Source organism: Streptomyces sp. NPDC002958, assembly GCF_055563255.1.
Genome location: NZ_JBVHDS010000001.1, coordinates 168607 through 221946 on the forward strand (window position 1 = coordinate 168607; position 53340 = coordinate 221946).

60 protein-coding genes, 1 tRNA gene and 4 pseudogenes (2 of these 65 cut by a window edge) are annotated in these 53340 nt (G+C 68.1%); 42 read left to right on the top strand and 23 right to left on the bottom strand.

Translation table 11 applies throughout. The features are described 5' to 3' along the window. Window positions 1–22, top strand: the end of a protein-coding gene (locus ACZ3IC_RS00815) for a hypothetical protein (RefSeq protein WP_393702200.1). 188 nt of this gene lie to the left of the window's left edge; only the last 22 of its 210 coding nucleotides appear in the window; its start codon lies off the left edge, out of view; its stop codon occupies window positions 20–22. Window positions 23–114: 92 nt separating this feature from the next. Here ACZ3IC_RS00815 and ACZ3IC_RS00820 read toward each other — a convergent pair whose 3' ends face one another. From ACZ3IC_RS00820 to ACZ3IC_RS00840, 5 genes are all read right to left on the bottom strand, one after another. Further along, window positions 115–696, bottom strand: coding sequence for a hypothetical protein (locus tag ACZ3IC_RS00820; RefSeq protein WP_467412071.1), 582 nt, complete (start codon window positions 694–696; stop codon window positions 115–117). A gap of 236 nt (window positions 697–932) precedes the next feature. After that, a complete protein-coding gene (locus ACZ3IC_RS00825; protein WP_467411271.1) occupies window positions 933–1766 on the bottom strand; it encodes an S-methyl-5'-thioadenosine phosphorylase in 834 nt (277 codons plus the stop codon). 82 nt (window positions 1767–1848) lie between these two features. Continuing rightward, window positions 1849–2220: an FmdB family zinc ribbon protein gene (locus ACZ3IC_RS00830; RefSeq protein WP_467411273.1), complete on the bottom strand. Its 372-nt coding sequence runs from the start codon at window positions 2218–2220 to the stop codon at window positions 1849–1851. Between the two features lie 227 nt (window positions 2221–2447). Next, entirely contained in the window at window positions 2448–3734 is a 1287-nt protein-coding gene (locus ACZ3IC_RS00835; protein ID WP_467411274.1) for an MFS transporter, read from the bottom strand. A 496-nt stretch (window positions 3735–4230) separates the two neighbouring features. Beyond that, window positions 4231–5769 (bottom strand): potassium/proton antiporter, encoded by a 1539-nt coding sequence (locus tag ACZ3IC_RS00840; protein ID WP_467411275.1) that lies wholly within the window; start codon window positions 5767–5769, stop codon window positions 4231–4233. Between the two features lie 291 nt (window positions 5770–6060). On the opposite strand from ACZ3IC_RS00840, the gene ACZ3IC_RS00845 reads away from it, so the two are divergent. After that, window positions 6061–8811 carry a penicillin acylase family protein gene (locus tag ACZ3IC_RS00845; RefSeq protein ID WP_467411277.1) on the top strand — a complete coding sequence of 917 codons (2751 nt, stop codon included), beginning with the start codon at window positions 6061–6063 and terminating at the stop codon, window positions 8809–8811. Here the strand turns inward: ACZ3IC_RS00845 and ACZ3IC_RS00850 are convergent. Beyond that, complete coding sequence (locus ACZ3IC_RS00850) at window positions 8801–9400, bottom strand: 5-formyltetrahydrofolate cyclo-ligase (protein ID WP_467411278.1); 600 nt, start codon at window positions 9398–9400, stop codon at window positions 8801–8803. The genes ACZ3IC_RS00845 and ACZ3IC_RS00850 overlap by 11 nt on opposite strands. Before the next feature lie 92 nt (window positions 9401–9492). Between ACZ3IC_RS00850 and galU the strand changes: the two genes are divergently transcribed. The 7 genes from galU to ACZ3IC_RS00885 all read left to right on the top strand — a co-directional run bounded on the left by galU (window position 9493) and on the right by ACZ3IC_RS00885 (window position 15072). Further along, on the top strand, window positions 9493–10395 hold the full coding sequence (gene galU / locus ACZ3IC_RS00855; protein WP_467411279.1) for a UTP--glucose-1-phosphate uridylyltransferase GalU: 903 nt from the start codon (window positions 9493–9495) through the stop codon (window positions 10393–10395). 4 nt (window positions 10396–10399) lie between these two features. Continuing rightward, window positions 10400–11710, top strand: coding sequence for a molybdotransferase-like divisome protein Glp (glp, locus tag ACZ3IC_RS00860; RefSeq protein ID WP_467411280.1), 1311 nt, complete (start codon window positions 10400–10402; stop codon window positions 11708–11710). A 123-nt stretch (window positions 11711–11833) separates the two neighbouring features. Beyond that, window positions 11834–12379: a cyclic pyranopterin monophosphate synthase MoaC gene (moaC, locus tag ACZ3IC_RS00865; protein ID WP_467411282.1), complete on the top strand. Its 546-nt coding sequence runs from the start codon at window positions 11834–11836 to the stop codon at window positions 12377–12379. Continuing rightward, complete coding sequence (locus tag ACZ3IC_RS00870) at window positions 12376–12984, top strand: MogA/MoaB family molybdenum cofactor biosynthesis protein (RefSeq protein WP_467411283.1); 609 nt, start codon at window positions 12376–12378, stop codon at window positions 12982–12984. Before moaC ends, ACZ3IC_RS00870 begins: the two co-directional genes overlap by 4 nt. A gap of 17 nt (window positions 12985–13001) precedes the next feature. After that, window positions 13002–13613, top strand: coding sequence for a GNAT family N-acetyltransferase (locus tag ACZ3IC_RS00875; RefSeq protein ID WP_467411284.1), 612 nt, complete (start codon window positions 13002–13004; stop codon window positions 13611–13613). Window positions 13614–13771: 158 nt separating this feature from the next. Next, on the top strand, window positions 13772–14902 hold the full coding sequence (gene sepX / locus ACZ3IC_RS00880) for a divisome protein SepX/GlpR (protein WP_467411286.1): 1131 nt from the start codon (window positions 13772–13774) through the stop codon (window positions 14900–14902). 96 nt (window positions 14903–14998) lie between these two features. Next, window positions 14999–15072 (top strand) — tRNA-Ala (locus ACZ3IC_RS00885). A 225-nt stretch (window positions 15073–15297) separates the two neighbouring features. On the opposite strand, the gene ACZ3IC_RS00890 is transcribed toward ACZ3IC_RS00885, so the two are convergent. After that, a complete protein-coding gene (locus ACZ3IC_RS00890; protein WP_467411287.1) occupies window positions 15298–15636 on the bottom strand; it encodes a barstar family protein in 339 nt (112 codons plus the stop codon). A gap of 237 nt (window positions 15637–15873) precedes the next feature. Continuing rightward, complete coding sequence (locus tag ACZ3IC_RS00895; protein ID WP_467411289.1) at window positions 15874–16140, bottom strand: GntR family transcriptional regulator; 267 nt, start codon at window positions 16138–16140, stop codon at window positions 15874–15876. A gap of 183 nt (window positions 16141–16323) precedes the next feature. Between ACZ3IC_RS00895 and ACZ3IC_RS00900 the strand changes: the two genes are divergently transcribed. The 7 genes from ACZ3IC_RS00900 to ACZ3IC_RS00930 all read left to right on the top strand — a co-directional run bounded on the left by ACZ3IC_RS00900 (window position 16324) and on the right by ACZ3IC_RS00930 (window position 22129). Next, on the top strand, window positions 16324–16686 hold the full coding sequence (locus ACZ3IC_RS00900; RefSeq protein ID WP_467411290.1) for a hypothetical protein: 363 nt from the start codon (window positions 16324–16326) through the stop codon (window positions 16684–16686). Further along, window positions 16686–17015, top strand: coding sequence for a hypothetical protein (locus ACZ3IC_RS00905; protein ID WP_467411291.1), 330 nt, complete (start codon window positions 16686–16688; stop codon window positions 17013–17015). Before ACZ3IC_RS00900 ends, ACZ3IC_RS00905 begins: the two co-directional genes overlap by 1 nt. 466 nt (window positions 17016–17481) lie before the next feature. Continuing rightward, window positions 17482–17802: a beta/gamma crystallin domain-containing protein gene (locus tag ACZ3IC_RS00910; protein WP_467412073.1), complete on the top strand. Its 321-nt coding sequence runs from the start codon at window positions 17482–17484 to the stop codon at window positions 17800–17802. A gap of 1235 nt (window positions 17803–19037) precedes the next feature. Beyond that, entirely contained in the window at window positions 19038–19346 is a 309-nt protein-coding gene (locus ACZ3IC_RS00915) for a hypothetical protein (protein WP_467411292.1), read from the top strand. Beyond that, window positions 19346–20485, top strand: coding sequence for a hypothetical protein (locus tag ACZ3IC_RS00920; RefSeq protein WP_467411294.1), 1140 nt, complete (start codon window positions 19346–19348; stop codon window positions 20483–20485). The genes ACZ3IC_RS00915 and ACZ3IC_RS00920 overlap by 1 nt, the downstream gene beginning before the upstream one ends. A gap of 76 nt (window positions 20486–20561) precedes the next feature. Next, a complete protein-coding gene (locus ACZ3IC_RS00925; protein WP_467411295.1) occupies window positions 20562–21014 on the top strand; it encodes a hypothetical protein in 453 nt (150 codons plus the stop codon). Between the two features lie 329 nt (window positions 21015–21343). After that, a complete protein-coding gene (locus ACZ3IC_RS00930; RefSeq protein ID WP_467411297.1) occupies window positions 21344–22129 on the top strand; it encodes an SAM-dependent methyltransferase in 786 nt (261 codons plus the stop codon). 178 nt (window positions 22130–22307) lie between these two features. Here the strand turns inward: ACZ3IC_RS00930 and ACZ3IC_RS00935 are convergent, their stop codons facing one another. Next, on the bottom strand, window positions 22308–22787 hold the full coding sequence (locus tag ACZ3IC_RS00935; RefSeq protein WP_467411298.1) for a GNAT family N-acetyltransferase: 480 nt from the start codon (window positions 22785–22787) through the stop codon (window positions 22308–22310). Between the two features lie 50 nt (window positions 22788–22837). Between ACZ3IC_RS00935 and ACZ3IC_RS00940 the strand changes: the two genes are divergently transcribed. Further along, window positions 22838–23653, top strand: a complete 816-nt coding sequence (locus ACZ3IC_RS00940) for an exodeoxyribonuclease III (RefSeq protein WP_467411299.1) — start codon at window positions 22838–22840, stop codon at window positions 23651–23653. Between the two features lie 87 nt (window positions 23654–23740). Here ACZ3IC_RS00940 and ACZ3IC_RS00945 read toward each other — a convergent pair whose 3' ends face one another. Continuing rightward, entirely contained in the window at window positions 23741–24391 is a 651-nt protein-coding gene (locus ACZ3IC_RS00945) for a MerR family transcriptional regulator (RefSeq protein WP_467412074.1), read from the bottom strand. Between the two features lie 168 nt (window positions 24392–24559). Between ACZ3IC_RS00945 and ACZ3IC_RS00950 the strand changes: the two genes are divergently transcribed. The 6 genes from ACZ3IC_RS00950 to ACZ3IC_RS00975 all read left to right on the top strand — a co-directional run bounded on the left by ACZ3IC_RS00950 (window position 24560) and on the right by ACZ3IC_RS00975 (window position 29603). Further along, window positions 24560–26122 carry a flavin-containing monooxygenase gene (locus ACZ3IC_RS00950; RefSeq protein ID WP_467411301.1) on the top strand — a complete coding sequence of 521 codons (1563 nt, stop codon included), beginning with the start codon at window positions 24560–24562 and terminating at the stop codon, window positions 26120–26122. After that, window positions 26119–27078 (top strand): alpha/beta fold hydrolase, encoded by a 960-nt coding sequence (locus ACZ3IC_RS00955; protein ID WP_467411302.1) that lies wholly within the window; start codon window positions 26119–26121, stop codon window positions 27076–27078. Before ACZ3IC_RS00950 ends, ACZ3IC_RS00955 begins: the two co-directional genes overlap by 4 nt. Beyond that, a complete protein-coding gene (locus ACZ3IC_RS00960) occupies window positions 27075–27968 on the top strand; it encodes an SDR family oxidoreductase (protein ID WP_467411304.1) in 894 nt (297 codons plus the stop codon). Before ACZ3IC_RS00955 ends, ACZ3IC_RS00960 begins: the two co-directional genes overlap by 4 nt. A gap of 83 nt (window positions 27969–28051) precedes the next feature. After that, window positions 28052–28267, top strand: coding sequence for a hypothetical protein (locus ACZ3IC_RS00965; protein WP_467411305.1), 216 nt, complete (start codon window positions 28052–28054; stop codon window positions 28265–28267). A gap of 454 nt (window positions 28268–28721) precedes the next feature. Beyond that, on the top strand, window positions 28722–29285 hold the full coding sequence (locus tag ACZ3IC_RS00970; protein WP_467411307.1) for a dihydrofolate reductase family protein: 564 nt from the start codon (window positions 28722–28724) through the stop codon (window positions 29283–29285). Window positions 29286–29393: 108 nt separating this feature from the next. After that, window positions 29394–29603 (top strand): Rid family hydrolase, encoded by a 210-nt coding sequence (locus tag ACZ3IC_RS00975; protein WP_467411308.1) that lies wholly within the window; start codon window positions 29394–29396, stop codon window positions 29601–29603. 38 nt (window positions 29604–29641) lie between these two features. On the opposite strand, the gene ACZ3IC_RS00980 is transcribed toward ACZ3IC_RS00975, so the two are convergent. Then, window positions 29642–31189, bottom strand: a complete 1548-nt coding sequence (locus ACZ3IC_RS00980; protein ID WP_467411309.1) for a hypothetical protein — start codon at window positions 31187–31189, stop codon at window positions 29642–29644. 119 nt (window positions 31190–31308) lie between these two features. On the opposite strand from ACZ3IC_RS00980, the gene ACZ3IC_RS00985 reads away from it, so the two are divergent. Genes ACZ3IC_RS00985 through ACZ3IC_RS01000 form a run of 4 tightly spaced genes read left to right on the top strand, consistent with a single transcriptional unit; the run spans window position 31309 to window position 34823 of the window. Beyond that, window positions 31309–32100, top strand: coding sequence for a class I SAM-dependent methyltransferase (locus tag ACZ3IC_RS00985; RefSeq protein ID WP_467411311.1), 792 nt, complete (start codon window positions 31309–31311; stop codon window positions 32098–32100). Between the two features lie 57 nt (window positions 32101–32157). Beyond that, window positions 32158–32451 (top strand): cupin domain-containing protein, encoded by a 294-nt coding sequence (locus tag ACZ3IC_RS00990; protein WP_467411312.1) that lies wholly within the window; start codon window positions 32158–32160, stop codon window positions 32449–32451. 9 nt (window positions 32452–32460) lie between these two features. Then, entirely contained in the window at window positions 32461–33645 is a 1185-nt protein-coding gene (locus ACZ3IC_RS00995) for a DUF1266 domain-containing protein (RefSeq protein ID WP_467411314.1), read from the top strand. Beyond that, window positions 33642–34823 carry a DUF1266 domain-containing protein gene (locus tag ACZ3IC_RS01000; RefSeq protein WP_467411315.1) on the top strand — a complete coding sequence of 394 codons (1182 nt, stop codon included), beginning with the start codon at window positions 33642–33644 and terminating at the stop codon, window positions 34821–34823. Before ACZ3IC_RS00995 ends, ACZ3IC_RS01000 begins: the two co-directional genes overlap by 4 nt. A gap of 220 nt (window positions 34824–35043) precedes the next feature. On the opposite strand, the gene ACZ3IC_RS01005 is transcribed toward ACZ3IC_RS01000, so the two are convergent. Together ACZ3IC_RS01005 and ACZ3IC_RS01010 are read right to left on the bottom strand one after the other, a co-directional pair. Then, entirely contained in the window at window positions 35044–35610 is a 567-nt protein-coding gene (locus ACZ3IC_RS01005) for a hypothetical protein (protein ID WP_467411316.1), read from the bottom strand. Window positions 35611–35981: 371 nt separating this feature from the next. Further along, complete coding sequence (locus ACZ3IC_RS01010) at window positions 35982–37013, bottom strand: serine/threonine dehydratase (protein WP_467411317.1); 1032 nt, start codon at window positions 37011–37013, stop codon at window positions 35982–35984. An 881-nt stretch (window positions 37014–37894) separates the two neighbouring features. On the opposite strand from ACZ3IC_RS01010, the gene ACZ3IC_RS01015 reads away from it, so the two are divergent. From ACZ3IC_RS01015 to ACZ3IC_RS01025, 3 genes are all read left to right on the top strand, one after another. After that, on the top strand, window positions 37895–38476 hold the full coding sequence (locus ACZ3IC_RS01015) for a hypothetical protein (RefSeq protein ID WP_467411319.1): 582 nt from the start codon (window positions 37895–37897) through the stop codon (window positions 38474–38476). A gap of 152 nt (window positions 38477–38628) precedes the next feature. Beyond that, window positions 38629–39135: a tetratricopeptide repeat protein gene (locus ACZ3IC_RS01020; RefSeq protein ID WP_467411320.1), complete on the top strand. Its 507-nt coding sequence runs from the start codon at window positions 38629–38631 to the stop codon at window positions 39133–39135. A 192-nt stretch (window positions 39136–39327) separates the two neighbouring features. After that, a complete protein-coding gene (locus ACZ3IC_RS01025) occupies window positions 39328–40068 on the top strand; it encodes a hypothetical protein (protein ID WP_467411321.1) in 741 nt (246 codons plus the stop codon). Window positions 40069–40077: 9 nt separating this feature from the next. Here the strand turns inward: ACZ3IC_RS01025 and ACZ3IC_RS01030 are convergent, their stop codons facing one another. Then, a complete protein-coding gene (locus tag ACZ3IC_RS01030) occupies window positions 40078–40206 on the bottom strand; it encodes a hypothetical protein (protein ID WP_467411323.1) in 129 nt (42 codons plus the stop codon). 5 nt (window positions 40207–40211) lie between these two features. Here ACZ3IC_RS01030 and ACZ3IC_RS01035 point away from each other — a divergent pair, with 5 nt between their 5' ends. Then, entirely contained in the window at window positions 40212–40796 is a 585-nt protein-coding gene (locus ACZ3IC_RS01035) for a DinB family protein (protein ID WP_467411324.1), read from the top strand. 57 nt (window positions 40797–40853) lie between these two features. Here the strand turns inward: ACZ3IC_RS01035 and ACZ3IC_RS01040 are convergent, their stop codons facing one another. From ACZ3IC_RS01040 to ACZ3IC_RS01055, 4 genes and pseudogenes are all read right to left on the bottom strand, one after another. After that, window positions 40854–41327, bottom strand: coding sequence for an ISAs1 family transposase (locus ACZ3IC_RS01040; protein WP_467411326.1), 474 nt, complete (start codon window positions 41325–41327; stop codon window positions 40854–40856). 181 nt (window positions 41328–41508) lie between these two features. After that, entirely contained in the window at window positions 41509–41712 is a 204-nt protein-coding gene (locus ACZ3IC_RS01045; RefSeq protein ID WP_467411327.1) for a DUF397 domain-containing protein, read from the bottom strand. Next, window positions 41669–41833 (bottom strand): annotated as a pseudogene (locus ACZ3IC_RS01050) (XRE family transcriptional regulator); the annotation flags it as partial. The pseudogene ACZ3IC_RS01050 and the gene ACZ3IC_RS01045, both read right to left, overlap by 44 nt. Beyond that, window positions 41809–42252: pseudogene (locus ACZ3IC_RS01055) on the bottom strand (VOC family protein); the annotation flags it as partial. The pseudogenes ACZ3IC_RS01055 and ACZ3IC_RS01050, both read right to left, overlap by 25 nt. Before the next feature lie 31 nt (window positions 42253–42283). Here ACZ3IC_RS01055 and ACZ3IC_RS01060 point away from each other — a divergent pair. The 9 genes from ACZ3IC_RS01060 to ACZ3IC_RS01100 all read left to right on the top strand — a co-directional run bounded on the left by ACZ3IC_RS01060 (window position 42284) and on the right by ACZ3IC_RS01100 (window position 49773). After that, complete coding sequence (locus ACZ3IC_RS01060) at window positions 42284–43969, top strand: recombinase family protein (RefSeq protein ID WP_467411329.1); 1686 nt, start codon at window positions 42284–42286, stop codon at window positions 43967–43969. Continuing rightward, entirely contained in the window at window positions 43966–44229 is a 264-nt protein-coding gene (locus ACZ3IC_RS01065) for a hypothetical protein (RefSeq protein ID WP_467411330.1), read from the top strand. The genes ACZ3IC_RS01060 and ACZ3IC_RS01065 overlap by 4 nt, the downstream gene beginning before the upstream one ends. 356 nt (window positions 44230–44585) lie before the next feature. Then, window positions 44586–44720: a hypothetical protein gene (locus ACZ3IC_RS01070; protein ID WP_467411331.1), complete on the top strand. Its 135-nt coding sequence runs from the start codon at window positions 44586–44588 to the stop codon at window positions 44718–44720. Window positions 44721–44765: 45 nt separating this feature from the next. Further along, window positions 44766–45197: a hypothetical protein gene (locus tag ACZ3IC_RS01075; RefSeq protein ID WP_467411333.1), complete on the top strand. Its 432-nt coding sequence runs from the start codon at window positions 44766–44768 to the stop codon at window positions 45195–45197. After that, window positions 45197–46624: a DNA primase family protein gene (locus tag ACZ3IC_RS01080; RefSeq protein ID WP_467411335.1), complete on the top strand. Its 1428-nt coding sequence runs from the start codon at window positions 45197–45199 to the stop codon at window positions 46622–46624. Before ACZ3IC_RS01075 ends, ACZ3IC_RS01080 begins: the two co-directional genes overlap by 1 nt. Window positions 46625–47471: 847 nt before the next feature. After that, on the top strand, window positions 47472–47756 hold the full coding sequence (locus tag ACZ3IC_RS01085; RefSeq protein ID WP_467411336.1) for a hypothetical protein: 285 nt from the start codon (window positions 47472–47474) through the stop codon (window positions 47754–47756). A gap of 24 nt (window positions 47757–47780) precedes the next feature. Further along, window positions 47781–48608, top strand: a complete 828-nt coding sequence (locus tag ACZ3IC_RS01090) for a hypothetical protein (protein ID WP_467411339.1) — start codon at window positions 47781–47783, stop codon at window positions 48606–48608. A gap of 609 nt (window positions 48609–49217) precedes the next feature. Beyond that, a complete protein-coding gene (locus tag ACZ3IC_RS01095; RefSeq protein WP_467411340.1) occupies window positions 49218–49568 on the top strand; it encodes a P27 family phage terminase small subunit in 351 nt (116 codons plus the stop codon). After that, window positions 49549–49773, top strand: coding sequence for a hypothetical protein (locus ACZ3IC_RS01100; RefSeq protein WP_467411341.1), 225 nt, complete (start codon window positions 49549–49551; stop codon window positions 49771–49773). The genes ACZ3IC_RS01095 and ACZ3IC_RS01100 overlap by 20 nt, the downstream gene beginning before the upstream one ends. Window positions 49774–49855: 82 nt before the next feature. Here ACZ3IC_RS01100 and ACZ3IC_RS01105 read toward each other — a convergent pair whose 3' ends face one another. The 4 genes from ACZ3IC_RS01105 to ACZ3IC_RS01120 all read right to left on the bottom strand — a co-directional run bounded on the left by ACZ3IC_RS01105 (window position 49856) and on the right by ACZ3IC_RS01120 (window position 51647). Beyond that, window positions 49856–50359 (bottom strand): hypothetical protein, encoded by a 504-nt coding sequence (locus ACZ3IC_RS01105; protein ID WP_467411344.1) that lies wholly within the window; start codon window positions 50357–50359, stop codon window positions 49856–49858. Between the two features lie 392 nt (window positions 50360–50751). After that, window positions 50752–50988 (bottom strand): hypothetical protein, encoded by a 237-nt coding sequence (locus tag ACZ3IC_RS01110; RefSeq protein ID WP_467411345.1) that lies wholly within the window; start codon window positions 50986–50988, stop codon window positions 50752–50754. After that, window positions 50982–51272, bottom strand: coding sequence for a hypothetical protein (locus tag ACZ3IC_RS01115; RefSeq protein WP_467411347.1), 291 nt, complete (start codon window positions 51270–51272; stop codon window positions 50982–50984). Before ACZ3IC_RS01115 ends, ACZ3IC_RS01110 begins: the two co-directional genes overlap by 7 nt. 153 nt (window positions 51273–51425) lie before the next feature. Then, the gene (locus ACZ3IC_RS01120) at window positions 51426–51647 is read right to left on the bottom strand and encodes a winged helix-turn-helix domain-containing protein (RefSeq protein WP_467411348.1); all 222 of its coding nucleotides are present in this window, start codon (window positions 51645–51647) and stop codon (window positions 51426–51428) included. 399 nt (window positions 51648–52046) lie between these two features. Here ACZ3IC_RS01120 and ACZ3IC_RS01125 point away from each other — a divergent pair, with 399 nt between their 5' ends. After that, complete coding sequence (locus ACZ3IC_RS01125) at window positions 52047–52244, top strand: hypothetical protein (RefSeq protein ID WP_467411350.1); 198 nt, start codon at window positions 52047–52049, stop codon at window positions 52242–52244. A 254-nt stretch (window positions 52245–52498) separates the two neighbouring features. On the opposite strand, the pseudogene ACZ3IC_RS01130 reads toward ACZ3IC_RS01125, so the two are convergent. Next, window positions 52499–52839, bottom strand: a pseudogene (locus ACZ3IC_RS01130) (VOC family protein); the annotation flags it as partial. A gap of 214 nt (window positions 52840–53053) precedes the next feature. Between ACZ3IC_RS01130 and ACZ3IC_RS01135 the strand changes: the two are divergent. Beyond that, a pseudogene (locus tag ACZ3IC_RS01135) lies at window positions 53054–53340 on the top strand (aldo/keto reductase) (its annotated part continues 43 nt past the right edge of the window); the annotation flags it as partial.

Below are 53340 nucleotides of genomic sequence, written 5' to 3' on the forward strand. Positions count from 1 at the left end.
GAAGCCGCCCCACCACATCTGAGCCCCCGCTCCCCGGTGGTCCGACGACGCTGCTGCCGGTCCTCCTGCCGCGCGTCCCGCTCCGGTGGCCTGACAGCTCATCAGGAGGAATTGTCAGCACAGGGTCACCGCCAGCCTGGCCGAGATACCCGCACCGGCCAGCGATGCCGCCGTGTCCCGGGGGACGGACAGCACGATCAGCGCACCGTCATCCGCGGGGCCTTCGGCCGGGGTTCCCGGTACGTCGGCCACCCGCGCGCCCTTCGCCAGCACCCGGGCATCGGCTCCGGCCCCCTCGGCAGCGATCACATCGACACGGTCGCCCGGCCGTAACAGCCGCACCGTCCCCGCATCAGCGATCCGGACCGGTGCGGACACCAACGGAACCGGCCGCCGCGCCCGCTCCGGCGCCGCCCCTGCCGTACCGCCTGCCCCCGCCCCATGCGTCGCACCGCCGCCCGCGCCGCCCCCGCCCACCCCCGTCGCGGCCAGCGCGGCAGCCGTCACGGCCAGCCCGGCGGCCAAGGCGCGGCGCTGCCGCCACAAAGTCCGCCGCATCCGGTGCCCACCACCTCCGCGCACCCGCAGCGGCTCGAACGCGGGTACACCACAAGGTGGGGGAGCCGGCACCGGAGGCCCCGGAGCCATGGTCGGAGCGGAACGTTCAGAGGGCATGCGCGGGGACGACGGGAACATGGCCAGCACCACCTGCCGTGAGGAGTTTCGGACGGACACCCCTCACGATCCACCGTCCACGAGTTTCCCGCCGAAGACTGTGGACGGCCCCGGCGTTGTGGATAACCCTGTCACCCACCCACGCCGCAACCGTCACCCTCGCACGCCTCCACCGTCACCCACGCACGCCTCCACCGTCACCCACGCACGCCTCCACCGTCACCTACCCACCCCTCTACCGTCACCCACGCACCCCTCTAAGGAAGCTCGATCCCCGTCTCGAGCCCGTCCAGCGCATGCGAGCACGGACAATCGCGATCCGCTTCCGCAGGCAGCGCGGCCACCACGTCGAAGAGCACCGCACGCAGCCGGTCCACATTGGCCGCGAACACCTTCAGCACTTCCCCGTGCGAGACGCCCTCCCCGGCCTCCGCGCCCGCGTCCAGGTCTGTCACCAGCGTCATCGTCGTGTAGCAAAGGCCCAGTTCACGGGCGAGGACCGCCTCCGGGTGCCCGGTCATCCCGACCACCGACCAGCCCATCGCCGCATGCCAGCGAGATTCCGCCCGGGTCGAGAAGCGCGGACCCTCGACGACCACCAGTGTCCCGCCGTCCACCGGCTCCCAGTGCTTCGCACGGGCCGCCGCCAGCGCGGCCCTGCGTCCCTCGGGACAGTACGGATCGGCGAAGCCCAGATGCAGGACGTTCGGCTCCGCGCCATCGGCCCGGGTCTCCCCGTCGTAGTACGTCTCCGTCCGGGCCTTGGTGCGGTCCACCATCTGGTCGGGTACGAGCAGGGTGCCCGGTCCGTACTCCGGACGCAGGCCGCCCACCGCGCACGGGCCGAGCACCTGACGTACGCCGACGGAGCGCAGCGCCCACAGGTTGGCCCGGTAGTTGATGCGGTGCGGCGCCAGATGGTGGCTGCGTCCGTGGCGGGGAAGGAAGGCGACCCGGCGGCCGCCGATCTCGCCGAGGAAGAGGGAGTCGCTCGGCTGCCCGTACGGGGTGTCGACACGCACCTCCGTGACGTCCTCCAGGAAGGAGTACAAGCCCGAGCCGCCGATGACACCGATCTCTGCGTTCGACATGCGATCACAGTAGCGGCGCGGGAAAACGCCGGGGACCCCGCCGAACGGATCGGCGGGGTCCCCGGGAAGCGTGGAGTTCGGCTCAGGCAGCCGACGTGCCACTCGTCGAGGACGACGAGGACGACGAGGAGGACGAGGAGGACGAAGAGGAAGACGCGGCGGGCGCGGAGGAAGCGGACGGCTTCGTGTCCGACCCCGTCGACGACGACGAGGAATCGGACGAAGCGGAACCGGACGCCTTCGCCGAGGACGACGCTGACGTGCTGCTCGACGACGAGCCACGGCTGTCGTTCCGGTAGAAACCGGAACCCTTGAAGACAATGCCGACCGCCGAGAACACCTTCTTCAGGCGTCCTTCGCAGCTCGGGCACTCGGTCAGGGCATCATCGGTGAACTTCTGCACCGCCTCAAGGCCCTCGCCACATTCGGTGCACTGGTACTGATAGGTCGGCACTTGTCTTCCTCCTGGCACTCTCACTCGATGAGTGCTAACAGTCGTCAATGGTAGCTGCTACGGGCCGCTGTTTGCAGTAATGCCTGTCACCTGCCCGGAGGGCAGCGGTCAGGGCTTGGCCGTCATGAGGGCCGCCGGCCTGAGTGAAAAGCTGCCACATTATGTGGCGGAGGAGTCACACTGACGTATTCCGCTGATGCGTCGATGCGAATGATGCGCATGAATCGTCACCCTCCGGCCGCGACAGGATCGCGGTGAACAGCGCCGCGTGCGGCCGTGATGGTCGCGCGGGCCGGTGTCAGTCTCGAACGCAGTGCCACCAGGGTGGCCAGCGCCAGCACGGTTCCCACCAACGGCACCACAAAACCGGTGCTGGCGCCGTGGGCGTCGGCGAGCCGCCCGGCGACCGTCACCGCGCCCGCCTGGCCGAGGGCGACCGAGCCCGTCAGCCAGGTGAACGCCTCGGTCCGGGCGGACCCCGGCACCAGCGCCTCGACCAGTGTGTAGCCGCTGATCAGGGCCGGAGCGATGGAGAGCCCGACCAGCAGCCCGAGCCCCGCCAGCAGGGGCACGGAGTGCACCGCCCACAGTCCGGACGCGGTCAGGGTGAGTGCCGCGTACCCGATGATCAGCCGCCGCCGCGGCCCGCTCTTCCAGGCGATGGCGCCGCAGGCGATCCCGGCCAGCATGTTGCCTGCCGCGAAGACCCCGTACAGCAGACCGTTCGCGCCGGGCCGGCCGATCTCCTCGGTGAAGGCGGTCAGCGAGACCTGCATGCCGCCGAAGACCGCGCCGATCCCCAGGAAGGCCACCGCGAGTACCCGTACACCCGGTATGGACAGGGCGGACGCCTGCCGCTGGGAGGTGCCGGACGCGGTGCCGCGCACCGCGGGCTGGGTGCGGTGCTGCGCGGCGAAGAGCAGTCCGCCGACCAGGGTCAGCCCGGCCTCCGTGATCAGGCCGGCCGCCGGGTGCACCCCGGTGCACAGCGCGGTGGCGAGCACCGGGCCGATGACGAAGGTGAACTCGTCCGTCACCGATTCGAAGGCCGCCGCGGTGGACATCAGCGGTGAGGCCTCGCGGCCCGGTGCAGCGCCCAGTACGGCCGCCCAGCGGGCCCGGACCATCGGTCCGATCTGCGGAACGGACGCACCGGTCGGCACGGCCGCCGCGAACAGTGCCCACAGGGGCGCGTCCGCCAGTGCCAGCGCCGTCAGTGCCGATACGGAGGCCGCGTGCACCAGGACACCGGGCAGCAGCACGGCGCGCTGGCCGAAGCGGTCGGCGAGCTTGCCGGTCTGCGGTGCGAAAAGAGCCATGGAGACACCGGTCACGGCGGCGACGGAGCCCGCGCTGCCGTACGAGCCGGTGGTGTGCTGAACCAATAGCACGATGCCGATCGTCAGCATCGCGAAGGGTTGCCGTGCGGCGAAGCCCGGCAGGAGAAACGTCCACGCACCCGGGGTGCGCAGCAACTGCCCGTATCCGGGGCGGTCGGAGACCGTGGACGCCACGGTCCATGCCTTTCTGCCGCCTGGTGGCCGAGCTCCCGCGGGGCCGGGCCCGCACAGGTGGTGCGGGCTCATGCGGGTGCTGCCGAGAGCTGTCCTCTTCGCGCGGAACTGCGGTAGATGCCGGGCGCTCAGCAGAGGCGGAGGACGCCACGACCGCCATACGGTCGCGCCAGCTCTGCATCAGGCAGAGTTGGTCGTTCAGGTTGGTCGATCGGTCCGGCCGACCCCGGCACAGGGGCCGATCAGTGTGATCGATCAGGTTTCCTTCATGATACAGGCAGATGTCCTTGCATACCTCTGATTGTGTGCCAGGCCCCCGCCCCCGCCCCGCATCGACAATGCTCAGAGTTTCAGTGCTCAGAGCCCAGCGCACCGAGCACCGCGCCCTGAGCCCTGCGCCCCGAGCCCGCGCCCAGCGCACCGAGCACCGCGCCCTGAGCCCTGCGCCCCGAGCCCGCGCCCAGCGCCCCGCGCCCCGCGCCCCGCGCCCTCGGTCTCAGCTTGGTGTTTTCGGCCCGCCGTTCTTCCCCAGCTTCTTCACGGCCTTCAGCGCATGCGCCACCTCATGCGCCACATGAGGCCCGGCGAGGCTCTCGCCACCGCTGCCGCCGGTCCCCAGCCAGCTCGCGAGCTTGCCGCCTTCGCCGACCGCGCGCAGCCGCTCCTCCGCCGCGTCGCGCACCGGGTCGGTGGCGACCACCAGCAGTTCGTCACCGCGCCGCAGCACGGTCGTCGGCGCCGGTACGAAGCTCTTCTGGTCCCGCACGACCAGGGTGACCGCGGCCCCGGCGGGCAGCCGCAGCTCCCCGACCTCCACGCCATGCATCTTCGACTTGCCGGGGATCGCCACCGACAGCAGGTGGCCGCGCAGCCGCTCCAGCGGCGCCGACTCGATGCCCAGGTCGGTGGCCTCCGACGGGTCCTCGGCGATCTTCAGGGCCTTCGCCACCCAGGGCAGGGTCGGCCCCTGGATAAGGGTGTAGACGACGACGAGCACGAAGACGATGTTGAAGATCCGGGTGGATCCCTCGATCCCGGACACCATCGGAATGGTCGCCAGGATGATGGGTACGGCGCCGCGCAGCCCCGCCCAGGACATGAACGCCTTCTCCTGCCAGGGCAGCCGGAACGGCGCCAGCGAGATGAAGACCGCCAGCGGGCGTGCCACCACGGTCAGCACCAGCCCCACGACGACCGCGGGCCAGAAGTCGTCGTACAGATCGTGCGGGGTGACCAGGAGCCCGAGCAGTACGAACATGCCGATCTGGGCCAGCCAGCCAAGCCCGTCGGCGAAGCCGCGGGTGGCGGGCCAGTGCGGCAGTTTGGCATTGCCGAGGATCATCGCGGCCAGATAGACGGCGAGGAAGCCACTGCCATGGGCCAAAGCGCCCACCGCGTAAGCGGACACCGCGATCGCCATCACGGCGATCGGATACAGACCGGACGCGGGCAGCGCCACATGACGCAGCCCGAACGAGCCGAGCCAGCCGACGGCGAGACCGACAGCCGCACCGATTGCGAGTTCCAGCGCTATTTCGCCGACCAGTACGTACCAGCTCTCCACCGGCCCCTTGGCCGAGAAGGCCACCACCAGGATCACGACGGGGGCGTCGTTGAAGCCGGACTCGGCCTCCAGCACACCGGTGACGCGGGCGGGCAGGGGCACTTTGCGCAGCACGGAGAAGACCGCGGCGGCGTCCGTCGACGAGACGACCGCGCCGATGATCAGAGATTGCCGCCAGTCCAGGCCGACGAGGTAGTGCGCCCCGGCCGCGGTGACGCCGACGCTCACCCCGACGCCGACGATCGAGAGCATCGCGGCGGCCGGCAGCGCGGGTTTGATCTCTTTCCACTTCGTGCCCAGGCCACCCTCGGCGAGGATCACGACCAGTGAGGCATAGCCGATCACCTGGGTCAGTTCCGCATTGTCGAACTGGACGTCGAAGATGCCGTCCTGTCCTAGGGCGATCCCGATGCCGAGGTACAGGAGCAGGCTGGGGAGCCCGCTGCGGGACGAGATGCGCACCGCGACCACCGCGACGAGCAGGACGAGTGAGCAGACGAGCAGGAGTTCGTTGAGCGTGTGGACAGTCAGTGGCCGTTCCTTCCCTGCGTACGCCTGCCGAATCGACTTTCGGCATCGGCCGGATACGGCCGGTACTTCATTACCTTACCTAATCTTTAACGTTTTCTTGACGCGCTCGATCATTCGTACGATCGCCGCGCAATTCGAACCACCATCCCGATGCCGCGTCAGAGCAGCCCGGGCGCTGCGCCTATGGTTGCTCCTGCACTCCCTGGACCACCTGCCCCTCGAAGGACAGCGATGCCCGCCAACACAACCGCCTCTTCCGGCACCACGGGTTCCGCCGGTGGGAAGACCGGCAGGAAGAAGGGGCGACGCGCCCGCCTGATCGTGCTCGTGCTGGTGCTGGCGCTTGTCGCGGGCATCGGTTACGGCGCGTTCTGGTCCGTATCAACCGTGCGGGCTTCGTACCCGCAGACGACCGGCTCGATCGAGCTCGACGGCCTCGACGGCACCGTCGACGTCAAGCGCGACAGTTATGGAATCCCGCAGCTGTACGCGGACTCCGACGCGGACCTGTTCCGCGCCCAGGGCTTCGTACAGGCGCAGGACCGCTTCTGGGAGATGGATGTCCGCCGTCATATGACGGCGGGTCGGCTCTCCGAGATGTTCGGCCCGGAACAGGTCGAGACGGACTCCTTCCTGCGTACGCTGGGCTGGCACAAGGTCGCCCAGGAGGAGTACGACAACGTCCTGTCCGAGGACACCAAGAAGAACCTCCAGGCGTACGCGGACGGTGTGAACGCCTACCTCAAGGGGCGCGACGGCAAGGACATCTCCGTCGAGTACGCCGCCCTCGGCTTCACCAACGACTACAAGCCGACCGAGTGGACCCCGGTCGACTCGGTCGCCTGGCTCAAGGCCATGGCCTGGGACCTGCGCGGCAACATGCAGGACGAGATCGACCGCTCGTTGATGACCAGCAGGCTCGACAAGAAGCAGATCGAGGACCTCTACCCGAAGTACCCGTACGACAAGCACGACCCGATCGTCGGCCAGGGCGCCATCTCCCCGGCCACCGGGAAGTTCGACCCGGACGCGACACCGTCGACGGACGTCGGCTCGGACACCATGGCGGGCGCCGCCGAGGGCCTGAACACCCAGCTCTCCTCGCTCTCCGAGACCCTCGACGAGATCCCCTCGCTGCTCGGCCCGAACGGCAACGGCATCGGGTCCAACTCCTGGGTGGTCTCGGGCGACTACACGACCACCGGCAAGCCGCTGCTCGCCAACGACCCGCACCTGGCGCCGCAGCTGCCCTCGCTCTGGTACCAGATGGGGCTGCACTGCCGCGAGATCACGAAGACCTGTCAGTACGACACCGCGGGCTACACCTTCGCCGGCATGCCCGGCGTGATAATCGGCCACAACCAGGACATTGCCTGGGGCTTCACCAACCTCGGCGCGGACGTCACCGACCTCTTCCTGGAGAAGGTCTCGGACGACGGCTATCTCTACGACGGCAAGGTCGAGCCCTTCACCACCCGTGAGGAGACCATCAAGGTCGCGGGCGGCAAGAGCCGGAAGATCACCATCCGGGAGACCAACAACGGTCCGCTGGTCTCCGACCGCAGCAGTGAGCTGGAGAAGGTCGGCGAGAAGGCTCCCGTCACCAACGCGGCTCCGGACCGGGCCGACGGTTACGCGGTCGCCCTGAAGTGGACCGCGCTGGAACCCGGCAAGTCCATGGACGCAGTCTTCGAGCTCAACCGGGCCAAGGACTTCAGCAGCTTCCGGACGGCGGCCGCGCACTTCGAGGTTCCCTCGCAGAACCTCATCTACGCCGACACCGAGGGCAACATCGGCTACCAGGCCCCCGGGAAGATCCCGGTCCGCCTCCAGGGCGACGGCACGATGCCCAGCCCCGGCTGGTCCTCGGCGTACGGCTGGGAGAAGGACCCGATCCCGTTCGACGAGCTGCCCTACGAGTACAACCCGAAGCGCGGCTACATCGTCACCGCCAACCAGGCCGTCATCGACGAGGAGAAGTACCCCCACCTGCTCACCAAGGACTGGGGCTACGGCACCCGCAGCCAGCGGATCAGCGACCTCATCGAGTCGAAGATCAAGGGCGGCGGGAAGATCTCGACCGAAGACATGCAGAAGATGCAGATGGACAACACCAGCGAGATCGCCGCGCTGCTGGTGCCCGAGCTGATGAAGATCAACGTCTCGGACAAGAGCGTTCGTGAGGCACAGAAGCTCCTGGAGGGCTGGGACTACACCCAGGAGCCCGACTCGGCTGCGGCCGCGTACTTCAACGCGGTCTGGCGCAACATCCTCAAGCTGGCCTTCGGCGACAAACTGCCCAAGGAGATGCGGGTCGAGGGCGAGTGCCTGTATGTGCCCCAGGCCGACAGCTCGGGTCCGGTCGACGAGCAGGGCAAGCTGGTGCGCGAGTGCGGCCAGCGCGACGCGGACACGGCACAGCCGGACGGCGGTGACCGCTGGTACCAGGTGGTCGCCAACCTGATGGACGACGAGAACAGCGACTGGTGGAAGTCGCCGGCGAGCGGCCGGGACGAGGCGATCGACAACCGGGACGAACTCTTCGCCCGCGCGATGGAGGACGCCCACTGGGAGCTGACCGCCAAGCTCGGCAAGGACATCACCACCTGGAGCTGGGGCCGGCTGCACCAGCTGACCCTGAAGAACCAGACCCTCGGCACCGAGGGCCCCGATCTGCTCCAGCGGGCCCTCAACCGCGGCCCGTGGAACCTCGGCGGCGGCGAGGCCGCGGTGAACGCCACCGGGTGGAACGCAGCCGGCGGCTACGAGGTCGTCTGGGTCCCGTCGATGCGGATGGTCGTCAACGTGGGGGACTGGGACAAGTCCCGCTGGATCAACCTCACCGGCGCCTCCGGGCACGCGTTCAACGCGCACTACACCGATCAGACCGACAAGTGGGTCAATGGTGAACTGCTCGACTGGTCTTTCGGGACGAACGCCGTGGCCAAGTCGACGACCGACACTCTGACCCTCAAACCGTAGGGCCCATCCGGCGGGTCATAGCCGGTGTCACCACCGCGTCCACGGGGTGGTCGTGCGGTTCCTCAGGGACCTGCGCGACCACCTCGTTGTCGTACAGCAGGACGACCAGGGCCGGGTGCGCCCCCGCCGCGGCGAGCCGGGCCAGCACCCGGTCGTAGCTGCCGCCGCCGCGGCCGAGCCGCATCCCGCGCGCGTCCACCGCGAGCCCCGGCAGCAGGACCGCGTCGGCCTCCAGAACCGCTTCGGGGCCGAGCCGCTCCCCGTCCGGCTCCAGCAGCCCGCGGCCGGCCCGGACCAGACGGCCTGCTCCCTCGTACGCCGCCCAGTCCAGATCGTTGTCCGGAAGGAGCACCGGCAGCAGCACCCGTACGCCCCGCGCGCGCAGCGCGTCCAGCAGGGCGCGGGTGCCCGGCTCACTTCCCACCGAGACATACGCGGCGACGGTTCGGGCCCCGGACAACTCCGGAAGACTCAATGCGCCCCGGGAGAGAACCGATGCGGCGTTTTCCACGTCCTTACGAGACAGAAGGCGCCGCGCAGCCAGCAGTTCACGTCTGAGAAGCGCCTTTTGGGACATATTGCTGTTCATTGGGCACCTTGAATCTCTTGTATGCGCATATAGGCTTACAAGTTAACCGGAACATCATCTTCCGCCCATAGGTACCGGTTATGGTTCTGCGCATGACTCAGTCGCACCCCAGGATCAGCAAGGCTGTCATCCCGGCCGCAGGCCTCGGCACCCGCTTTCTGCCGGCCACCAAAGCCACTCCCAAGGAGATGCTGCCTGTCGTCGACAAGCCGGCGATCCAGTACGTCGTCGAGGAAGCGGTGGCCGCCGGTCTCTCCGACGTCCTGATGATCACCGGTCGCAACAAGCGCCCTCTCGAGGACCACTTCGACCGCAACTACGAGCTGGAGTCCGCGCTCACCCTCAAGGGAGACGCCGAACGGCTCCAGAAGGTCCAGGAGTCGAGTGACCTGGCCACCATGCACTACGTCCGGCAGGGCGACCCGCGCGGCCTCGGTCACGCAGTGCTGTGCGCCGCACCGCACGTCGGCGACCAGCCGTTCGCGGTTCTCCTCGGCGACGACCTGATCGACCCGCGCGACCCGCTGCTGGCCCGCATGGTCGAGATCCAGGAGCGCGAGGGCGGCAGCGTCGTCGCCCTGATGGAGGTCGCGCCGAAGCAGATCCACATGTACGGCTGCGCGGCCGTCGAGCCCACCGCCGAAGGCGATGTGGTGCGCGTCACCGGCCTGGTCGAGAAGCCGGACGCGGCCGAGGCCCCCAGCAACCTCGCCATCATCGGCCGCTATGTCCTGGACCCGGCCGTCTTCGACATACTGCGTAAGACCGAGCCGGGCCGCGGCGGCGAGATCCAGCTCACCGACGCCCTTCAACTCCTCGCCGAGGACGAGAAGATCGGCGGCCCCGTGCACGGCATCGTCTTCAAGGGGCGCCGCTATGACACCGGTGACCGGGGCGATTACCTCCGTGCCATTGTCAGACTCGCGTGCGAACGTGAAGACCTGGGCCCGGACTTCAGGGCCTGGCTCCGCAGTTACGTCACCGAGGAGATGTAGCACTTTGAGCAGCACGATCTGGTCGGTGGACGAGCACCTGGCAGACATTCTCGGCAAGGTACGACCGCTCGAACCCATCGAGCTGCAACTGCACGACGCCCAGGGCTGCGTCCTCGTCGAGGACGTCATCGTGGAGATCGCCCTGCCGCCCTTCGATAACAGCTCGATGGACGGGTACGCGGTCCGGGTGGCCGATGTCCAGGGCGCCGACGAGGAGTTCCCCGCGGTGCTCACCGTCATCGGTGACATCGCGGCGGGCAGCGACGGGCTGCCCGGCGACCGGAGCGTCGGCCCGGGCGAGGCCGCCCGCATCATGACCGGCGCCCCGCTGCCTGCCGGTGCCGAGGCCGTGATCCCGGTCGAGTGGACCGACGGGGGTACGGGCGGCGGCCCCGCCGACACCATGCGCGCCCACCGGGACGCCCCCGAGGGCGCGGGCGGCGAGGTCCGCGTGCACCGCCCCGTCGACGCCCGCGCCCATGTCAGGGCCCGCGGCAGCGACGTCAAGCCGGGCGATCTGGCCCTGAGCGCCGGATCGGTGATCGGACCGCCGCAGATCGGTCTGCTCGCCGCGATCGGCCGCTCGACGGTGAAGGTGCGGCCCCGGCCGCGCGTCGTCGTCATCTCGACCGGCAGCGAACTGGTGCAGCCCGGCGAGGAGCTGACCGGCGGCCGGATCTACGACTCGAACAGCTTCGCACTCACCGCCGCCGCCCGGGATGCCGGAGCGATCGCCTACCGCGTCGGTGCCGTCACCGACGACGCCGACACGCTCCGCGCCACGATCGAGGACCAGCTGATCCGTGCCGACATCGTCGTCACCACCGGTGGCGTCAGCGTCGGTGCGTACGACGTCGTCAAGGAAGCCCTGTCGTCGGTGGGCGACGAGGACGAGCCGGGCAGCGGCATCGACTTCCGCAAGCTCGCCATGCAGCCGGGGAAGCCGCAGGGCTTCGGCTCGATCGGCCCCGAACACACGCCGCTGCTGGCGCTTCCGGGCAACCCCGTCTCGTCGTATGTCTCCTTCGAGCTGTTCGTGCGCCCCGCGATCCGCGCCCTGATGGGACTTCAGGACGTGACCCGCCCCACCGTCCGGGCCACGCTGAACACCGACAAGGCACTCACCTCGCCGTCCGGCAAGCGCCAGTTCCTGCGGGGCACGTACGACGCCAAGGCCGGCACCGTCACCCCCGTCGGCGGCTCCGGATCGCATCTGATCGCCGCTCTCGCCCAGGCGGACGCGCTGATCGTGCTGCCCGAGGATGTCACCTCCGCCGAGCCCGGCACGGACACCGAGGTGATCCTGCTCCGCTGATCCCCGGGCGGTGGCGGTACGGTATCTGCCGCTGTGCCTTCCCGGGGACACCCCCGGGCCCCCGTCCCGCACCCCGGTGCGGGCCCGGCGGGCAACCGGCGCCCTAACGCGAGGCGGAGTGAGTTGAGTACGCAGAACAGGCTGACGCACATCGACGAGGCGGGTGCGGCCCGGATGGTCGACGTCTCGGAGAAGGACGTCACCGTGCGGGTGGCCCGAGCCGGCGGCCGGGTCCTGGTCTCGCCCCGCGTCGTCGAGCTGCTCCGCGGCGAAGGAGTCCCCAAGGGCGACGCCCTCGCCACCGCCCGCATCGCCGGGATCATGGGCGCGAAGCGCACCCCCGAGCTGATCCCGCTCTGCCACCCGCTCGCCGTCTCCGGCGTCCAGGTCGAGCTGAGCGTCGCCGACGACGCGGTGGAGATCACCGCCACGGTGAAGACCATGGACCGCACCGGCGTCGAGATGGAGGCCCTGACCGCGGTCTCGGTCGCCGCGCTCACCGTGATCGACATGATCAAGGCGGTCGACAAGTCGGCGGTCATCACGGACGTACGGGTCGAGACGAAGTCCGGCGGCAAGTCCGGCGACTACCGGCGCACCGCACCGGACGCACCGGACGCACCGGACGCCCCGTCCGCACCGGAGGCCCCGTCCGGAGCGGACGCATGACCGCGCCCGACGCAGTGGCCCCCGGCGGGCCGGACGAGCACGCGGCGTCCGGAACCGGGCAGCCCGGTGACGACCGGCAGGCCGAGCCTCCGCTCTGCGGCGCGCTGGCCGCCCCGTACGCCGCTCTCGTCGTCACCGCGTCCAACCGGGCCTCCGCCGGGGTCTACGCGGACAGGGGCGGCCCCTTGATCTCCGAGGCGCTCACGCGGCTCGGCTTCGCCGTCGACGGCCCACGGGTCGTGCCTGACGGCGACCCGGTCGAACAGGCGCTGCGCGACGGGGTGGCCGCCGGGTATGACGTCATCGTCACGACCGGCGGTACGGGCATCTCGCCCACCGACCGCACGCCCGACGCCACCCGCCGCGTCCTCGACCACGAGATCCCCGGTATCCCCGAGGCGATCCGCGCCGAGGGCCGCGACAAGGTGCCCACCGCCGCGCTCTCCCGCGGCCTCGCGGGCGTCGCCGGCCGCACACTCATCGTGAACCTGCCGGGCTCCACCGGCGGGGTGCGTGACGGCCTCGCCGTCCTCGCACGTCTCCTGGTGCACGCCGTCGACCAGCTCCGCGGCGGCGATCACCCCCGACCCGGGAGCCCGAGCTGAACGTCCCGACCTGGCCGGTGGTCCTCAAAGACGGCGAGATCACCCTCCGTCCGGTAAAGATGCGCGACCAGCGCGTGTGGCGCGAGGTCAACCGGCGCAACCGTGAATGGCTGCGCCCCTGGGAGGCAACCGTGCCGCCGCCCGCCCCGGGCGGGCCGGTGGCCCAGCGCCCCACCTACCGCCAGATGATCCGTCATCTGCGCTCCGAGGCCGACGCGGGCCGGATGCTGCCCTTCGCCATCGAGTACGAGGGCCGTCTGGTCGGTCAGCTGACGGTCGCCGGGATCACCTGGGGCTCGATGTGCTCGGGCCATATCGGCTACTGGGTCGACCAGGACGTGGCGGGCCGCGGTGTGATGCCGACCGCGGTCGCCCTTGCTGTCGACCACTGCTTTCGTACGGTCGGACTGCACCGCATCGAGGTATGCATTCGGCCGGAGAACGGGCCCAGCAGAAGGGTCGTCGAGAAGCTGGGATTCCGTGAGGAAGGCATGCGTCCGCGCTACCTCCACATCGACGGTGCCTGGCGGGACCATCTGATCTACGCGCTCACCGTGGAGGAAGTACCCGACGGGCTGCTCCGGCGCTGGCACCAGGCACGACCCGGAACGCCGCGGGAAATAAAATAAGTGTTCGATATTGATCGGCGTATGACCGCAAACGGACGCGCAAACACCCATTGCCGATCTGAACAATCACAAAAAAAGTCCTTGATATCAGCCGGATCGTGCGACACACCGGGCCAATTGGCGTATGCCCCCGCGCAAACCCCTCTACGGTGTGAGACGTGAGCAGCAGCGGCCTCATCTATGCAGTCATCGTCGGGGCCTGGGCCGCCTACTTGGTACCGATGTGGCTCCGCAGGCAGGACGAGCTCAATGAAGCCCGTCCGACGGAACGCTTCAGCACCGCCATCCGGCTGCTGTCCGGACGGGCGGCCATGGAGCGCCGGTACGCCAAGGAGCTGCGGGAGCGCATCGCCGAGGAGGCGGAGCCCGACGCCGACCCGGACGTCGTCACGGACCGAATGGATTCCGTGGACGTCCGGGCCTTCGCCGCGCCCGATGCGTATACCGAAGCCCGGGTGTACGACCCGGCGCGTACGCCCGAGCGCACGGACCGGGAGCGCCCCGAACCCGCACCGGGTCCCGCGCGGCGCGCGCGCCCGCGCCCCGGCGGGATGGATGCCGAGCGCGTCCGGCGCGCCCAGCGACTCCAGGTCCTCGCGCGCCGTAGGCGTACCACCGTCGTCCTCTTCCTCGCCTTCAGTCTCGGCGCGGTCGTCGCGGCGGTCGGTGGCCTCGGATTCCTTTGGGCGCCCGCGGTGCCTGCGGTGCTGTTGAGCACGTACATCGTGCATCTGCGCGCCCAGGAGCGACGCCGGTTCGCCTTCACCATGGACCGGCGCCGGGCCGAGGTGGCGGCGCAGCATCTGCGCGAGAACCGTCCCCGCAGGCACCAGTCGGCCGCGGTGGCCTCCGCCGAGGTCGACGAGGAGCCCGAAGCGCGCCGCCCCGAGCCCGAGCCCGCACCGGCGGTCTCCCCGCAGGAGGCCGGCCGCCGCGCCCTGGTCGAACAGACGGACCACGCGGAATGGGTCGACCAGCAGCGCGAACGCGGCCGGGTCCAGGGCGACAGCTGGGAACCGGTCCCGGTCCCCCTGCCGACGTACGTCACCGCGCCGGTCGCCCCGCGCGCCACGGGCGGCATCGAGGTCGGCAACCCGGAGACCTGGAGTTCGGCCCGCTCCAGCACCGCCGAACCGACCCAGACGGGCACCTCGCACCCCGTGGCGCCCTCCGTCGACCCGGCGCCGCGCCAGCGCACCAACCAGTCCCGCCGCACCCGCGACCGCGGCCGGACCCCGCTCTTCGACCAGTACGAGGACGGGGAACGCCCCCGAGCCGCCAACGAGTGAGCCCTTTGGGCCGCGCTGCGACACCGACTCGGCTGACCAGCGCGGACCGGATTTCCGAGCACCCCCGTGGGGGTGCTAAAGTTTCACTCGTTGCAAGGGCCTGTGGCGCAGTCTGGTAGCGCACCTCGTTCGCATCGAGGGGGTCTGGGGTTCAAATCCCCACAGGTCCACCGCACGTCAAAGCCCCTACCGGGTTCGCTCGGTAGGGGCTTTGAGCTGTCGTACAGCAGCGAAGTACAGCAACTACTCGGCTTTCGCGGACCGGTCGGTGAATGAGTTCCTCGGCTCGATCGGTGTCCCATACCGAGTGGTGAAGACGAAGTCCGAGTCCGACCAGAGCTTCCCAGCGGCTCGCTTGGCTGCCTCCTGCTCCTTCCTGCGAAGCTGGAGCGCCGTCACACACATCTGCGGCAGCGGCAGCGTGGCCGACGATGCCTCGGTCTTTGTCTCGTCATGAACCAGGCGAACTCCGGGCGGTACGTGGCTTGGTAGTCGTCGAGCGCCCTTCGAAGCATGGCGGCCCCGCGGGGGACGCCCTCGGCGAGTTGGTCCCAGCCAAAGAAGCGCACAAGTTCTGGGATCCTGACCAGGCCAGTGATTGCGTCCCAGAAGGCATCCCAGTTCATGCCGTAGAAGTCCGGGAAGCGTAGCTCCCGCTTCAGGAGCAGGTGCAGGGCGTGCTCGTCGACTCGCCGTGAGTACCAGGTGCTGCAGGGTATCAACCACCGCGGCATCGTGCAGGCCGTGCAGATCCGCGAGCATGCGGGCGGTCCGGCGATCCTGTTCCGCCACACCCCGCCCAGAAGTTCCAGACCGCGCTGAACCGTCGCACAGTGGAGCGCAACCTGTCACAGGACGACCTCCGCGCCTGGCGCCCGGAGAGAGGGCTGGCCGGAAGAAGGCCGCCGAGTAGGGTGCGGGTCGACGATCGAAGGGGCCTTCAGACAGACACGCCTGAAGGCCCCAGGCCATCAGGTGGTCTTGCCCTCGTCCGGCTCGCCGGCGGCTGCCTCCGGAGCCCCGATCACGTACGTCCCCTTCGCGGGCAGAGTCGCGACGAGTTCGCGCCTGCGTAGTTCCACGATGGCGCGACGTACGGTTCCGATGCTCACCCCGTGTAGCTCTGTCATGGCGCGCTCGCCGGGCAGGGCAGCGCCCTGCGGGAGCTTGCCGGACGCGATGTCGGCGGCGATGGCGTCGGCGAGTTTGACGTACTCGTAGCGCGGTAGATCGCTCATCTCTCAACAGTGGCGCACTGCGGCGCAGCGCACAGGGGCGGGGAGCGGTGAACCGCGTCCGGACGCAGTGTGTGGCAGAGGGGTGCAGGGGGACGCGGTTGGGGGTATGGTCGAGACGACAAGACCCCGGCGAGGTGGACAAGACCTCCCGGGGCATGGCCAACGCTTACAAGGAGCGTCGACGTGTACGACCGCCGGATCACCGCATGGCTGCTGAGGCCGGCCCTCGGCCCTTGCGCCGGCCGCCACCGTGCCGGTACTGCCCCCGCGCACCCCGAAACCGCCCTTGCCCTGCCCCGCCGTCCCGGTGCACCCCGCACCCATCCCCGCCTCACCGCCCACCTCCCCGCCCTCCCCGCCGCCCGGTCCCCGTACGGGCTGGAGCACGCACTCGACGGCGCGGCGAGCGCGCTGGTGCGCCCGTATCTCCTCGCCTCGGACCGGGAACGCGCACAGCGACGGCGGCGGATCGCCCTGGTGCTCGCCGCCGACTTCGGGCTGGACCTCGACCAGCATGTAGTCGGCGCGCAGGGGGTGGCGGCCTGATGGACGCCGTACCCAGCCCCGTGGCCCAGCCCACCGCACCGGTCGCGCCCCCGCCCCGCCTGCTGCCCTGGCTGTCCCCCGGGGGCAAGCCCTGCTTCCTCGTCACCGACGACCGCAACAGCCACATCTCCCAACTGGCCGACGAGATGGAGGCCGTGCAGTTGGAGACGTACAGCGAGGTGCGGTACGCCGGGATCAGGCTCGCCGAATGCCTGAGTGACGCGCTGCGGGTCGCCGAGTCGCGCGGCATGCGCCTGCCGTACGAACCCGACCGGGATAAGGGCACCACTGACGAGCACGCGCCCGAGGTCGGCACTTCGCCAGGCTGATGTGCCGGCGTCGAGCCACGAGTGTAGGCAGTGCGGTGCGGGCCATGTGCCCGCGCGAGGGCGGCATCCCGGCACAGGGGCTCGGCACCTTGCGGCAGATCAGACGGGACCAGGCCGTAGCTTTTGCCGCTTCCCACGCGGAAACCGACGATCCTCACGGTCCGAATCACAAAGGGGCCGTCAGCCGACTGACGGCCCCTCATGGATGATCGAGGCTGACGTTCGACGTATTAAAACCGTATGTTTTGCCTGCAATCGCAATTTATGGCCGCGTCGAGCCCAGGTGCATATGGTCGGAGAATCTCGTTCAGGTGATTTCTCATCTGGATCCCCGGGCATGGATGGCTGGTTCCCTAAGATGCTCATTCAATGCCGATGCGCTCGCGATGGCGAAGCGGCTTTCCGGTTCGGCATTTCGACTGAAGGGGAAAATGTGATTTCAAGAACGATGAATTTTGCGCGCACCATGGCAGCGGCGCTTGCCACAGCCGTCGCGTTCACCCTGGCAGGGCCGACCGGAACGGCGTCCGCCATCGACCACGTCACCTGTGACCCCGACGCGAATTTCTTGAAGATCTGGTCGCACAACGGCAGCGGTCGTGACAGCGTGGACTGCTATGCGAACCGCGGGAAGACCGACTTCGGCGGGTGGTGGGTCGACCAGATCTCGACGGGGAACAACGACGTGAAGTACTACGACGCCAATGGTGATGTGGTGAAAATCCCCCGGTGGAGTAATATCAAGTACAACAACGTACCGAAGGTCAATGCCATCGAAATCCTGTAAGGACTTCTCCCGGGGACGTTTCGGAGTCCCGGTGGGCGATGAGTCCGCAGTCCGTGGCAGGGCGAGGAGCCCGTGCCGGCTGGTCATGGATGCAACGAAGCTCCGGTCGAACGGGGCGACTTCCCCAAGTCGCCCCGAATCGCCGGAGCTTCGGCATATCGACGGTCTGCCGATGTCGGCCCGCCGGATCTTCCGGCGGGCACGGCCTGTCGGACGGATGCTCCGTTGGACACCGCCCGCCGGGTGGCCGTGACCGCCTCGCTCCGACCGGACGCTCCCACCCCCCGACACACTTCCGACAGAACGGCCGCTGAAGAAGCAGCCGCTGTTCAACCCCGTCCTCGCCGCCGAGCGGCCCGAGGCTCCCGGCTGCTTCGCCATCTCTTCGGAGAGAGAGCATGGTCAACCGAATGTTCGAACCTCTGGACCGGACGCCGTGACATCACGGTCTCTGGGACTGTCGCGCCGAACGAGAAGCTGGAACTGAGGCTGGGAACCTGGAAGTTCGCCTCATGGGAGTACTCCGGGCGCAACACCTGCACTCCGCCTGCGTGACAAGGGGCCTCTGACCCCAGAACGGATAACACCGTCCTGACGAGATCTGAAGGCTGCCACGCCGCCTGACCGGCTGAGAGCAGATAGCCAGGCGGCACACGTGAGTTCATACCGGCGGACGGCGCGGCGACCTGCCCCATTGCGGCGCGCAGGATCCGCCCGTCTGATCCAGGGCTACGGCGCCTGGAGCGGCTCGGCCGGCTCAGTTCCGTCGAGTTCGAGGAGAAACACCACGTCGACCAGACGACGGCCGAACAAGCGAAGCTGAGGCGCTGTCAACCCATTCTGACCAGCTGAACAGCACCCCCGCGCAGCGGCGGAACCTCAGCTAGCCTTGATCCCTTGGGCAGGCAGGAAACTCCTGGTCGCAACCGGGAGTAAACACTGACGGGGGAGCGATGGGGCAGGAGAAGTCCAGCGGGAACGAAAGTCTTCCGGAGCCGGAGAAGCTTCCGCTGACTCCCGAGGAGCTCGAGCGGCACGGCATGGAGTGGGGTGCCCCGATCTTCACGGCCCCGCCTCCGGCCAGCCACCAGGACCCCTTGGCGCCACCTCCAGGATTTCAGCAGCCGTCGCCGCTGATACCCCCGCAAGGAGCCGGCCAGGGAGTGCTCCAACCCCCGCCCGCGCTGGGGCCATCGTCCCCACTCCTCCCACCGCCGTCGGACGGACCGGCACTCGTGATCGCTCCCGCTGTCCTGAACAAGGCAGCAGGCAGCGCCGATGAGATCTACGGCGCCTTCCACAAGCCCGCGGCTGCCCTGGAGGAGCCCGCGAAGAAGGCAATGTCCGCGCTGGCCGGCTGGGAGTCCGCCAAAGCCATACGGGTGGCCCACAAGAACTGGGAGACGCAGTCGGGGACGGTGACGGGCTGGCTGGCCCACATAGCCGAAAGCCTGAGAGCCAGCGATCACACCTACAAGGGGAACGACACCGAGGTGCACGACGCTGTTCGCTCGGTACGCTGCTCGAGGCTGGAGGACTACTGATGCCGTCCTTCTATCGGGAACTCCTCGAGACGGACCTGGGGCCGTTGGAACGACTCGCCGAGCAGTGGCGCGCCACGCACACAGCCATCAAGGGGCTCTCCCAGCGCATCCACGACGAGATGCTCGTCCCGCTCAGGAACAAGGGCTACTGGGAGGGAGCTGCTGCCCCGTACGCCTGGAAGATGATCGACGACATCCAGCGCCAGGTCGCCTCCGCCACCAAGGTCGCCGATGCGGTGCACGGAGTGATCGTCGACGCCGTAGGCGAACTCACATCGGTCCGCCGTGACCTCAAGGCAGCGGTGGCTCGGGCCGAGGAGAAAGGGCTGTACGTATCTCGGAGCGGTGACGTGTCTCCGAGCGTCATCGACGGCGTGTGCAAACCGGTTGAGGAAGGATCCGTCGACGCGAAGAAGATCGAATCGGCGCGCCAGGAGATCGTGGACATCGTGAAGCGCGGGGTGGCGGCCGACCGCAATCTGGCCTTCGCGTTGACGGCGGACGTCGGTCTCGACCACTGGTTCAACAGCAAACCCGAGCATCGCGACACCGATTCGACGAACAAGATCGGCTACGCCGAGTACAACGCTCTGGCACGCGCGATGCAGGGCAAGGACCCCTCGTCCGGAACCAACGACACCGACCCGTACAAGCTGGGCTTCCAGTGGGTGACCGGGGTCGGGTCCCGCGATCAGCAGTTCCAGAGCGGTGACGCGATGACCGAACTCATCCGCTCCAGCGAGAGCATGAAGAAGCTGCGAGCCGAAACGCTCAGTCAGTGGCAGGAGACGGGCGAGGAGACCGGGAAGGTCCATTACTCCATTTCTGAGGGCGGGAAGATCGGCGCGCTCAAAAAGCTCGTTTTTACCGATATTCCCGCCATCGTCACCGGAGACCCGGACCACCTCGGCGAGGCTTTCGTCGGCTCCTACACGCTCGACTACGCTGTCAAGGGCGAAGATCCGGACGGCTCGGTGGTTGTCTCCTACACGCTCAAGAACAGCACCAGTAATGAATCGTTCCTCCACTACGTCGGCTACTACGACTGGCTCAAGAACTTCAATCGGGAAGAGGGCTTGTTCTCCACCGTGGACCAGGAGATCACCTGGACGGAACGCATTCCCGCGAAGGGTAAATAGGCCTGTGCCTCACATTCTTGCGGCAGGCGGAGGTCGCCGCCTGGCTCGACTGGCCGTCGCGGCCGGAGGTTTCACGTTGCTGTCCCTGCACCTGACAGGCTGTTCGTCCGGCGCGCTCGAGCCCTGCGTACCGAAAACGCCGCAATCGGCGAACTCGGCTCAACTCGCGGGAAGTTATGAGGGAGTCCGGGACGCGAAGGGAGCTCACCTGGTCCTCACCGCAGATCCCGAAGCCCCGGCTGAGAACGGCGGAACCTTGACGGTGCGGAACTGGCCCACTGGCGACTATTACCGCGAATCACTGGGCGACACGTTCGACGGCTCGGGCACCTGGGAAGTTCAGCCCGCTTCCCGCACGGTCGAGTACCCCATGTTGCGCCTGCACTTCGACAAGCCAGAGGACTTCATGGCGGGAGACACGCTGGACCTTCTCTCCATCGCATCCGACTCGTCGAGAACCGTGCTCTATGACGAGACCGACCCGGACACGTGCCCCGCGTTCCGCATGGAGCGGCGTGCCAACTCGTAGGAGCCAGGGCGGCGACGGAGGAGGTCGATCCGCGTGATCGTCGCGGGCGACGGTATCCGGTGGTCGCGCTGGTAAGAGTGGTGGCCTGCGTGGTGGCGCCCGGAGCGCGCATGACCCGGGACGGATCGCCACCGACCTGGCGGTGACGCTCGCCGACGTTGACGAGCGGGCACTTGCTTCACAGGTTCCCGACGGCCCGGGGCAGGGCGGTGTCGGCGGGGCCAACTACGCTGGCAGTGCTCGCCTGTTCCGTGGGTCCTCTCAGGGGTGCTCCCACGTCGGGCCGAGTTCTCAGCTGCTCGTGATTTCCCCGTACGGAGGAGTGTCCTGTGACGGCCGGAATGCCCAAGCCCCAGATCGACACCAGTAAGCCCCACCCCGCGCGCGTCTACGACTGGCTCCTGGGTGGCAAGGACAACTACCCGGTCGACCAGCAGGTGGGGGAGACGCTGCCCGAGGAGGCGCGGGGCAACGCGGCGCGGAACCGGGCCTTCATGCACCGGGCCTCCGCCTGGCTGGCCCGGAACGGGATCGACCAGTTCCTCGACATTGGCGCCGGCATCCCCACGGCGCCCAATCTGCATCAGGTCGTCCAGGCCATCACACCGGCCGCCCGGATCGTCTACGCGGACAACGACCCGATCGTCCTGCGCCACGCGGAAGCGCTGCTGATCAGCAGCCCGGAGGGTGCCACCGACTACATCCACGCGGACGTACGGCAGCCGCAGGCGATCCTTGAACACGCCCGTGGGCTACTGGACTTCAGCAGGCCCATCGCGCTGTCCCTGATCGCGCTCATGCACTTCCTGCCCGACGACCAGGACCCGTACGGCATCACCCGCACCCTGGTCGACGCACTGCCCGCGGGCAGTTTTCTGATGCTCTCGCACGGCACGGCCGACCAGCATCCCGAGCTGCGGCAGGAGACCGAGACCACGTACAAGAAGGGGGCGATACCGCTGCGGATGCGTACCCGAAGCGAGGTCGAACCCTTCTTCGACGGCCTGAAGCTTGTCGAGCCCGGGCTGGTGTACGCCACGGAGTGGTACCAGGAGGAGCCGGCACCGGTGCAGGAACGCAGTGGCTTCTACGTGGGTGTCGGGCGGGTGCGCTGAGCGGGCGGGTGCGCTGAGCGGGCGGGGGAGCGATACCGGGAAGCGATACGGGGAGCGGCGCCGACGTGATGTCCGGAACCGCTGGCCCGGACCGACCCTGCCCGCGTCGGCGCGGCAGTTCTGGCGGTACGCGGCCGAGGTCCGAAGCCTGAGGCTTCGCGGCCGGTTCTTGCGGGGCCTACCGCAGCGGCTTCGCGAAGCAGAGGCTGCTCTCGTACGTGCGGTAGTGACCGAACTTCTCGCACGGGGTGTAACCGCTGGACGTGTACAGCGCGATCGCCTCGGGCTGCTTGTCCCCGGTCTCCAGCACCATGCGACTACGGCCCGCCGCCCGCGCGTCGGCCTCCAAAGCGGCCAGGACGCGGCGCGCCAGCCCGTTGCCGCGGCCCTCGGGTATCACGTACATCCGCTTGATCTCGGCGTCGCCGTCGGAGTAGCCCTCGTCGTTCTGCTCCTGGGAGCGCCAGCCGCCGGTGGCGACCGGGCGGTCCTGCGCATCGTAGGCGAGGAGATACAGACCGTTCGGCGGCTCGAACATCGACGCGTCGAGCGGTGTGACATCGCCCTCGTCGCCGTATCGCTCGGCGTATTCGAGCTGCACCTGGTCGTTGAGTTTGACGGCATCGGCGTGATCGAAGGGCCGAGCATGGATATTCATGCGAAAGATGGTACATGTATGCGACCCGAGCGTGTCGGTATCGTGCCGGAATGCTCACTGTCACCACCGTCAATGTAAACGGGCTCCGTGCCGCCGCCAAGAAGGGCTTCGTCGAGTGGCTGGCCCGGACCGAAGCCGATGTGATCTGCCTGCAGGAGGTGCGGGCCGAGCCGCAGCAGCTGACCGATGAGGTGCGCGATCCCGAGGGCTGGCACACCGTGCACGCACCGGCGGCCGCCAAGGGGCGGGCCGGTGTTTCCCTCTACACGCGGCGTGCGCCCGAGCGCGTTCAGATCGGGTTCGGCGGTTTCGGGGACGCGGGCAGCGAGGAGTTCGACGCGAGCGGCCGCTACGTCGAGGTCGACCTGCCCGGTGTCACGGTCGCGAGCCTGTATCTGCCCTCCGGCGAGGTCGGCACGGAGAAGCAGGACGAGAAGGAACGGTTCATGGCTGCGTTCCTCCCGTATCTGAAGGGCCTCCGGAAGCGGGCGGCGGCCGACGGCCGTGAGGTCGTGGTCTGCGGTGACTGGAACATCGCCCACCAGGAGGCCGACCTGAAGAACTGGAAGGGCAACAAGAAGAACTCCGGCTTCCTCCCCGAGGAGCGGGAGTGGCTGACCCGGGTCTTCGACGAGGCCGAGTACGTCGATGTCGTACGGGCTCTGCATCCGGAGGAGGAGGGGCCGTACTCGTGGTGGTCCTACCGCGGGCGGGCCTTCGATAACGACACGGGCTGGCGGATCGACTACCAGGTGGCGACGCCGGGCCTGGCCGGCCGTGCGGTGAAGGGCTGGGTCGAGCGGGCCGCGACGCACGGTGAGCGGTGGAGCGACCATGCGCCGGTGACGGTGGTCTTCGACCTGTAGACATGCGGGATGGGCTGATCCGGGATGGGCTGATCGGGGCCTTCGCCGGGCGTGCTGAAGGAGCGGGGCTCCTGCGTCCTCGTCTCGTCAGGAGGCGGGGTCGTGCGGCGGCCGGTCGGCGTCCTTGCGGCGCAGGCGTCGGTCCAGCGCCATGGAGAGCTCGGCGTCCACCACCGCGCGGGCCAGTGGGCGGAGTTGGGGTGGTTCCGTCTCGGCGCTGTGGGTTTCGAGGACGCCCACGAAGAGTTCGGCGAGCGCGTTCGCGTGCTCGCGGACCCGGCGGCCGGCCGAGAACACCGTGGCGAGCGGCACCCCTTCCCGTACCAGCTCCGCCGACACCTCCAGGAGTCGTCGGCTGATGTGGACGATCTCGTCGCCGTCGGTGGCCAGATAGCCCAGGTCGAGGGCGGCGGCCAGGTTTTCCGGGGTCACCTCGCCCTCGAAGTAGTCCGCGAGCTGTTCAGGGGTGAGGCGGACCGGGGTCTCCTCGGTCGGTTCGCCCAGGCCCAGCACCTCGGCGACATCGCGGCCGCTCTCGAAGGTGCGGGCGAGATCGGCGATGCCGGTGAGGGTGTGGCCGCGCTCCAGCAGGCCCGCGATGGTGCGCAGCCGGGCCAGGTGGTGGTCGTCGTACCAGGCGATGCGCCCCTCGCGGCGGGGTGGCGAGATCAGGCCGCGCTCCCGGTAGAAGCGCACGGTCCGTACGGGGATGCCGGCCTCCTTGGCCAGCTCCTCCATCCGGTATTCGCGGTGCTCACGTCCTTCAGCCACACCCGCACCCTATGTTGTACCGCCGGTAACTCTCCCCTGTCGCACCCCTACCCATCAGTACGGAGCTGTTCTACCCTCCCAACAGTGCCAGTGATCGCTGGCGGAGTCGTGTGACGTACCGCGGGAGGCGGCAGCATGGCCCAGCACGAGCACGTACGAGTGGCGGTGATCGGATCCGGATTCGGGGGCCTCGGGGCCGCGGTCCGGCTGCGCCGCGAAGGCATCACGGACTTCGTCGTCCTGGAACGGGCCGATTCCGTCGGCGGCACCTGGCGCGACAACAGCTATCCGGGCTGCGCCTGCGACGTACCGTCCCACCTCTACTCGTTCTCGTTCGCCCCCAACCCCGAGTGGCCGCGCACCTTTTCCGGGCAGGAACACATACGTGCCTACCTGGAGCATGTCGCGGACACCTTCGGGCTGCGCCCGCACATCAGGCTGGGCCACGAAGTGACGCTGATGCGTTGGGACCGCGACGAGTTCCACTGGGTCATCGAGACCGCGGGCGGGGCCACGTTCACCGCCGATGTCGTCGTCTCCGCGACCGGTCCGCTCTCCGACCCGAAGACGCCTGACATCCCCGGTCTCGGCGGCTTCCCCGGCAAGGTCTTCCACTCGGCCCGTTGGGACCACGACTACGACCTGACCGGCAAGCGCGTCGCGGTGATCGGCACCGGCGCCTCCGCCATCCAGATCGTGCCCTCGATCCAGCCGAAGGCCGGCAAGCTGACGCTTTTCCAGCGCACCCCGCCGTGGGTCATGCCGCGCATGGACCGCAGGATCAGCGGCGCCGAGCGCTGGTTGCACCGCACGCTCCCCTTCACCGGCACCGCGCGCCGCGGACTGCTCTGGGGCATAAGGGAGTTGCAGGTCAGCGCCTTCACCAAGCGCCCGAACGAGCTGGGCCTGGTCGAGTCGATAGCCAAGTCCAACATGGCGCGGTCCATCAAGGACCCGGCGCTGCGGGCCAAGCTGACCCCGTCGTACCGCATCGGCTGCAAGCGCATCCTGCTCTCCAGCGCCTACTACCCGGCACTCGCCCAGCCCAATGTGGAAGTGGTCGCCTCCGGTCTGGCCGAGGTGCGCGGCTCCACGGTCGTCGCCTTCGACGGTACGGAGGCCGAGGTCGACGCGATCATCTTCGGCACCGGCTTCCATGTGACCGACATGCCGATCGCCGACCGGGTGGTGGGCGCGAAAGGCATCACGCTCGCAGAATCCTGGAAGGACGGCATGCAGGCGCTGCGGGGTGCGAGCGTGGCCGGCTTCCCCAACTGGATGACGATCATCGGCCCCAACACGGGGCTCGGGAACTCCTCGATGATTCTGATGATCGAGTCCCAGCTGAACTACATGGCCGCCTATCTGCGCCAGTTGAACGTGCTGGGCGGCCGCGTCGCACTCGACGCGCGGGCCTCGGCGGTCGGGGCCTGGAACCGCCGGGTCCAGGAACGGATGAAGCGCACCGTGTGGAAAACCGGCGGCTGCAACAGCTGGTACCTGGACGCCAACGGGCGCAACACGACGGTCTGGCCGGGTACGACGGCCGAATTCCGCAAGGTGACGCGGTCGGTCGACCTCGCGGAGTACGAGGTCGTCCGGATACCGAAGCAGGCCGCCGCTCCCGAGGAGCCCGTGGAGTCCGGCGCGAGCAGGTCCGGCGCGAAGAAGTCCGTCGCCGAGGAGGCCGTGGGATGAGCCGGCTGCTGCGGCGCGACGACGCGCCGCCCGTCCCCGGGCGCGAACTGACCGCGCTCTCCGCCGACGGCGCCCGGATCCATGTCGAGGTGCACGGGCAGGACGGCGCCCCCGCGGTGGTTCTGTCGCACGGCTGGACCTGCAGCACCCACTTCTGGGCCGCGCAGATCCGGGACCTGGCGGTGGACCACCGCGTCGTCGCCTACGACCAGCGGGGCCACGGTCGTTCGCCCGCGGTGGGCCGTGAGGGGTACAGCACGGACGCCCTCGCCGACGACCTCGAAGCGGTGCTGGCCGCCGCCCTCGAACCGGGCGAGAAGGCCGTGCTCGCCGGGCACTCCATGGGCGGCATGACGATGATGGCCGCCGCGCGGCGGGCCGGACTGCGTGAGCACGCGGCCGCCGTACTGCTGTGCAGCACCGGGAGTTCGCGGCTGATCGCCGAGTCGCTGGTGGTGCCGTTGCGGGCCGGGGCCCTGCGTAACCGGATGACGCACGCGATCCTCGGCGCGCGCGCACCGCTCGGGCCGGTCACGCCGTTGTCAAGACGGATACTGAAGTACGGGACGATGGGACCGGGTTCGGCCCCCGAACGGGTCGAGACCTGCGCACGGATCGTGCACGCATGCCCGCGGGCGGCCAGGGTTGCCTGGGGACATGTCCTGGCGGAGCTCGATCTGGACGCCGAGGTACGGGAGTTGCGGGTGCCCACGGCGGTGATCGCGGGTGCGCAGGACCGGCTGACGCCGCCCGTGCACGCCCGCGCCATCGCGGCGGCGCTCCCCGACTGCCTGGGCCTCACCGAACTGGCGGGCATGGGGCACATGACACCGGTGGAGGCGCCGGAGGCGGTCACCGCGGAGATCCGGGAGCTCGTCACCGCGTACGTCCCGGCGGGCGGTGCGGGCGGTGCGGGCGGTGGGGACGGCATGTCCGGGAAGGAAGATGTCGCATGAGCGACTGGCGGAGTCTCGAAGGACAGGTCGTCGTCGTCACGGGCGCGGCGCGTGGCGTGGGTGAATTGCTGGCGCGCAAGCTCTCGGCGCGCGGCGCCAAGCTCGCGCTGGTCGGCCTGGAGCCGGATGAGCTGAAGAAGGTCTCCGAGCGGCTGTACGGCGACAGCGACCACTGGTTCGCGGACGTCACCGACCACGAGGCGATGGCGCGCGTCGCCCAGGAGGTCAAGGAACGGTTCGGGAAGGTCGACGTCGTCGTCGCCAACGCCGGAGTCGCTTCGGGCGGTCCGTTCATGGACTCGGACCCGGACGCGTGGCGCCGGGTCATCGAGGTCAATCTGATCGGCGGCGCGGTGACGGGGCGGGCGTTCCTGCCGGTGCTCATGGAAAGCCGCGGGTACTTCCTCCAGATCGCCTCGCTCGCGGCGATCACGCCCGCGCCGATGATGACCGCGTACTGCGCGTCCAAGTCCGGTGTGGAGGCGTTCGCGCACAGCCTGCGGGCCGAGGTCGGCTACCGCGGGGTGAAGGTCGGGGTCGGCTATCTGTCCTGGACCGACACGGACATGGTGCGGGGCGCCGACCAGGACGACGTGATGCGGGAGCTGCGGCAGCGGCTGCCCTGGCCGGCGAACCGTACGTATCCGCTGGGCCCGGCCGTCGACCGGATCGTGGCCGGTATCGAACGGCGCTCCGCGCACGTGTACGCGCAGTGGTGGCTGCGCGGGATGCAGTCCGTGCGGGGCTACCTCCCTGCGGTGATCGGCGTCCTCGGCCAGCGGGAGATGCGACGGTTCGGGCCGCGGCTGGAGAGCGTGGGCAAGGGACTCGTGGGCGCCGGAGGCGCGGCGGACCAGGATGCGCGGGCGGTGCGTACGCAGAGTAAGTGATCGAAATGCGGTGGATGTCGGCGCGTGTAACTCTGGTCGAGGCCCTTACGGGCCGTTCCCCAAGCACCACTAGGAGTGACAGCATGGGTATCGCAGACCAGTTCAAGGACAAGGCGCAGGAGCTCGCCGACCAGGCGAAGAAGAAGGCGAACGAGGGCAAGGAAGCGGGCCGGGAGCGGACGCAGGGCGCGTCCGAGCGTGCTTCGAAGCCGTCGCAGCAGGGCCGTGACAAGGCTCAGCAAGGCCGTGGCAGGGGCCAACAGACGACGCACGAAGCCCGCGAGAAGTTCGACCGCTGACGCGTATCGCGACTCCGCGCGTTGTCCGTGAGGGGCGTGCCCGGGAGACCGGGTGCGCCCCTTCGCGTCGTGGCGGACGGGGTGCGGCCGGCGTCGCGGGAGGTCACGCGCCTCACCTGCTCCGTGCGGAAGCTTCGCACGCACCGCCGGGCGCAACGGCCGCAGGTCGCCGCCCGGCAGGCGGTCCGCCAACGCACGGCCTGTGCCAGGTCCTTACCAACGACGTGCGCTACTGGCGGCCGGTCGGCCGGCGTCGCTTCGTGTGCCGGTGCGGCGTCGGCGGCGTCAATTGCGAATCGGGTCCCAGGCCTTCCGGAGGCGCAAGGCAACGACTACTGAGGTTTTCTCAACGAAATGATCTCGTGAGGTGATTCCCAGGGAATTCGCGAGTCGCGATGAGTTCTGCGGCGCCCGGCGGTCGTACTGTCGAGCCCGTTACCGAGGAGGACTTCTGATGCGCAGCGTGACTTATTCGATGAACGTCTCACTTGACGGCTACATCGTCGGGCCGGACGGCGGCTTCGACTGGACGGCACCCGACGAGGAGGTCTTTCGCTTCTGGATCGACGAGACTCGAGAGGTCGGCGTCCACCTGTTGGGACGACGGCTGTACGAGACGATGCTGTACTGGGAGACCGCCGACCAGGATCCATCGCTCGACGACGCAGAGCTCGAGTGGGCCGCGCTCTGGAATCCGCTCCCGAAGGTGGTGTTCTCCAGCACGCTGTCGGCGGTGCAGGGCACTGCCCGCCTGGCTTCCGGCGGCCTGGCGGAGGAGATCGAGCAGTTGCGGGCCGAGCCGGGGGAGGGCCACATCGCGATCGGCGGCGCGACTCTCGCCGCCGAGGCGGCCGCGCTGGGTCTGATCGACGAGTACCGGGCCGTGGTCTACCCGGTGCTGGTTGGCGGTGGCATTCCGTTCTTTCCCCGGCGCGAGCGCCGGGTGGATCTCGAACTCGTCGAGACCCGCACCTTCAGCTCGAGATTCGGCTACCTCCGCTACCGCGTGGCGCGCTAACGGGCTGTCCCGCGATTGAAGCTGGGCGTGCTGGCCTGGGGGTTTGGCTGAAGGGTGGTTCAGCAGGTGGTCGTGCGGACGTGCACAAGCTCGGTGCTTTACCGCACGATGACCATCTCGGATGACGTCGTCCAGCAGGCCGAGCAGTGCCTCCGCAACATCGAATACGCGCTGAAGAAAGCGGAATGCACCTTCGCGGACATCGTCCGGGTGCGGTATCTCCTCCCCAACCGCGACGACTTCGAGCCGTGCCGGCCACTCCTCCGCGGCCGCTTCGGCGACGTTCGGCCCGCCGCCAGGATGATGGTCTGCGGGTGAACCTGGCCTCCGCCGAGATCCCCGACAGCGTCAGGCGCTCAGGGGCGGTACGTGTGACCCGCGCCGGCGGTAGCCGTCGAGCGAGGAGGGAGGTAGGCGCGCAGGCCCGTCAGGCGGTCGAGGTCGGGCAGCGGATGTGCGGGCCACGCCCGGGCGTACGACGGGGGGCCTGCCTCGTCGGCCACCAGGACGGCGACCGGCCGGCGGAGCGCCGTCGCGACGAGTTCCTCCGGCGTGATGCTCTTGTCGGGGCCGCCGGTCTGGCGGGAGGCGCAGCCGGCGCGGAAGGCGACGCGGATCGCGTCCGTGCCGCTGATCACGCAGGGCGGGCGCACGCCCAAGGCGTGCAGTTCGGCGGCGACGCGCCCGACGTCGGCGGTGCTGCGGCGCACCCGGTCCGCTGCGCCGTCGACCACGCGGTACTGGATCGCCAGGTGTACGGCCACGGCTGTCGCGACGAGCGCGACGGCGATCCGGCGCCCGCGCGGCCGGGGCCTGCACGCCCGGACCAGGCCGTACGCGACGGGCAGGGCGAGCAGGGCGTAGGCGGGCAGCAGAAAGCGCGGGGCCGCGTAACCGACGGTGAACAGGTAGGGCGCGGCCATCACGGCGCCGACGGCGGTCGCGACCACCAGCTCCGTGCCGTGGCGGCGCGCGCGGACCGCGGCCCGCACACCGGCCGCCACGAAAAGCGGCAGCGCGAGGAACCACAGGGCGGTGGCGGGGTGCTGCCATGGCACGTCGCAGGGACGGCACAGCGTGCGCCCGCCGAGGGCGCGCACGTGGTCGTCGACGGAGAAGTACCAGCCGAGCCGGCCCTGGATCTCGCTCGCCCGGTCCAGCCGGGCGGCGAGACCGCCGTACGAGACGTACGCCTCGGCGATCCATGAGGCGCAGCCGACGGTCAGGCCGACGGCGAGCGCGGCCGGTAGCCGCGGCCACCGCGGGGCCCGCATCACCGCGGCAGCGACCGCGAGCGGCAGCGCGAGCCACACAGCGTCCGTGGGCCGCATCAGCGCGGCGAACGCCACTCCGGCGGCCATCCCGGCCGGCGCCCACCGGTCGACCGGGGCCCGTGCGGCCCGCAGGAACCAGCCGACCGCGGCGAGCGCCCCGTACGCGACCCACAGGTTGGGCATCGCCTGCGAGGCGTAGAACATCGTGATCCACAGACCGGCGAACAGCGCGCCTGCGACGCCGAGGACGGAAGCGGGCAGGAGCCGGCGCCACACCCACAGCGCGAGGAACAGCCCGCAGCCCGCCAGCACGGCCATGTAGACACGCAGCGCCGGCACGGAGGTGGTCAGCGACGCGACGGGGGAGACGAGGTAGGAGATGCCCCGGGCACGCGGCGCGCTGAAGAACGCCGCCGGCGCCTGCGGGCTCACCTGGCTGACGTACACCGACTCGTCCCAGCCGAGCCCGAGACCCGGGGCGAACAGTGCGAGGTGCACGAGTGCGAAGGTGGCAGAGACAGCCGCGAGCCACGGCAGCGGGTTCCCCGCGGCCGTCCGGGTGCGCGGGCCTCGCAGCGCTTCGCCCCTAGCACCGGTCCGCTCCGTACCGATCACGCCTGGTTCCCGCATGTAACCACGGTGCCCTCGGCCTCGGCAGGGCGCCCGGGACGGCGCGGCAGTCGGCCCAACGCACGACCGGACGAGTAACATCCGCAAAGGGGCAGCCCACGGATGGCACGGAGGCCGTCATGCAGCAACGACCCGCGTCCCGACTGTCGGTGAACCGCTCGCAGTTCGGCCACAAGGTGCGTTACGTCCTGCGGCATCCTGGCCGCGTGGTGCCCCATCTGCGCCGGGCGGGCCGGGACGCATGGCTGCGGCTGCGCCACCGCGGCGGCCACATCGTGTACTACCGGGCGGTGATGGCGTCCGATACGGCCCGGAGCCCGGAGGCGGCGGTCGGCGGCGGGCCCTCGCGCGAGCGCTGGCTCGCCATCGGTCAGATGCAGTTCGACTACCTGCGGGAGCACGGGTTGCGGCCGCACGACCGGCTGTTGGAGATCGGCTGCGGCAACCTGCGGGCGGGCTGGCGTTTCATCGACCATCTGGAGCCCGGCCACTACTACGGGATCGACATCTCGCCCGACATCCTCATCGAGGCCAAGAAGACCCTCGTCCGCTGCGGCCTCCAGCAGAAGCTGCCGTACCTGACGCTCGTCGACGACCTGAGGCTGGACTTCCTCCCTGACGCCTCGTTCACGGTCGTTCACGCGCACAGCGTCTTCTCACACTCGCCGCTGGAGGTCATCGACGAATGCCTCGCCCACGTCGGACGGGTCCTCGCGCCCGGCGGCTTCTTCGATTTCACCTACGACCGCACCGAGACACGCGAGCACCAGGTGCTGGGCGAGGACTTCTACTACCGCACGGAGACGCTGGTCAGGCTGGCCGAGCGGCATGGCCTGACCGCCCGTTTCATGGACGACTGGGAGCGACTGCCACACGGCCAGTCGAAACTCCGCGTCACCCACGCGGCGTAAGAGGTTGCGCGCATAGGTGGGGCGGCGTCGCGTGCCGATGGGCGGCGCCTGGCGGCGTTGTCGTCGGTCGGCGACTCCCCCATAGCCCTGAAGGCATGGGGGGACCCCCTTCGCGTCGCCTCCCTCCTTCGCCTTGCCAGGCTTGCCCTCGCCCCGCTCCTCGATGTCGGCTCGGCCACCTTCACGGTGACGGCCACGGACGCCCTCGTCTTCCGCGCCGACCGGCCACATGCGTACCGCAACACCGAGGACGCCCCGGCCCGCTACACGGTGAGCGTGATCTACAACGGAGCACGCGATCACCGCTACCTCCTCCGGGGCACCGCTCCGGGCACCGGAGGCATTCCATAGGATCCGACCGTGACGACGGGGACAGAGACGACTGGGACAAGGGCGCCGTGGACGGGCTGGGCGCCGCCGAGCGAGACGGAACAGTTGCTCCACGAGACGGCAGTGGCCGGCGACCGGGATGCGGTGCTGGACGCCCTGGCCCGGAGCAGGCTCTTCCTGCTCGTCGCCCGCCTGCACGCGGACACTCCCGGCTTCGATCCCCCGCTTGCCGCGCAGCCGGATCCCGCGTCGGGCCGCATGTGTGTCACGGTACTGACATCCGGCGCGTTGCCGCCCTGGCACCCTGACTGGGTGTTCGAGGCGACCGGCCTCGATGACCTCGCGCGCCGCTGGCCGGACGGAGTCCGGCGGTTGGGAGTCAATCCGGGCACGCCGTACGCCGTCACTCTCGAGGCCGGTCCGGGACGTCGCCGGGCGTGGCTGAAGGCCCACGAGCGGTCCGGCGGGCCGCAGGCCGGCCTGCTGCTGACCCATCGGGCCGGTCCGCTGCACGGACCGGTCGCACACGGTCTGGCCCTCGGAGCCCATCTCGCCGTGCACAACGGCCTCGTCTGGAACGACCTGGGCGCCGCCTACGAAGGGTACGCAACGGATCGTGCCCGGCTCCGTAATCCCTGGGGCGTGCTGGACCGTGCCGCTTACCGGGAGACTCTCGAAGCACTGCTGGCCACCCGGCTCGTCGGCCGTACCTACGAGTCGGTGCTCCGGATCCGTCGCGCCCTCGCCGGGCGGCTGGGCCGCACCCCGACGGTCCCGGAGTGGTCCGCGGCGCTCACCGATGCGCTGACGCGCCGCCGGTCCACGCCGTCCGAGACGGCCGAGGCCCATGAGGTGCTGCGGCTGGCCGTCACGTACGAGGACAGGTTCCGCGCGGATGGCGCCCTCGGCGCCGGCGAGCGGGTCGACACCCTGGCCGCCTTCGACTACGGGCGGGCGGTCAACGTCGTACGGCTCGCGCTGGGCGCCCGTCTCTGCGATCCGCGCGAAGCCGAACAGGCCGTGCTGCGGATCGGTGCCCTGGCCAGGCAGGCGTACGGCTCCTGGGCGCAGTTCTCCCTCGGATATTCGCTGGCCCGCGTGATGCACTTCGACGCGGACGATTCGTCCGGAGTGAAATACGAGCAGTCGCTCGCGCAGCACCGGGTTTTGACGCAGGACCCCAACAGCCCCTACCGGAACATCGCCTGGTCATGAATCCACTGCCCCCTCACCCCAACGCCCCGGCCTCTTCCGCCCCCTGGGCACCGCCGTCGATAACGGAGCACCTGCTGTACGAAGCCGGAGCACGTGGTGACACGGAAGCCCAACTGCGTGTGCTGGCCGGCGAGGAGCTCTACATCGCCGCCCCGAAGGCCGAGGTGGACGCGGCTCCCGACATGGTCACATGGCGCCCGTACCGGGACCAGGGCGGACGAAGCTGCCGACCGGTACTCACCCGGGGGATGCTGCCGCCCTGGCATCCGGAGTGGGTGTTCCACGCCGTCTCCCTCAAGTGGGTGGCAGAGTTCGACTGGCGCGACCCGTACCAGCTGCTGTCCGTCAATCCCGGCACTCCCGCCCAGTTGATCTTCCCCGCCACGCCCCCGCACCGCGCGATGTGGCTGCGCTACCACTCGGAGAACGACCGCCCCAGGAGCGACCGGCTGATCGCGTTGCGGCACGGGGCGCTGCATGGCCCACTGGCCTACGGGCTGGCGTGCGGGGCGCATCTGGCGGTCGGCAACGGGGTGCCCTGGAACGAGGTGGGCACCGCCTACCACGAGTACTCGTGCGAGCGGGAGCTGCTCCGCAACTCATGGGGCATCACCGAACCGACCGGCTGGCGAAAGGAGTTGGATGCCCTGCTCAACGCGCGCAACAGCCCGCCCGAGCCCGATTTCGTACTCCGGGTGCGTGAACAGCTCGAGGCCGGACTCGGCGAGCAGCCCTCCGCGGAGCTGTGGCGCGAAACGGCCGCCGGGCACGCCCAGGACATCGGGGTGGGCCACGACACGGTCAAGGACATCGAGGAGCTGGTAAGGCGCATCGTCAGGTACGAGGCCCGGTTCCGCGCCGACGGGCTGCTGCCGCCGGACGGCCGGGTCACCACTACGGTCGCCTACGATTACGGGCGTGCCGTGAACCTGGCCAGGTGGGGGCTGTCCGCCCGTTTCTGCGCCCCGCACGAGGCGGAGCAGGCCGTCGTGTACGCCGGTGCGCTGAGCAAATCGGCCTACCGCTCCTGGGAGGATTTCTCGGCGGGATACGCGCTGGGCCGTGTGTTGCGGTTCGACGGTGAGGACTACGGCGACTACTACCGGAGCAATGTCACGGCGCACCGTCTGCTGACGGAGAGCGAAGGCAGCCCGTGGCGGAACCTGCCCTGGTGCTGAACCCTGCCGCGCCTCTTGTCCACGGACACGTTGTCCACGGACACGCCCGCGTGGCTCTGTCACGGCGCGGGGAGCGGCGGGACGGCCCACCCGGCGACCACCCCTGCCCACCAGCAGAAACGTCCCCGAATCCGCTCCGAAAATCACAGAGCCGCACTCATCGAATGCGGCTCTGTGGACCCAGGTTGATGGCTCGAGGGCCAGCTGGGGTGGGGTGGGGTCAGGCGCGGGAGATGCGCCAGTCGGCGACGGTGCCGGTGCGGTTGTAGTAGGCGTTGGTGCACACGTCGTACTTGCCGCCGGTAGGGCCGACGCCGTTGGTCTCCAGGAAGCCGCCGTTGCCGCCGTAGGTGTTCCAGAGGTGGACGGTGTCGCCGATGTGGACGGCGGTGTCCTGGGGGCTGGAGGTCTGGGCGAAGATGCGCCACTCGGCGGTGCCCGTGCCGCGGTCGTCGTTCTTGGCGGTGAGGACGTCGTACTTGCCGCCGGCCTTCTTCTGGTCAGCGGTGGCGTGCCCGTTGGTGTCCAGGTAGCTTCCGGCCCCATAGAGGTTGCGCAGGGTGATCAGGTCGCCGCTGGCCACCGGCGTGCCGGTGGCCTTGCCCTGGGCGGACACGATCTCCCACGTGCCGGTACCCGTGCCACGGGTCGGGCTTTCCGCGGTGGAGACCCCGTAGACGGCGCCGTTCGCGGAGCTCGCGCCGTTCGTGTCGAGGTAACCGCCGCCCCAGTTGCCGTACCCATTCTGCAGGTGGATCCGGTCGCCGTACTTCAGTGCTTCAGCCATGAGGATCTTCTCAACTCCCTGATCAAATAGGTGTGGTTGAGCTGCCGCCCGTAGGGTGGGCGGTCGGATTGATCATCCGGGTCTCGGGCCGCGGTCGGGCGGGCTTCCCGGTTCTGTCCACACGATCGAGTGGCGGGGCTGCTGTTTCGCCGGTCGTGATGCCTGGCGTCGAGCATGATGTCCGCCGCCGTGGGCACCGGTCGCAGCGCAGCGATGTAGAACGCGGCGCCGGCTGGGCCGCTGACGCTCCGTCGGCGTTGACCAGAACCCGGCCCGACATGAGGGTCCGGGAGCCGAATCTCTGCGACACCTAGGCACGGTTCGTGACCCGGTGCGGCAGGGCCCGGTCGGGCCCTGGGGGCGACCGGATGTCAGCTCCCGGCCTGGTGCACCAGGTCGCTCGGGTCGGTGTTCGCGCCGCACAGTACGACGGCGATGCGTTCGCCGTGGCTCGGCCGGTAGCCGTGACCCGGGGCCGTCGGCCCGGTCGGGAGGTCCGGGGCGGTGAGCGCGGCCAGGGCGGTGGCGGCGGCGTGCTCGACGGCGACGTGGTGGTGGTCCCACAACTCCTGCCGGGCGCGGATGATTTCGCCGTCCGGCACGAGGACGGAGCGGACATCGTCGTGGTGGGCGGCGTGCAGGGCCAGTGCGGTGGCACGGCGGGCGCCAAGGGCGTCGATGGCGACCGAGTCGACGGGGACGTCGACCGGGCGACCGGCCTCGATGGCGGCGTTCAGCGCCCGGCAGTTCTCCGGCTCGACGGCGACCGTGCGGATTCCGTGGTGCCGGGCGGCGGTGGCGACACCGGCGAACAGGCCGCCGCCGCCGACCGAGACCACCACGGTGTCCAGACCGGGGATCCGGGCGTTGATCTCCTCCAGCAGGGTTCCGGCCCCGGCGGCGATCAGCGGGTGGTCGTAGGCGTGGGCGGCGAGCGCGCCGGACGAGGCGGCGAACTCCTCGCATGCCTCCAGTGATTCGGCGTACACCGCGCCGACGATCCTTACGTCCGCCCCGAGTTCACGGAGCTTTGCCACCTTGACCGCCGGGGCGACGGTCGGCAGGAACACCGTGGCCCGCACGCCCTGTTGCCGCGCGGCCCACGCGCAGGCGAGCCCGGCGTTGCCGCCGGAGGCGATGGTCACCCCCGCGTCCGGCAGGGTGCCGGCCTCGCGGTGGGCCTGGATGAAGTTCTGCGCGCCGCGCGCCTTGAAGGAGCCGGTGTGCTGCATGAACTCCAGCGCGAACCAGGCCTCGTAGGGCTCTGCGGACCGGCTGTCGAGGGCCGCGCCGCGCGCCGCGCGGATGGTTCCCGGGTCGACGGGGGCGACGGTGACCGGGCGGACGTGCCCGGTTATCCGGTCGGTGGCGGCCTTGATGTCGTCGTACGTGAGCTGGTGCACGTCGTTGCTCCTGCCGGGAGGGGGACGCGGCCGGGCGGATGGGGCCGGCCGGTGGACTGGGTGGGCTGGGTGGACTGGGCCGGGCTGGGCGGGCTGGGCTGACTGGGCGGGGATGGCTCAGGCCGGTTCGGGTCGTTGCGGTCCGCGACGGAAGGCGAGTGGTTTGCGGGGTCGTTCTCCAACGCGGTCCGCGTTCAAGGGATTTGATCCAACAGGTCAACTGAACGTGTCGAACGTGGTACGTTCTGTCACCTTGAACTCAATAAGGTGACCCCGGCAGCGCGCCAACGCTCCGGGGCCTGGCACAAGGAGACAGACTCCTCATGCAGATTCATCGTAGCGCCCTACGCGCGGTTTCACGGTTCTACCCAACGCGCTGTTGCAGGACCGGCGGTTGTCCTACACCGCCCGCGGCCTTCTGGCCGACCTTCTTTCCCGTCCCGACGGCTGGTCCGAGGACGGTCGGCGGATGGCCGACGCGAGTCCGCAGGGCCGTCTCGCAGTCGCGAAGGCGCTGCGGGAGCTGACGGCCTTCGGGTATTACCCGGGTCCACAAAGTCCGTCGCAGCGACGGGACTTTCGTCAGCGAGGCCCATGTCTACGACACTCCGCAGCCCGTTTCGGGTACGGGTTATGTGCGCCAGGTCGTGCCGGGTATCAGCCGTCCGGGTTCCGGTGAGCCGACCGTCTGTGGCCGGGGCATCAACCCCGTAAAGAACCGTGGGAAAGAACCCTCCCTCCCCGGTCGACGTCAGCGGCCGAGCGCGGCCGACGTGTGCGAGGCGGCCGAGGTTCGCGGAGGCTGGGCTGCCACGGGAACGGGCCAGCCAGTGGGAACGGGCGAGCCAGTGCAAGCGGGTGAGCCGGTGGAGACGTCCGTCATGCCGAAGAAGCTCACGACGCCGGAGGCGCCCGCGGCCGGGGACGTACTCACGGGCAAGGAGGTCTTCGGGGCCGGTCCCGGCCGGGACCACGCCGATCCGTCGACCGCCGAAGCCCACGGCGCGGCCGTCGCCACGCTGCTCCGGGTGATCCGTCCGGAACCGCGTCTGCGGCTCGGCGCGGTCGAGGCGCTCGCCCTCGCGCCGCTGGTCTCCGCCTGGCTGGAACGCGGTTACGATCACCGCGACCTCGCCGGGGCCCTCCTGGGCGGGCTGCCCGCCCGTGTCCACTCCGCCTCGGCGATCCTGCGCAACCGCCTGACCCGGAAGCTGCCCCCACCACCTGAGTCCTCGATGCCCGAACCGTCCGGCCCGGCCATGCCGCGCTGGGCCGAGTGCGCCGAGTGCCGTCGCCCGATTCCGCACAAGGGCACCTGCCGAGACTGCGCGGCCCCGGCCGACGGCCCCCGCCCCGACGACGACGGCGCCCTCCGCGCCCGGACGGCCGCACGAGGCCGCGCCCTGGTGCGCGCCGCGCTGCGGACGGACCGCTCGGAGCTGCCTGCTGCCAGCGGAGCCTGACCGCGTTGCCGTGACTCGGCGGATCCTCGGCAATCCCGAAGTCGTTCGTCAGTGGCCTCGGTGCTGAAGCTGTCGTGCTTCGGCTCATCAGGTGAGGCTGGGGCACTCGAACAGCCTTGGTGGACATCGGGCTTCTCTGCGAGGCTATGGCGATGACCACCACACCAGAATGGGAGCAGCGCTCCGCCGACCTGTGGGCCGCCATCGGCGACTTCGACCCTGCCGACTTCCGCGCGAAGATCGGGGCACTGGCCGACGAACTCCCCGAGGGGCACCCGGTCGCGTACTTCGAGCGTGCGTCGGCGAACGACTCGACGGGCGAGGGCGAGGCGGCCGTACCGCTCTACCGGAAGGCGCTGGAGGCCGGGCTGACCGGCGAGCGCAGGCGGCGGGCCGTGATCCAGATGGCGAGTACGCTGCGCGCGCTCGGGGACGCCGGGGCGAGCGTTGAGCTGCTCACCGCGGAGCGGGACAACGGCTCCGACCACCTTGATGATGCGGTCTCCGCCTTCCTGGCGCTCGCGCTGATCGACGTCGGCCGGGAACGGGAGGCGGCTGCGCTGGCCCTGGGCGCGCTCTCCAAGCATCTGCCGCGCTACAACCGCTCCCTCGCGAACTACGCGAAGATCGCGATCGGCGAGGAACCGACGGCCTACTGACTTCGGCTCGTCAGGTTGAACTATGGTGCGAGCACGAGACGGTGACTGTAGCCGTCACGCCCAGGAGGCAGGCCCTGTCGAGCCGGAAGAGCCGTCTTCCGTAATGGGTTGCGTAGTTCTACGGATCCTGCGGGACGGCTCACTGATTAGAGTCGTCCGTGGTTCCATCGAACTCATCACAAGGACGATTTCATGAGCACCCTGCCAGAGGGCCGCCCACCGAAAAGCGACGCCGTGACAGCAATCGCGAGCGCTCTCGCGAGGCTCCAGGCGTGGTGCGCGTGCCAGGAGGGTGTGCGGCTGGTGCTGGGCCCGCCGCTGGACGACCGCCGGATCGACGCGCTGCCGTACGAGATCCGAGAGCGGTATCCATGGAAACTCGCAGTGCCCTATCGGCCCGACCGCTTTGTCATTCCTGTCGGGTATCGGGAAGTCCTGCGGACCTGTTCCTTCGCGCGCATCGAATACTGGGATGAAGACGAGGACGATTGGTTCGTGTACGAGCCGGTCAATGTGTTCTCGCCGGACGAGGTCTGCCAGGGACGCTCATTCACTGATGCCGGAACCACACTCAGCGGCGACCGTGAGATCCATACGTCCTTCCTGATTGCCTTCGCCACCACCGGCTATGCGGTCGAGGCGTCACGGTGGTGCTTTTACACGGACGGTGACCTGCCGCAGGAGGACGGCGAACTACCTGTCCTCCTCGAATGCAACGATTATGAGTGCCGCGTTGCTAAGTACGTCGATACTGGTGACTGGATCAGCAACGCCGACAATGTGCCTGGCGCTCTGTCGTTCGCCGACTGGCTGGACGCACTGGTTACGGAGGTCACCCGCCTGCCGTTCGACCCCGAGCGCACGGATAACATCCCCTACCTTCTGCGCTACGCCAAAGTGAACACGGCCGACCAATCGAAAGACCACCAATAAGAGGTTGTCTCACGTGGCAAGTTTCACGAGCTTCTTGTAGCAGGTCAGGGCGGCGGCCATGGCCAGGCCTCGGCTCTGCCAGTCGTTGCGGACCACGTACGGGATCTTGAGACCACGAGCAGCCCATGGCAGGCTCATGCCGCATGATCGATGAATTCGCGAAAGACAATCTGCACGGGAGACTGCGGCGGGACCGTAAGGCGCTGCTCTGGAAACTTGACGGCTTGTCCGAATACGACGCCCGCCGACCTTTGACAGCGACCGGGACCAACCTCCTCGGCCTGGTCAAACACGTGGCCACCGTCGAGGCCAGGTACTTCGGCGAGGTCTTCGACCGCCCTTCCCCGGAACCGCTGCCCCGGTGGCAGGACTCCAACGGCAGCGATCTGTGGGCGACCGAGGACGAGACCCGCGATCAGATCATCGGGTGCTACCGGCGCACGTGGGAACACTCGGACGCGACGATCAACGAGCTTCCCCTCGACGCCCCCGGCCACGTGCCGTGGTGGCCGGAGCCTTATGCCGACACGAACCTGTTCGCCATCATGGTCCATGTCCTCGGCGAGTCCATCCGGCATGCCGGGCACGCCGATATCCTGCGCGAGGGCCTCGACGGCCGGACCGGGTTGCGCGCCGAACACGAGAAGCAGATCGACGAGGAAGCCCGTGCAGCCTACTGCGCGAAGATCGAGCAGGCTGCCAGGTCGGCCGCACCAGTCAAGGCGTAGAGGTTGTCTCACGTGACTTGATGTTCGTGCGGCATGATGCCGGTCGTGGGTGCTGATCTATCGAAGCGTCTGGTTCCTGATGAACTCTGGGAGCTGGCCGCCCCGTTGCTGCCGTCGTTCGTTGTTCGTCCGCAAGGTGGCCATCGCGCGGGGTGCGTTGCCGGTCCGCAGCTGGGAGGCGTCCTCGGTGAAGGTGGTGTCGCGGATGTGGTGCAGTGCCTCGGTGCTCCAGTGGTCGCGGATCAGTTGGGCGAGTCGGGCCGGGGAGGCCTGCTCCGCAGTCGGACTGTTGACGGCGTAAATGGTCTTGATGGTTGTCTTGCCGGTCTTGCGGTCGGTGCGGCGACGCTTGATCTGGATGGCCTGCCGGGCTCCGGGGAACAGCAGGTTGTTCACTGTGGCGACCTTGATTCGGCGGATCTCGGAGCGGCCGTGACCCTTGCCCCTGGCGCGGTCCTGAAGGGGGATGTCCTTCCAGGGAGTCGACTTGAGCTGCGCGCGCAGGTGCTTCTGGTTGCCCTTGACGATCACGACCTAGTGCGCCTCGCGGCCCAGGAGGTACGCGGCGTGCTCGCGCTGGGTGTGCAGTGAAGTTCCACCCTGATCGTGGACAGCGGGCCGCAAGAGCCCCAGGTCGGTGACGCCAACCTTGAGCAGTCTTTTGAGGGTGAGGCCCGCCTGTTCTCGTTTGAAGCAAAAAGCCGTGCTGCGGTCAGGACGCCTTGACGGACTCGATGAACGGCATCCAAGCGGACGAGGGGAGAACGAGCACCGGGCCCTTGGGGCGCTTGGAGTCGCGGACGGGGACGATGCCGGGGTGACCGTCCGTGACTTCGAGGCAGTCGCCGCCACTGCTGTTGCTGTGGCTGCTCTTACGCCAGGTGATGGCGCTCAAGGCGAGTTGGCTGTGCACCATTTCGGTAGTCCTCTGCCGCGTCCTCGATCACGGTGAGGGGCGCCTCCGGCGGCAAGGCGGCGGCCTTCAGGAGATCGTACGACCCCCGATACTGCTTCACGAGGGCCGGATCGTCGACGGTGTTGGACGGGGCGCGAGGACGCAGAACTCGTGGCCCTCCGGGTCGGCCAGGCACCTCCACGGGACGTCGCCCTGGCCGAGGTTGATGTCGGTGGCGCCGAGGGTCCGCAGCCGGGTCACCTCCGCCTCTTGATCGTCACCGGGGTACGGCAGCAGGTCAATATGAACGCGGTCTGGCACGGCCTTCACGCCGGGCGTGCGGAGGAACTCGAGATACGGGCCGACACCCTTGGCGGAGCGCAACACCGCCTGATCGTCAGTCACCTTGTGCAGGGTCCAGTCCATCGCCTCGTCCCAGAACCGGGCCATGGCCCGCGGATCCACGCAGTCGACCACCACCGCGGCGATCGGCCCGGTGTCCCGGTAGATCTCCCGAGGCTCCAGCACGCAGAACTCATTGCCCTCCGGGTCTCCGAATACGCATGTCTAGCAGTTCTAGGAGACATGCCCGATGGCAGCAAAACCGCAGGTCAGCGCGGGGAACTTCACCAACTCGCTCGGGGTAGGTATGAGCGACCAACCCCGTGCCCTCTCTGCTATCCGTCTGTCGGTCGAGACCGACGAAACCACCAGCCCCGGCCGTCAGCGCGACGCTAACGCGGGGACCGCCGCATCCATCGGTGCCCGCATCGCTGGGGAAGCCGTAGACCTCGGAGTCAGCGCGAGCAAAACAACCCCGTTCGAACGGCCCGAGTTGGGCGCATGGCTGACCCGACCCGACGACTTCGACGTGATCTTGTTTTGGCGGCTTGACCGTGCCGTCCGGTCCATGGCCGACATGTCCGCGCTGGTCGGTTGGGCGCGCAAACACGGTAAGCGGCTGATCTTCGCTGAGGGTCCGGGCGGGGCACGGCTCGAACTCGACATGTCCAACGTCGTGGGCGAGTTGATCGCAACCCTTCTGGCGTTCGCGGCGCAGATGGAGGCACAGAGCATCGCTGAGCGCGTCCTCGGCGCGCAGGCCGCCATGCGGGGAATGGAACTCCGCTGGCGCGGTTCCCGGCCCCCTTACGGCTACGTGCCTGTTCCGCTGGAATCCGGCGGGTGGACCCTGGCACCGGTCACCGAGGCAATCCCCGGATGCGGCCCGGCCCCGGTCGCTGTCATTGAGCGGATCATTCGCGATTTGATGGGCGACCCGGCGCAGAGCGTGAGCGGTAAAACCGTGAGCGCCATTGCCGAGGAACTGAACGCCGAGGGCATCCCTTCCCCGCGCGACTGGTGGGCACTGGCCAAGGGACGGACAACCGGCGGGAAGACGGGCGGTGCCAAGGGACAGCGCGCGGTGAGCCGTGAGCGTTTCAAGTGGACGCCGAACGTGGTTAGCAAGTTGCTCCGCTCCTCCTCGCTGCTCGGTTGGAAGACGCACGACGGTAAGCCGGTCCGCGACAGCGAGGGACGGCCGGTTATGGCGACGGCCGACCCGATCCTTACCCGCGCCGAGTACGACCGCGTAGGCGCGCTGTTGGACTCCCGGAGCATCAACAACGGTGGGCGTAAGGACACGAACGCACTACTCCTCGCTGTGGTCCATTGCGTGAGCTGCGACGGCCGTATGTACCTCAATTCGCAGGCCGGAAAGACGCCTACCTACAAGTGCAACTCCCATGCGCGCGGCGACGCTTGCGAGGCACCGGCCAATGTTCGGGGCGATTGGGTGGACGACTACGTAACCCGCGAATTCCTCGCTGCGGTTGGTGGACTGAACGTGACGCGAGTAGTCGAGATTCCCGGCTATGACCCGGCCCCCGAAATTGCGGCGACGCTGGCCGAGTTCAAGGAACACCAGGAACAGCGGGGACGGCAGAAGTCGCGGAGCGCGCGGGAGGAATGGCAGCGACGGGCGGATGCCCTTGACGCACGGTTGGCCGAACTGGAGGAAACACCGGCTACCCCGGCCCGCCGAGAGGTGATCGGCACCGGCCGGACGTACGCCAACGAATGGGCCGACACCGACACGGCAGGAAAGCGCCGAATGCTGCTGGACGCTGGCGCGCGTCTCACGGTCAAGCGGGGAACTCGGGGCGGTTGGCGACGGCTGGACGAATCGCGGGTGACCTTCACGCTGCGGGACGCCGAGCACGCCGACGCTGCCGACTACCTGAGCGCCGCTCTCGCTGAGGCGGTGGCCGCATGAGCGCGGAAATGCGGGCCGAAATCGACCGACTGTCAGCCGAGTTGGCCAGCATGACGCCGAGGGGGCCCCGCCCCTACCGGCCGTGGGTGTTCCTCTCGACAGCGGAGAGGGCCGCCGATGTGTACGTGTCGGCCGAGCGGAACCGCGTTGCCGTGGCGCTGCGAGAGGCTGAGGAACAGCTAGCCGAGTATGAGCGGGTGCGGTCGCTGCTAACCCCGGATGCGTTCCGGGTGTGGGCACGGGTGCGGTATGGCAGTTAGGCCGCGTAGGAGGCGCTGAGAGCCTTTGAGGGCCCCGGTGAGGGATTTCCCCGCCGGGGCTTCCTTATGCCCGCAGACGGCCGCCTGAGTGCCTTTCAGGCCCTCACCGATCACCGGGGCCGGGTCGACCCCCACAAGCCGTCAGAGGGTCGCGCGGAGTTCTGTAACCAAAAAATTACTCTCCGTAGTGGTGGCGGCTGGCCGGCTCGGATATGACGGGTTTTCAGGAGCGCTTAACCAACTCGCCTCGTAGGCAGTGAGGGGCGCTTTACAGGCTCACTCTCTACAACATGCAGGCACCCTCGGCGGGTGCCTTTTCTTTGACTCGAATTCCGATCGATCGGAGAGGAACCGACATGCACGACAAGTGCAAGTGCGGAAATCCGCTCAAGCCCTACTGCGGCACCGGCACGCGCCCCAAGTGGTGCTCACGCAGTTGCCGAGATCGCGACTACTACCAGCGCAAGACGTACGGCGACACCACCCGCTGACCACCCCTTGACGTTAAGGGCTGCTCACCCCGAGAGGACCAACCCATGAACCTTGACAAATACACCCCCAAGACACAGGCGTTCCTAGTCGATGTCTACTACGAGAATGGCAATCTAGCCGGTCAGAGTCGCCTAATCGCGTGCCCTTTCTGCGGCTGTGAGCACACGCACGGAACCTCCCTCGGCCACCGCACGCCGCATTGCCTACCGCAGACAATCCAGCGCGGACGGCTTAAAGACAGCGACGCATACGGAAACCCCGGATACGAACTGTGCGACCCGGCCGACGACGTGAATTGGGACCTAGAGCGCGTCTACGCGCAACTCTGGGTTGCCCGTAAGCGGTACCTGCGGCTGCTCGCTGAACACGACCGCATGGACCCGTGGACGGCGCGAGAGCGTCGCGTAAAGAAGAACCTAAAAGAAGAGATCGACGGAATCGCGGCCGTTCTGCGCGCTGCGGGGGTGGAGCTGTAATGGACCTCTCGAACATCAATGCCGAGGCGCTACTAGCTGCGCTACAGCAGGCAACGCAGGGCGGGGACAGCGCCGAGGAAATCGGCACCATGGCGGACGACGACCTAGCCATCCATGCGCTGAGCAACCGGTTTAACGGCTCACTGTCATTCAACCGGGCACGCGGTTGGCATTTCTTCCCCGAGGATGCCCACCACTGGCAGGCAGACGCCGAGGGTGACGACGTAACGTCCACCGTTCAAACCCTGCTGCGCGAGCTACGCAAGAACGAAAAGGACCAGCGCCGCTCTCAGTACCTCGGGAGCAAGCAGCGCCGAGACAACGTCGTGGACATGCTTAAGGGTCTATCCGATGTGCGTTACAGCGGAGATTGGGATGCCGACCCGTGGCTACTGGCGGCCCCTAACGGGGTCATCGACCTACGCACCGGGGAGCTATCCGAGGGTTCGCCGGAACAGCGGATCACAAAGGCTGTCAGCGTGCCTTACGACCCGGACGCTAAGGCCCCTCGGTGGGAACAGTTCCTCGCTGAAGTCTTCGCCCACGACCCGGCATTGCCCGGCTACGTACAGCGGCTGTTGGGGTACGGGATCACCGGCAGCACAAAGGAGCAGTGTTTCGCCGTCCTCTACGGTTCCGGCTCAAATGGAAAGTCCACGCTGCTAACCACGCTGCGGGAACTACTCGGTGCGCACGCCACGCCTTTCGACATGTTCACCACCAGCGGTAAGGCGCGCGGCGGGCCGGACGCCGAAATGCTTGTTGGCACTCGCCTAGCACTGGCCAGCGAGACAAACCGTTCCGCCGTTCTCGACAGCGCCGCTATCAAGAATGCGACCGGCGGGGAAGAGATCACGGTCAACCCCAAATATCGGAAGCCTTACGCGTTCAAGCCGCAAGCACTGATCCTGCTAGCGAGCAATTACAAGCCGGTCGTTAAGGAGCAGGACAACGGCACGTGGCGGCGCGTCAAGCTGATTCCTTTCCTCCAGCGATTCCAGGGTGAAAACAAGGACGTGAATCTAGAGGACACGCTACGCGCCGAAATGCCGGGCATCCTCGCGTGGCTAGTCCGTGGCAGCGTCGATTGGTACGCCGACGGGTTGCATGACCCGGACAGCGTGAAGGCGGCCGTGGAGGCGTACAAGGAGGAGTCCGACACCTTGGCCGGATTCTTCCCCGGCATCCTTGTGGCGGACCCCAAGGGACGCGTTACCGGCGCTGACCTTTGGAATGCGTACACAGCGTGGGCCGAGGAAGAGGGCATGGACGCGTTCCGCACTAAGCGCTCTCTGACCAACGCACTCAAGGAACGGTGCCGCACCATAGGCACGTACAACAGCGGCGGCAAGCGTGGGTTTACCGGAATTCGACTCGCTGAGCAGACGGATTGGTCGGATTCCCCAGAGATGTTCCGGGCCGAGTAGGACAGCGGGGAGGGGGTGTGTTGCGTGTGCACGCTATGTGCTGCACGTCCGCACCCCCTCTGACCTGGGTAAAGCAACAGAACAACAGACGGTGCACAAGATTTGAAGACATGTAACTCAGACAGACCTAATGGTATTTGGAAAGCCTCCAAGGCAACTGTTTGATGTGTTGTTGCGTTGCGACGCCCTCCCCACCCGCTGCCCCGAGCCGGCCGTCACGATTGGTTAACGTATACCGGAAGGGAATCCGTTATGCCGAACCTCTTGTGATTTCGCTTAACAAACTCACCTCGTAGATAGTGAGCGGCAATAGCCGTTCAAGAAAATGACAAGCGAGGTCCCGGCTTACCCGCCGAACCCCACACGTGACCAGAGCGCGGACGCTTGAGCTTTTCGGATTCCAACTAGGTTGCCTCTCTTTTCCTTGGTGCGCCGAGGGCCGGTCAGTCTCTCCTCTGGCCGGTCACTCAGCACCCCTTAACGTCAAGGGGTGACCTCCTGCGGCTGCTCCCGCATCCCCCTTAATTCTTCGGCGAGTTGTAGTCACGCGCGCATAGTCGGCGTACTCCTCCCCGATGGGCCCCCTTGCCCGCTGTGATCTGAGCAGAGATCCGGCGAGTAAGGGGGCCCTTTTGTTTGCGCGAGAGGGAATCTGATGACTTACCACACACGCGATGGGCGACCGCTCGTGACTGTGCATGACATGACTACTGGCGGGCGGGGTTCGACCTCCCGTAGGGACACAGCGGCCGGGCAGGACCCGGCCGAATCCGCCTCTCGTAACCATGCAGCGCGACGACGGCGCGAGATTGCCGAATCAGCCACCGCTGTTAGTCACAACGATTCAATGCAGGATGTTTACGCGGAACGCGCCGCCCGCAAGGAAGCCGAACAGCGCGAGCTAGAGGAATGGCGAACGCAGCAAAAGGAAGACACCGAGCGGCGTAAACGCAGTGAGATGCATGACCGATGGGTGGCGGAAGAGTCGCAGTACCTAGACATTGGCAGCGACTCCGACCCCATCGAGTCATTGACCGCAGCGCGTCAGAGTCTCGCTGACTTCAAGGAGCGCACTGAGGGCGAGGAAATAGCCGCCCGCATTTTCAACCGAATTCACGCCCCCTGGCTTTGATCCAGAAACCCGAGGAAGCAAGCAATGAACGACGTAACTACCCCAGAGGATCTACTTACCTCTGCCCATGAATTCATGATGCACAACAAGCGTCATGGAGTCCTAGCGCCAAAGGCCGCCGAGGATCGTTGGCAGGATCTACAGGCCGTTGTCCGTGAGATGGAGAGGCTTACTGAGCTGTTCTACGAGCGGTCCGAGGCCGCCGAGGATGCGCGGCTAGAGGCCGTCGCCGCTTATGCCCGCGCTGCTGATTCCGGCAAGTCCGTTCCGGCCGGTATGGGCTCTAAGGTGCAGGACGCCAAGCTAGCCGTTGACGGCACCCTGCGCGCTTTCCGCGACAATCTGCCCCGACTGGTGGCAGCACGTAAGGCGTATGACGCGCTGTTTGATGACCGTAATTTTGTCGCCGAGTATCGAGCGACCGTGTCCGGGGAATTTCTCAAGCGGCGTGAGGCTGTGTTGGCGGCATTCAAGGAGCTTGACGCGCAGATTCCCGCGCTGGCCGAGCTGTATCGGCTGCTTGGTCAGTTCACGCTAGACGACCTGCTAGGCGATACGCTCGCTGAAATCGAGTACAACGGTTCCCCGCTGGAGCACGGAGGGCTTTTCACCGGGCAGGGGAATGAGAGTTGGGACGCCCCAAAGCTCAGCGAGGCAATGAGCGATGTTCGCCGATACGTGCTGAATGACGACCCCATCCAGGGCGGCACCCTGCTAACCGAGGACCTGGGCACTATTGCCGCTGCCCTCCCCGAGCTTGCGGAGAAGCGTTACGAGGAATGGCAGGAAGCGCTAGCGGCGTCCCGAATGACGATGACGCACGCCAGCCCTTATGGCAGCTACAGCCACTAGGCAACGGATTTATGGGGTCGGCCCGGCGATAGCCACCGGCCCCGCTCGCTGACGAAAGGAGGTACCCCCTATGCCATGGGAAACCAGCGACCGGCGTTCCCGCCTTCCAGCCAACTGGGCCAAGCTGCGGCAGCGCGTTATCCGACGGGCGGGGGGTCGCTGTCAGGCCGTCCTACTCGACACCGGACAGCGCTGCGGGGAATCGGGCACGGACGTTGACCACATAGTCCGGGGCGATAACCACGCCCTAGACAATCTGCAATTGCTGTGCCGCTGGCATCACACGCGAAAGACTCAAGCTGAATCGGCGGCAGCGCGAGCAATGATCCCCCGCCCACAAACTGAGATACCCAGGGTGCAGCGGGAGGCCACGCCAGACCCTTGGTGATCCTCGCTGTGAACGCTGTGATTCTCTGAGTTCGCATCGAATTTCACGGAATGTGACGGTGGCTGAGCTTGCGCAGAGTGACCAAAAGGGTGGGGGGTGACCCCTAAACAGCCCCTTTCCGGATCGCAAGCGTATAGCTCTCGCCGATCTCCGTCCGGACAGCCCAGATCAGTTAACGCTGTGCGACCAGCGCGAATACCGAATACCCCTGGAGTTTCACTATGAGTAAGCCAAAGCTGAGTACCGAGTTCCGCCGCGCGGTGGTCGAGGAGTTCGACCTAGAGGCACACGAAATGATCACCCTGGAACGGGCGTGCGCTGTGCTGGATCAGATCGAGGGACTAGAGCGGGACGTGAAGGATCGCGGCATCATCGTGCGCGGTGTCCGAGGCGGCCTATATCCGAACCCTTCGCTTAAGGAACTGCGCGCCGCCGAAACGTCGTTCCTCGCTATCGTGCGCGCCCTCGGCCTACAGGATGCGGATATGGGCGCCGGTAAGGGTTCGCTGTCCGCTGCTGCCCGTGCCATGAATCGCCAGCGATGGGGGGTGCGTGGTGGTCGCGCGGCGTAAGCGTGAGCCGGTCGATTCCGGCCCCACCGCCGAGGATCTGCAATACGGCCGTCTCGGCGTGATGTACGGCCTATTCGGCAACGACCCGGTCGCATTCGAGCGGGTAGGCCGCCATGACCATACCGCGCCTTTCTCCGACGCTGCCCTAGAGGTCGAGGCCCGCGAATTCGCGGAGCGTCACCGGCACATGTGGGCCGACTGGTAGACCGACCACCTAGGAACGTCCCTAGGTGCTACAGCCCCGCTTTCCGCTGTCGGGGGCTTTCTGCGCCTAAGACACCTTCGCATTAACCCCTGAACCGGCGCCGCGACCCATCATCGTCCAGCGCGATTTGGGCTGCTTCCACAAACAGGGAAAGACAGGCATGGATATCCCGGCGCGCGTCGACCACCGATGACCTAGGGCTGGTGAAGTCATTTTCAGCTCTCTCCCGCACCACTACCCGAAAGGCTACGCATGCGTCCATTAGGCGGTCCGCAGCGCCTGTTACTCTCTTCGGTCCAGCGAAGAGAACTTCTGTCCATGCCTTCCTGATTTCGAGCGTTATCGGGTGTAGCTCGTCGTCCTGATTAGGCTCGTCGTCATAGTATTCCCAGTCAATTAGGACAGCGACAGCGGCGGCATACTCCTTGTACGTCGCCTCTCGCGGCTCACGCCGGGACTTCCGATGCTCTGCGCGTGCAACAATTTCAGCACCTTCCCTTTGCGCCCGCGCAGAAGCTAAGGCGGCACCAATTGTGGCAAGCGAGCCCGCCAACGCGCCGCACACGGCGGCTAGTCCTGCATCCATAGCTGAATACCTCCCATCGTTGGGAGGCGTTAGCCCCCCGATGGCCCTTCGCTGTCGGGGGCCATTTGCTTGTCTAGGGCACCTTCGAAAGAAAGGTGGGGTATCTGGCCGGAGTGGGGGTCATGGGGCGGGTCAGCCCAGTGATGCCAAGGGTTTTCCGCCCCTGCGATTCTTAGGCCGCAGAGTCGAGAACGGCCCTCACCTCGGGTACGTCGGCGTACTCAGCGAGGCGGGCCAGGACCACCCGCACCCGTTCCGCTGTCCGCTCGCTGGCAACGTCGGCCGACAGCGTGAGCACCCGTTCGGCAGTCGCCGCCGCTTCCTCGGGTTCCGGCCCCGTCCAGTGCAGCGGGAGAGGGACGGCCGAAGAATTGCGGAAGGCGTAACCAGTCCTAGGTACTGGCCCCAGCGCTGGCCTTGAGGGCCTCCAAAAAGCGCTCCACGGCCACTCCTGAAGATTGGTTCGTCTGGCCCGTCAACAGAGCGTTGAGCGCCCACCTGAGCGTTTGCAAGCGGATCTCCACCTCCTTGCGCCGGGTCTTCCCCATCAGGTCCCGGTCGCGCTCGGCTTGTGTTTGCGCCCGCAGGAGTTCACGGCCGATGATCTCGGGCCCTTGTTCGGTCACCATTCACCCCGACCGGTGAACCAGCCCGTGAGGTACGCGGTGGCCATGTCCAGAGAAGGGAGGGGCCATCCGGGATTCTCCCCGGGTCCCGGCTGGACGAAATAGTTCAGAGGCTCCCCGTCCCGAGCCGGGATCTCGGTGATCCAAAGCCGGTGGGTCTCGTCGGGCTCGCCCTCTTGAGCGTCTTGGAAGAACCACCCGCAGAGCGCCCCGTTGTCCGGCCGTCGGTCGAACCACTCGAACCGGAAACCTTGCGCGTACTCGGTATCACCCAACGTGCGTGCCATGCCGACTTACCTCCCGTTATTTTCCGCAACACTCTGCACCCAAGGGGCACCCCTAGACGGGTTCGCATATTTGTTCGAACATGCCCGATGGGTGGCGGTCGCATCTTGGCCTTTCGTGTGCCTGACGCCACGTCAGGTAGAGCTGATAACGCGTCAGACGACGAAAAACCCGCGCGGGATCACCTTACGCAGCCTGCCCTCTGCCACCAGCACTCCGACCGCGCGCACGGCCGTCGACTGGCTGATGTCGTACTCCGCCGCGATAGCCACTGTGCCGGGGAACTTGTCGCCCGCCTTCCACTCGCCCGCGTCAAGGCGTCGGCGTAGGTCGTCGGCAACCTGCGAGGCGAACGGAATCGAACGGTCTAGCTCCATGTGATCAGCGTCGGCGCTATTCCACGCGTGCGCTATCGCATTGGTCCACTAGTCAGCTAGTGCCCCAATAAGCGACCCCGAGGGAGCCGGGCTAGGGCTACTCCTCGGGGCCTGACCGAACATCGGAGGTTCGGCTATGCGGCACTTTATCTGTTGGCTTTTCGCGCTGTTGTTCCCCGCCCGTGGAAGGCGGCGCGCGACCCCGGTTCCCGCCCCCGTTCCGGCCCCGCGTCGCCGCGTGACTGTCGTCTCTCCCGAGGACGTACCGGCCCCGGTGGAAGGCGAGGAGATCGCCCTAATCCGGCCCTACGTGCTCCGGTGGGAGCAAGCCGCACCAGCGGAACGCGAGGCGATCTTGCGCAGGAACCGGCGCATCGACGCTGCGGAGGTGGCGGCAGCATGAGCGAACCGCGCACTTATCCCGATGAGCCGTTCTGGGTTCCGCTCCCCGAGGGGCCCGACGACCCCGCCCCGGTGCCCGGATGTGCCGGTTGCGATGCGCTGGCCAACGTGCGCCAACTCGCCCGCAGAACAGGTGACTTGACCACGGTCACGGATGCCAACGTGATGATCCGCCGACACCCGCATGAGCAGTGAGACAGGGAAGCTGTGCGGGCGCTGCGCCGGACACCGGACCGTGTGGTGTGACGGTTGCTGGGGGTTCGGCGGGTGCGCACGCTGTAAGGGCAGGGAACGCCTACCGTGCCCCGACTGCGTTCTCGGTGCCGAGGATGTAGACCGCTTCCGCTGGCACTGAGACCGGCCTCGCTCGCCTGTTCCCCCGCAGGTGGGCGGGGCCTTTTCATGCCCTGATCAGGGGCTATGCCGTAGAGTTGCTAGTCCGGCGTGTTCGGGTCGGCGAGGACCGTCCACGGCACGTCGCCCTGGCCCACGTCGGCGGGCGTCGCACCGAGAGCCTGGAGGCGCGCGACCAACTCCGCCTGATGGGCCGCAGAGGTGGTGGCGAGATCGAGGTGCACACGGTTCTTTGTTGTTGTCTTGGGTTCCGGGACGGTAACGACGTCGACGCAGACGGCGACCGGGTCCGGCCAAACGAAGCCGGCGCCCGGCTCCACGTTGGTCACGCCGGGTCCCTCGTGGAAACACCCCAGCCGAGCGCCTCCGCCCAGAACCGGCCGACCGCCGAGTCATCAAGGGCCTTTATGTTCACGTTAACCGGTCGCAGTGCCATGCCGGCGATCCTATGCACCCGCTCTGCAACGACATCCGCACCGTCGCCAAACAGAGATCAACTCGCTTAGTGGTCGACTCCGGAAGCCCTTCGGGGGTTGACGCGACGGTTGGTTGCGTGGCCCGGGGCGCTCGGGTATGCAGACTGCTGAAGGGATGCGGTTACTGCGGTCTCAGCGGGGGAATCCCAGCTCGCCCGCACGCAGCCCGGCCTGGAAGCGGGAGTCGGTGCGCCTGTCGCGGCGGTGCAGAACCGGTACACCGGTGACATGGGGCTGCTGGCGGAATGCGAGGAATGGGGCACCGCGTACGTGCCGTACTTCCCGCTCGGCGGTGGCGTCAGCCCGCTGGACGCCGAACGGCTTGGCAAGGTCGCAGCTCGCCTGGGCGCGACCGCCATGCAGGTGCAGCTCGCCTCGCTGCTGGCGACCTCGCCGTCGGTGCTGGCGATTCCGGGCACCGGTTCGCTCGATCACCTGGAGGAGAACCTCGCGGCGAACCA

What these genes read in the sequence shown, in the direction of transcription:
- ACZ3IC_RS00850 (WP_467411278.1), bottom strand. Translation starts at nt 9,400, where the DNA reads ATGAACAGCAATATGTCCCAAAAGGCGCTTCTCAGACGTGAACTGCTG.
- ACZ3IC_RS01125 (WP_467411350.1), top strand. Translation starts at nt 52,047, where the DNA reads ATGAGCGAACCGCGCACTTATCCCGATGAGCCGTTCTGGGTTCCGCTC.
- ACZ3IC_RS00905 (WP_467411291.1), top strand. Translation starts at nt 16,686, where the DNA reads ATGGACGCCGTACCCAGCCCCGTGGCCCAGCCCACCGCACCGGTCGCG.
- ACZ3IC_RS01075 (WP_467411333.1), top strand. Translation starts at nt 44,766, where the DNA reads ATGAACCTTGACAAATACACCCCCAAGACACAGGCGTTCCTAGTCGAT.
- ACZ3IC_RS00975 (WP_467411308.1), top strand. Translation starts at nt 29,394, where the DNA reads ATGACCATCTCGGATGACGTCGTCCAGCAGGCCGAGCAGTGCCTCCGC.
- ACZ3IC_RS00920 (WP_467411294.1), top strand. Translation starts at nt 19,346, where the DNA reads ATGCCGTCCTTCTATCGGGAACTCCTCGAGACGGACCTGGGGCCGTTG.
- ACZ3IC_RS00950 (WP_467411301.1), top strand. Translation starts at nt 24,560, where the DNA reads ATGGCCCAGCACGAGCACGTACGAGTGGCGGTGATCGGATCCGGATTC.
- ACZ3IC_RS01020 (WP_467411320.1), top strand. Translation starts at nt 38,629, where the DNA reads ATGACCACCACACCAGAATGGGAGCAGCGCTCCGCCGACCTGTGGGCC.
- ACZ3IC_RS00980 (WP_467411309.1), bottom strand. Translation starts at nt 31,189, where the DNA reads ATGCGGGAACCAGGCGTGATCGGTACGGAGCGGACCGGTGCTAGGGGC.
- ACZ3IC_RS00910 (WP_467412073.1), top strand. Translation starts at nt 17,482, where the DNA reads ATGGCAGCGGCGCTTGCCACAGCCGTCGCGTTCACCCTGGCAGGGCCG.
- ACZ3IC_RS01025 (WP_467411321.1), top strand. Translation starts at nt 39,328, where the DNA reads ATGAGCACCCTGCCAGAGGGCCGCCCACCGAAAAGCGACGCCGTGACA.
- ACZ3IC_RS00955 (WP_467411302.1), top strand. Translation starts at nt 26,119, where the DNA reads ATGAGCCGGCTGCTGCGGCGCGACGACGCGCCGCCCGTCCCCGGGCGC.
- ACZ3IC_RS01030 (WP_467411323.1), bottom strand. Translation starts at nt 40,206, where the DNA reads ATGAGCCTGCCATGGGCTGCTCGTGGTCTCAAGATCCCGTACGTGGTC.
- ACZ3IC_RS01120 (WP_467411348.1), bottom strand. Translation starts at nt 51,647, where the DNA reads ATGGAGCTAGACCGTTCGATTCCGTTCGCCTCGCAGGTTGCCGACGAC.
- ACZ3IC_RS01005 (WP_467411316.1), bottom strand. Translation starts at nt 35,610, where the DNA reads ATGGCTGAAGCACTGAAGTACGGCGACCGGATCCACCTGCAGAATGGG.
- ACZ3IC_RS00945 (WP_467412074.1), bottom strand. Translation starts at nt 24,391, where the DNA reads ATGGAGGAGCTGGCCAAGGAGGCCGGCATCCCCGTACGGACCGTGCGC.
- ACZ3IC_RS01080 (WP_467411335.1), top strand. Translation starts at nt 45,197, where the DNA reads ATGGACCTCTCGAACATCAATGCCGAGGCGCTACTAGCTGCGCTACAG.
- ACZ3IC_RS01085 (WP_467411336.1), top strand. Translation starts at nt 47,472, where the DNA reads ATGCAGGATGTTTACGCGGAACGCGCCGCCCGCAAGGAAGCCGAACAG.
- ACZ3IC_RS00970 (WP_467411307.1), top strand. Translation starts at nt 28,722, where the DNA reads ATGCGCAGCGTGACTTATTCGATGAACGTCTCACTTGACGGCTACATC.
- ACZ3IC_RS00820 (WP_467412071.1), bottom strand. Translation starts at nt 696, where the DNA reads ATGTTCCCGTCGTCCCCGCGCATGCCCTCTGAACGTTCCGCTCCGACC.
- ACZ3IC_RS01095 (WP_467411340.1), top strand. Translation starts at nt 49,218, where the DNA reads ATGAGTAAGCCAAAGCTGAGTACCGAGTTCCGCCGCGCGGTGGTCGAG.
- ACZ3IC_RS01110 (WP_467411345.1), bottom strand. Translation starts at nt 50,988, where the DNA reads ATGGTGACCGAACAAGGGCCCGAGATCATCGGCCGTGAACTCCTGCGG.
- ACZ3IC_RS01065 (WP_467411330.1), top strand. Translation starts at nt 43,966, where the DNA reads ATGAGCGCGGAAATGCGGGCCGAAATCGACCGACTGTCAGCCGAGTTG.
- ACZ3IC_RS00845 (WP_467411277.1), top strand. Translation starts at nt 6,061, where the DNA reads ATGCCCGCCAACACAACCGCCTCTTCCGGCACCACGGGTTCCGCCGGT.
- ACZ3IC_RS01070 (WP_467411331.1), top strand. Translation starts at nt 44,586, where the DNA reads ATGCACGACAAGTGCAAGTGCGGAAATCCGCTCAAGCCCTACTGCGGC.
- ACZ3IC_RS00825 (WP_467411271.1), bottom strand. Translation starts at nt 1,766, where the DNA reads ATGTCGAACGCAGAGATCGGTGTCATCGGCGGCTCGGGCTTGTACTCC.
- ACZ3IC_RS01090 (WP_467411339.1), top strand. Translation starts at nt 47,781, where the DNA reads ATGAACGACGTAACTACCCCAGAGGATCTACTTACCTCTGCCCATGAA.
- ACZ3IC_RS00895 (WP_467411289.1), bottom strand. Translation starts at nt 16,140, where the DNA reads ATGAGCGATCTACCGCGCTACGAGTACGTCAAACTCGCCGACGCCATC.
- ACZ3IC_RS01105 (WP_467411344.1), bottom strand. Translation starts at nt 50,359, where the DNA reads ATGGATGCAGGACTAGCCGCCGTGTGCGGCGCGTTGGCGGGCTCGCTT.
- ACZ3IC_RS01000 (WP_467411315.1), top strand. Translation starts at nt 33,642, where the DNA reads ATGAATCCACTGCCCCCTCACCCCAACGCCCCGGCCTCTTCCGCCCCC.
- ACZ3IC_RS01035 (WP_467411324.1), top strand. Translation starts at nt 40,212, where the DNA reads ATGATCGATGAATTCGCGAAAGACAATCTGCACGGGAGACTGCGGCGG.
- galU (WP_467411279.1), top strand. Translation starts at nt 9,493, where the DNA reads ATGACTCAGTCGCACCCCAGGATCAGCAAGGCTGTCATCCCGGCCGCA.
- ACZ3IC_RS01060 (WP_467411329.1), top strand. Translation starts at nt 42,284, where the DNA reads ATGGCAGCAAAACCGCAGGTCAGCGCGGGGAACTTCACCAACTCGCTC.
- ACZ3IC_RS01045 (WP_467411327.1), bottom strand. Translation starts at nt 41,712, where the DNA reads ATGGTGCACAGCCAACTCGCCTTGAGCGCCATCACCTGGCGTAAGAGC.
- ACZ3IC_RS00890 (WP_467411287.1), bottom strand. Translation starts at nt 15,636, where the DNA reads ATGCCGCGGTGGTTGATACCCTGCAGCACCTGGTACTCACGGCGAGTC.
- ACZ3IC_RS00985 (WP_467411311.1), top strand. Translation starts at nt 31,309, where the DNA reads ATGCAGCAACGACCCGCGTCCCGACTGTCGGTGAACCGCTCGCAGTTC.
- ACZ3IC_RS00935 (WP_467411298.1), bottom strand. Translation starts at nt 22,787, where the DNA reads ATGAATATCCATGCTCGGCCCTTCGATCACGCCGATGCCGTCAAACTC.
- ACZ3IC_RS00960 (WP_467411304.1), top strand. Translation starts at nt 27,075, where the DNA reads ATGAGCGACTGGCGGAGTCTCGAAGGACAGGTCGTCGTCGTCACGGGC.
- ACZ3IC_RS01115 (WP_467411347.1), bottom strand. Translation starts at nt 51,272, where the DNA reads ATGGCACGCACGTTGGGTGATACCGAGTACGCGCAAGGTTTCCGGTTC.
- ACZ3IC_RS00940 (WP_467411299.1), top strand. Translation starts at nt 22,838, where the DNA reads ATGCTCACTGTCACCACCGTCAATGTAAACGGGCTCCGTGCCGCCGCC.
- ACZ3IC_RS01015 (WP_467411319.1), top strand. Translation starts at nt 37,895, where the DNA reads ATGCCGAAGAAGCTCACGACGCCGGAGGCGCCCGCGGCCGGGGACGTA.
- ACZ3IC_RS00870 (WP_467411283.1), top strand. Translation starts at nt 12,376, where the DNA reads ATGACCGCGCCCGACGCAGTGGCCCCCGGCGGGCCGGACGAGCACGCG.
- ACZ3IC_RS00965 (WP_467411305.1), top strand. Translation starts at nt 28,052, where the DNA reads ATGGGTATCGCAGACCAGTTCAAGGACAAGGCGCAGGAGCTCGCCGAC.